Source organism: Rosistilla carotiformis, from assembly GCF_007753095.1.
Lineage (GTDB): Bacteria > Planctomycetota > Planctomycetia > Pirellulales > Pirellulaceae > Rosistilla > Rosistilla carotiformis.
The window spans coordinates 2,825,906-2,883,576 of the sequence record NZ_CP036348.1 but is presented as its reverse complement, the minus strand read 5'-3'; the positions used below and the strand labels follow the sequence as shown (position 1 = coordinate 2,883,576).

The window sequence follows — 57,671 nt, the reverse complement described above, 5'->3', positions numbered from 1 at the left end:
TAAGATGAAGATCCATCCTCGCCCCCCACCGCACGTTCTTCTTCTCGATCCTGCAATCCTTGGCCTCGATCCGCATGACTACCGCGCGTTTTCCTCTTTTGCATTTTCGATTCGCTGCCGCCTTGCTTGCATTAGGGATCGGTGGAAAGGTGAGCCTGATGGCGGCCGCTCCCGCGTCGGTCGAATTCAATCGCGATGTCCGCCCCATCTTGGCCGAATATTGTTACGCGTGTCATGGATTTGACGAAGCGGCACGCGAAGGGGATCTACGGCTGGACACATTCGCTGGCGCTACGGGAGCGGAAGGAGGAGCGGCCGCAATCGCGCCGGGAATGCCCGAGGACAGCACATTGATGGAGCGGATCCTGGCGGACGATCCCGACCTCGTGATGCCTCCATCGACGTCGGGAAAACAGTTGACGGCCGCACAGAAACAAACGCTACGGCAATGGATCGTGCAAGGCGCACGCTACGATCAACACTGGGCATTCGCGCTGCCCCATCGCAGTCCTTTCCCGAAATCGACACGGTCGGAACACCCGGTCGATCAATTTGTTCAGGCGCGGTTGGACGCCGCGGGACTGCAACCGTCCCCCCGAGCCGATGAAACAACATTGATTCGACGGATCAGTTTGGATTTGATCGGCCTGCCTCCCACGCCTGCAGAAGTCGATGCGTTTATTGCTGCGGCCGAGGAAGATTTTGATTCGGCCTATCGAGCCCTCGTCGAACGCTTGTTAGCCAGTCCTCACTACGGCGAACGTTGGGGACGATGGTGGCTCGATCAAGCGCGGTACGCCGACAGCAACGGCTATTCGATCGACGCCCCACGGCAGATCTGGAAGTATCGCGACTGGGTCGTCAACGCACTGAACCGCGACATGCCGTTCGATACGTTCACGATCGAACAATTGGCGGGGGATCTGTTGCCCGACGCCACGCAAAGCCAACGGATTGCGACGGGCTTTCATCGCAATACGCAAATCAATCAGGAAGGTGGCATCGACAAGGAACAGTTTCGCGTCGATAGCGTCTTCGATCGCGTTGCCACGACGGGAACCGTTTGGTTGGGACTGACCATCGGTTGTGCCCAATGTCACGATCACAAATTCGATCCGATCACGCAGGTCGAATATTACCAGATGTTTGCGTTCCTGAACAATCAAGACGAACCGACACTGAAGATCCAAGACAAGCTGACGACGTTGGTCATGAAAGAGCGGTCCAAGCCACGCAAAACGCATGTGCTGATCAAAGGGGACTTCACACGTCCGGATGCCGAAGTGACCGCCGGCACGCCATCGATCCTGCATCCGTTGCCGACCAGCGACCGCCCCGCCAATCGGCTGGACTTGGCCCAATGGATCATGAGTCCGGAAAATCCGCTGACGGCCCGGGTGATCGTCAATCGGATCTGGCAGCACTATTTTGGCCGCGGCCTATCGGAGATCGACAACGATTTCGGTTTGCAAGGCAGTTCGCCATCGCATCCCGATCTATTGGATTGGCTGGCCGTCGAATTCATCGCCCGTGACTGGAGCCTGAAAGAGATGCATCGCTTGATCGTCAGCAGCGACACCTACCAACAGACCTCGCTGCGTCGCGCCGAGCTCGATCAAAGCGATCCGCACAATTATCTTCTGGGCCGTCAACAACGGCTGCGTTTGGATGCTGAAATCGTTCGCGATGTCTCCTTGGTGGCGAGCGGATTGTTGTCGACGAAGCTGGGAGGCCCGCCGGTCTACCCACCGATCCCCGAAGGGATCATGGGCCAGGGACAGGTCAAGCGTTCGTGGAACACCAGCAAAGGAGAAGACCGGTATCGGCGGGGAATCTATACGTTCAAGTTCCGCGCCACACCGCCTCCGTCGTTAAACGTGTTCGACGCGCCCGATGGGCTGAGCAGTTGCACGCGGCGTATCCGTAGCAACACGCCGCTGCAAGCGCTCACGCTGATGAACGATCCCGCCTTTTTTGAATTCGCCCAAGCATTGGAACAGATCATCCGCGACGAAGGGCTGGAATCCGCATTTCGCCGCTGCACGTCGCGAGCGCCCGGTGCCGAAGAGCTTGCCATTCTGGAACGCCTCGATCCGCTCGGCGCCGCTCGGGCGATGCTGAACCTGGACGAAACGATCACCCGCGAATAACACCGGCAGCGATCCCCACCGCGCCGCGGACGCCGCCTTCCCGACAAACACGCCTCTAGCGATGGAATGACCATGGACCCCACCCAAAACGCTCAAACGCAATGGCTTCGCGATCAGACGCGTCGCCATTTTTTCAGCCGCTGTTCGATGGGACTCGGTTCGATCGCCCTGTCGTCACTGATGGCCGAACGCGGAAGGGCGGATAACGATACGCAATCGCAAAACCCGATGGCGCCCAAGCCGAGCCATTTTCCAGGCAAAGCGAAGAACGTGATCTTTCTGTTCATGGCAGGCGGGCCGACTCAGCTGGAAACGTTTGAGTACAAGCCGAAGTTGACCGAGCTCAACGGCGAACCGATCCCAGAAAGTTTTGTCGCGGGAAAACGCTTCGCATTCATGGACAGCAGCCATCGCAGCAACCTGCTGGGCCCAACACAAAAGTTCCAACAGTACGGGCAAAACGGAGCATGGGTCAGCGACCTGCTGCCGCACACAGCCAAGATTGTCGATGAATTGACGATCGTGAAGACCTGTAAAACCGATCTGTTCAATCACGCGCCGGCAAAGCTGTTCATGAACACCGGCAGTGGCCAGTTCGGGCGGCCAAGCATGGGATCTTGGATCACGTACGGATTGGGTAGCGAATGTGACGACCTGCCGGGATTCTTGGTGCTGCAAAGCGGCCCGCGAGGCCCCCGTGGCGGGGCGGTGCTGTGGGGCAGTGGCGTCCTGCCGACAACGTACCAAGGCGTGCCGCTGCGGAATCAAGGCGATCCGATCTTAAATCTGTCGAACCCCGCGTCGATCAGCGATGTTCAACAGCGGCAATTGATCGACAGCGTGCGCGAACTGAACTTGAAGCGGTTGGTCGAAACGGGGGACCAAGAAATTTCCACCCGGATCAACGCGTACGAACTGGCGTACAAAATGCAAAGCTCGGCACCCGAACTGATGGATACGTCGGGCGAAAGCGCCGAGACGCTCGACCTGTACGGCATCAAGGATCCGCAGGAATCGAGCTATGCGCGAAACTGCCTGTTGGCGCGACGGTTGATCGAACGGGGTGTCCGCTGCATCCAACTGTATCACACCAACTGGGATCACCACGGCGGACCCACGGAAAACTTGCAGCAGCATCTTCCGAAAATCTGCAATGAGATCGATCAAGCCTCCGCCGCACTGGTCCTCGACCTGAAGCGTCGTGGTTTGCTGAAGGACACGATCGTGATTTGGGGAGGTGAGTTTGGCCGCACGCCGATGGGCGAAGTGCGTCAGAACACCGGTCGCAATCATCATATCGATGCCTTCACGATGTGGTTTGCCGGTGGCGGTTTTAAGCCAGGCTTGGTCTATGGAGAAACCGATGAGTTCGGATTCGGCCCCATCGAAAATCCAGTGCACGTCCACGACATTCATGCCACGCTATTGCACTTGTTAGGATTCGACCATCATCGTTTGTCGGTCCGCTTCCAAGGACTCGACTTCCGCCTCACGGGGGTCGACCCAGCGCGGGTGGTCCACGATTTGATCGCCTGACCCACGATCCGCTTGACCGCGCCCAACGCGTTATGCGGCGCGATGCACGGTTGCGGGTAGGGCTGCGGATTGCGTGACGCTGCGAATCGCAAACGGGCGACGATTGCTGCGTTGGTAATACAGTCGGGTGTTCATCTCGCCCAGCAAGCCGAGCCCCATGAACTGCAACGACACAATCCCCATAAAGACGGTCAGCAGCAGCAACGGATTGCCAGTCATATCGATGCCTCCGGCCAGCTTCATCGCCACCACGCCAAGCCCCGACAATCCGCTGATCCCAAGTGCCGCCAACGCCAAACGGCCAAGCAACTTCATCGGGCGATCCATGTAGTCGATCAGGAACTTGACCGTGATCAGATCCAACACGACGCGTGTCGTTCGGCTGAGCCCATACTTGCTGGTCCCGTACTGACGGGCATGATGGGTGACCACCATTTCTTGGCATCGGGCACCGCGCGCGTGGGCCAACACGGGGATAAAACGGTGCATCTCGCCGTAGAGATCCAATTCGTCCGCAACCTCCGACCGAATCGCTTTCAACGTGCAACCGAGGTCATGGATCGGCAGTCCGGTCACGCGTGAGATCAGCCGGTTGGCGATCAACGATGGCAGCTTGCGTGTCAGCCAAGTATCGTGGCGATCCTTCCGCCAACCATGAACCAAATCGGCGCCTTGGTCGATTGCTTCGAGCATCGCCGGAATATCGTCGGGGTCGTTCTGCAGATCGCCGTCAAGCGTCACCAGCACGCGTCCGCGCGCCTGTTCCAACCCGGCCTGCATCGCAGCGGTCTGACCGTAATTGCGACGAAAGTGAACCACTGTGACACGGCGATCGGCTGCGGCGATTTCGTCCAATCGCTGCGCACTGCCGTCGTTGGAACCATCGTCTACGTAAACGATCTCCGTTGCCGAAGGCAATTGGGGCAAAACGCGGGTCAACCGATCGTGTAGCGGACGGACGCTATCGGCCTCGTTAAAAATCGGAATAATGATCGAGACGTCCACGAGCGTGCCCAACAGGGGTGTCGAAGTTTAGCTACCGAGCCATCGTATCGCGTGGACGCCGTTGCTTTCAACGTCATTTTATCCAAGACGGATCGCCCCCGGCGCCGATCAGATCCAACCTCTCCCTCTCCCTTAGTCTTTGTTTTCGTTAAGCCCTCATGACTCGATCGAATCGATACGCGCGGCAGGTTCAATTCCCGCCCATCGGCGCCACGGGACAGTCCAAGCTTGCTGCGGCGCGGGTCTTGGTGTTGGGCGTCGGCGCCCTCGGAACGGTAGCGGCCGAATTGCTTGCCCGAGCGGGAGTCGGCATGCTGCGGCTTGTCGACCGCGACACGGTGGAATGGAGCAATCTGCAACGCCAATCTCTGTTCGAGGAATCCGATGCCGAATCGCAAGTTGCCAAAGCGGCTGCCGCAGCGGAGAAGCTGCAACGGATCAACAGTGAAATCGAGATCCAGGCCGAAGCGTGTGACGTCCATCCGGGTAACATCCTCAACCTGATGTCTGACATCAGCCTGGTCGTCGATGCCACCGACAATTTTCCAACGCGGTTGCTGTTGAATGACGCCTCGGTTGAATTGGGCAAGCCGTGGGTTCATGGCGGGTGCGTTGGGGCCCAGGGGCAGGTGGGTTTCTTCAATGGAATCGATCGACCTTGTTTTCGTTGCGTGGTGCCTGAGCTGCCGGACGCAGGGACGGTCCAGACGTGCGACACCGCGGGGGTTTTGAATGCCGCGACGCATACGATCGCCAGTTTGCAGGTCAGCCAAGCGATCCAATGGATCGTTAGCGGTCGGGCAGCGCTGCAGGGGAAGCTGCAAACGATCGATCTATGGTCGGCGCGTTTCCTGCAGATCGAGATCGCGAAACTGGCCCAGTCTCCCTGCCCGCTTTGCCAGGAGCGATCATTCGATTTCCTGCATGGCGAGATCGCTTCCCAACCGATCGTTTTATGTGGCCGCAACGCGGTACAAATCCCAGCCACCGGTGGCGTCTCGATTGACAAGATCGCTGACAACTGGCGAGGGATCGGCGAAGTGCAGCAAACCCGGTTCTTGTTGCGGTTGCGCATCGATCCTTTCGAGATCACACTGTTCGCCGACGGCAGGGCGATCGTGTCGGGAACCGAAGAGATCGCCAAGGCGCGGTCGTTGTACGCGCAATACGTGGGGCAATAGGTAAGGGAAACAGGCAAAGGAGCCGAGCGCTCCGAGAAACTTGCGAAACCAATGGGTGGATTACCACTTGGGGGGAAATGGCAACCATTATTTCCTGATTCGTGAATTTGAGGGCTCGCCCCCCTATGGAAGAGCAGCCGCTTTAATTAGATTGGAATTCTACCTTGAGGGGAAAATTCGGTACTTTAGCCGACTGCGAGTTGATTTGGCTCGGGCGCGGCTACGAAAACTCTATACGAAAGTTAAGGACTGAACGTCATGCGTTACGCATTTCGCCTTGCAGAACTCCTAGGGCATAATCCCGACCGCCGTCGTCGTCCCGGTACGATTAAGGCGATTGTTGAGCACACCGGTCTGGATCGACATCAAGTCGCTTCGCTGCTGAAGAATGAAGCGAAGTACATCCCGATCGAAGCCCTCTCGAAGCTGTGCGACTATCTGATCGATCATGGCCACGCGACGCCGGCCGAGTTGCCGGGGGCGTTGTTCGCCGTCCGCGCCGAACATTTTTGGGAACTACTGGCCCGCCGCCGCCAGCTGGAGCTGTGCGTTGGAATCCGCCAAGGGGATGTCAACGACGCCCCCGAACAAGCTTGGGTTGTCGCCTCGGACTCGGTCCTGATGGGAGCGCTGCTCAACGGTGTCTCCACGCTCGGTGGGTCTGCACGACACCATTCGGCCGGATCGAGCGCCAATGGCAGCACCAAAGCGGAAGAGAACCCACCGCAACCCGAGCGTCTGTTGCAGACATTGGTCTGGAGCCCAGGGCACGTTTCGGCGGAAGAGACGAATCTGCGGGCGAATTCTGTTTACGAGTCGTTCTCGGGAGCCCCAGGCGACAAGGCGATGGTCTGCATCGGTAGCGTGAAGAGCAATCCGGTGGCGGAAGTGCTGTTTTCCGAGGCGTTTGGTTGCGATCCGTTTGTCTCGCAAGATGACGTCGAAAAAGCTTCCGATCGCGCCTGCCCCTTCTTTATGCGGTACCGGGATTTCGATCCCAAGCCACCATCCTCCACGGCGGGTGAACGGTTGTCCAAGACCGAAGCCGCCGACAAGCCCGGATTGTGGGTGGAAACCGACAACGGCACGTGGGAATGGGCCGGTGGAGGTCAAAACTCCGACGTTGCGTTGGTGTTCTACATCTTCCGCGAAGCGTTGGGCCGTTTGGACATGGTGCTCAGCGGATTCACCGGGCGTGCGACGCGGTACCTAGCCAAAACCTTGGCCACCCGCAGCGAAGCCTTCTGGCCTCCGGTTTACGAAGAGCCGCACGTTCAAATCGGTGCGTATATCGTCGAATATGAGACCGACGGATCGAAGGCGAAGAGCGAAGATTTGCTGATGACGAACGTTTCGTCGGCAGCCAAGATCACGCCACTGTCGGCCAAAGCGATCGCTCGCCGGATCGTTTCGAACGGCTAATCCAGCCGACCTTCTTTGAAAAGCTCCGACGATCCGTCGGAGCGATTTGCGGCCGGACGCCACGCTTCGCGGTCGGTAAAGCGACGGGAAGAGGGCGGACCGATTGGCCCGCCAAGAAGACTCGCCTGCGCAACGGCGGCGGTGTCCCGTCTATAAAAACGCGAAGCGCCCTCTGAATCGCGACATCAGGCCGCCCGACGCAGCGTGGGTTGCGAGACTTCCTGGAACAGCTCGCAACAATCTTTGCGAACGGCAACCGATCCGTCGGGATCGAAGATCTTGATTTGGTTCTCTTCGACGAACCAAATCGCGGTATAGGGCCCAAACGCGAAGCGACGTCCGCAGTAATGTCCTTCGCGAATTAAGATCGCTTCGTTTGCGTTCCAAACGTTGGATGGGTGGTTCTTGCTGAACCACGCCTGCAGAAAGGCTCTGACTTCATCCAAACGTTGTGCATTGGACATCGGCTGCGCTCCGGAGTTCCACTTGTATCAAATCCTACAAGCCTCCTATCGGCATTTAACCGAAGCGGTCCATCGCTTTATCTGGCAAAAACGTATCCGCTTTGCAAATTGCCTAATTCAACACCCCGCCTACTTCCAGTGGGCGGTTGGTGCCAGGCAAGCCGACCGTTAACGGGCCAATTCGGTGAAGCGACTCTCGCGCACGACGGTCACTTTGATTTCCCCCGGATAGGTCAGCTGTTGCTCAAACGCCTTGGCAATATTGCGACAGATCGCCGCGGCCTTGGCATCGTCGGTGATCTTAGAATTTGCAATCACCCGCAACTCGCGTCCGGCCTGAATCGCAAACGCCTGTTCGACGCCATCAAATCCGGTGGCGATCGATTCCAGTTCTTCCATCCGTTTGACGTACCGTTCCAGCGACTCACGCCGCGCTCCAGGGCGACTGGCGCTGCAGGCATCAGCGGTCGCGACCAGCACGGTGTAGGGGAACTCGGTGATGATCTCGTCGTGGTGACCAAAGGCGGCGTGAACGACTTCGGGAGACTCATTGTGTCGCTTCAAAAGATCGGCACCGATCTTAGGATGGCCCCCTTCCAGTTCATGATCGGCCGCTTTGCCGATGTCGTGCAACAGCCCGCAGCGACGGGCGACGTCGGGATCCAGACCGATCATCTCCGCAATCATGCTGGCAAAGAACGCGACTTCGATGCTGTGACGCAACACGTTTTGGCTGTAACTGGTGCGGAAGTGCAACCTTCCAAGCATCTCGATGATGCGCTTGTTCAGCCCTGGCACGTTGACTTCGTCGGCCGCTTCTTCCCCCTTGCGACGGATGAAGTCGTCCAGTTCTTTGGACGTCTGCGCGACCACTTCTTCGATCCGCGATGGATGGATGCGGCCATCGGAAATCAGTTTGTCCAGCGATTGACGCGCCAATTCACGCCGCACCGGATCGAATCCACTGACGATCACCACGCCGGGGGAATCATCGATGATCACATCGATCCCGGTTGCCTTTTCAAAGGCGCGGATGTTACGTCCCTCGCGGCCGATGATCCGTCCCTTCATATCGTCGCTGGGGATATCGACGGTACTGGTGGTGTTTTCGGCGGTGTGAACCGCGGCGTACCGCTGCATCGCGTTTAACAGCATGTCGCGGGCTTTGGCGTCGAGCGTTTCGGACAGATTGCGTTCGTGATGCAGGATCGCGGTGCCGATCTCTTGATCCAGTTCGACCTGCAGCGTCTGCATCAATTGCTTCGAGGCTTCCTCTTTCGACATCCCGCTGGCCTGTTGCAGGATCTTTTGTTTTTCATCGGTCAATTGATCCAGACGTTCGCGTTTCCGATTGACCGCGTCGAGCTGTTGGGCGAGCCGACGTTGCGTGTTTTCCAGCCCCCGTTCTTGCTTCTTCAACCCCTCTTCGGATTGTGTCAGCACGGCCGCACGGGATTCCAAACCGCGCCGCGTTTCGTGCAGCGTCTCCTTGATCCGGCTGATCTCTTCATCGGCCTGCGATTTGTGACGCAAGACGACCTCCTTGGCTTCCAAGGTCGCGTTCTTTTGGATCGCTTCGGTGGCCAGTTTCGCTTTTTCGATCATCGCATCGGAATCCAATTGCGCTTGGCGGATGCGTCGTTTGTCGAGCGTCCGTTGGTACAACCAATTGCAATAAAAACCGAATAGCGCTCCGGCCAAGGCGAGCAAGATCAGGGTCGATGTGGAAATCAACCACAACCCGTATTCCGATGCCGAATCCTTGTCGACAGCCGCCAGCAGACACGCTTTGGCATCCCAGGCAATCTTTAACGCGTTCATCGCGAACTCCCTTATCGATCAGGAAGATTTCACGACCCGTGCAGTGGTTGACAGCTCGACGCGGCAAGCAGCAATCCCGATCGAGATCGATCTCAAAGATTGCTAGCGGCGTCGGTGGAAACTATTGGTATGAGACGGCGGGTATGATCGAACGGCGTAAATGAAGCGAATGAGGTTCTGCGGAGGTAAGTATCCTTGGCGATTCCGATTTGAGCGTCCTTCCAAAGGTTCGCATCAAACGTTTCCCAGGCGCTGCATCAGCGCAGCGTCCCTCCGACGCCGGATCGATAAATCCAAGCGGATCATGACCGCGCGGTAGACTTCGCCACAAAATCGATTTCCCGGTCCAAGCTGCTCGTGGCAACAATCCACCCTGGAGCGTGGAGTCGGTGACGACAGCAAACGCATTGCGATGCCGACACAAAACGACCACACTGCCGAGCAAAAATATCAGTCCGAGGACAAAGAGTAGCAGTAACATCAATACATACATCATTTAGCTTTGCGACCAAATTTGCCGAAGCAAACCAGCGACCAACCAACGGCCCAGGTTATGAAGACTTCGTTTATTCAAATTCAGTGGAATGGGTTTTGCCGAATGGCGAACACCCGCATAAGTCAACCTAAAGACATTCTCAATGCGGCTCTAACTGCCGCTCCCTAGGTTAGCCTGGATGATACCCGCGATCCTTTGAAAGTGCAATCATCTTCGCGGCCGATGCCGATCGGTTTGACAACTCCACGACTTCCCAACCCCTGAAAAATGCTGCAACCGGCCAACTCGACCACCATCCACTTTGTGGTCGCCCCGCCGTTGTAAGACGACGATTCTGGAAGGGCTTCTTCCAAGCGTGTTGAAGCGCGCTCCGGCGAAGCCGGCATGCTCCCAACTCCCAACCCTGATTGAAAATGCTAGCCATGCCCCGCGAAGGCCTTGGTTTGCTGAATGTGCGGATTGTGGCGCACGGCGGCTAGGATGGATGCCAGTGGAGCCCAGAATGCTGGGCGATTCCGCGGCTTCGTGTCGATCTCAGTGGACGGCACGGAATCGCGTTATCGACAGGGTTGGGTATGGCTCGCTTCACCGTTCGCATCTTTTTTATCGGCTTGCCGCTGGCGATCGCGTTGTCCGCGTGGCGTGGGGGGTGCGCGGACGCCAGCGACCTCGTCTCGGCTGAAGGTTGCCATTGCCTTTCCGTCACCGAGGCCTGTGACGCCCTGCCACGCCAGTGCGATGTTCCACTGGAAACCAGTTCCCTCGAGCAGCTTTGGTCCGCTTGCGAAGCCACCCACGGGATTGAAATGGGAGGCTGGATTTCTGCGGGCCTGACTCTCAATGGCGATGGCAATCGCAGCGGCACCGGGAACGCTCCGTACGGCTACAACAACGTTTCCGATGGCGTGGTCGTCAATCAAATGTGGGTGTTTGCCGAGCGGCAGATTGCCGACGACGGGGTCGATTGGGGCTTCCGAATCGACGCCCTGTTCGGCACCGATGGCCCCGACAACCAAGCGTTTGCTGATCAGACTTGGGACTTCGGTTGGAACAGCGGACGCGATTACGGAGTGGCGATCCCTCAAGTTTACGGCGACCTGCGCATCAACGATCTAATGATTCGCGCCGGCTATTTTTTAACGCCGATCGGATGGGAGAGTGTCCCCACGACGTTGAACTTCTTCTATTCGCACAGCTACACGTTTTATTACTCCGAACCCAACACGCACAGCGGATTCCTGGCGGCGTATGAGGTCAACGATCGGTTGACACTTCGTGGCGGTTGGACAATGGGAATGGACAGCAGTTTCGCCAACGAATTAAATGCATCAACATTCCTGGGTGGGGCGACGTTACAGATCAACGAAAAGACGACACTCACCTGGTCGGTTCTGGCAGGCGACTGGGGTGACGGCACCGGACGCAACGACGTTCCCAGCCACGAAGGGGACATCTATATTCACAGTTTGATCCTGGAGCATTCGCTCTCCGACCGCTGGACCTACGTGCTCCACAACGATCTCGGGGCAAACACCGACCCAACCGATGCGGCGGACGCGCGATGGTACGCGATCGTTCAATACCTCACGTATATAATCAACGACGCATGGCAAGCCGGAGGCCGCCTCGAATGGTTTCGGGACGATGAAGGCGTGCGGGTCGGATCGGGCCCGATCGACGCCACCGATTATTATGCAGCCACGTTGGGTTTGCATTGGCAGCCCACCCCACACTGGACGGTCCGTTCGGAAGTGCGTTGGGATGCGGCCGGAGGTGACAGCCTCCCCTTCGACAACGGCAGCGACGACGACTTCTTCACCTACGCCATCAATGCGATCTTCGCATTCTAAACGACCGCGATTCGGGACTTCGCATCGCCCAGCGCCGGTCGACGACGAAGCGTCGGCAGTCGGTGGCACGGCCTCGCCCGGCTCACTGTTTTTTAGTTGCTGAATCAGCAGCGTTTGCCGGTGCAAATTTCGCGATCACCTCGTAGAGCAACTGAGCTTCGATCGGTTTAGAAAGATAGTCGTCCATGCCGGCGGCGAGACAGCGTTCGCGATCTCCTTTCATCGCCGAAGCGGTCATCGCGATGATCGGCACACGCGCCGGCGATTGTTCTATTCGGCGAATCGCCGCGGTGGCCTCCAGCCCGTCCATGACCGGCATCTGGACATCCATCAACACCAAATCGAACGATTCCTGCTGGAACGCTGCCACCGCTTCCTGGCCGTCTTCGGCAATCACCACGTGATGGGGCAGTTTGCGGAGCATCGCCAAGGCCACTTTCTGATTGACGATCCCATCTTCGACCAACAAGATTTTCATCGCCGGCCCATCCTCGACGCTTTGCGCATCGTCGGCGGAACCTCCGGTGTCGACAGAAGCTTCCGAATGGGAAAGGTGACTTCTGGAGTCGGTTTGATCAACCGCATCGGGTTCGGTATCGGAGTCCACGATCACATCGAGGATCGCCTCCGCCAATTGCGATTGAATCACCGGCTTGGTCATATAGCGGGCAATCCCAACTTCGCGACACTTCGCATGATCGTCTTGCCCCGCGGCCGACGAGATCATCAGCAATTGGCACGCTTGCAGGTCGGGATCGCTGCGTACGATCCGGGCAAATTCAAAACCATCCATTTCGGGCATCATGCAGTCGAGCAGCGCCAACGGAAACGGAGCCCCCGCGGCCGACGCGCTCCGCATCGCAGCCAAGCCCGCCGGTCCTCCATCGACAACGACGGGCTTCATTCGCCAGCCCTTGAGGATCTCGTCGAGGATGACGCGATTGGTTTGGTTGTCGTCCACGACCAGTACCGGCAGTCCCGCCAAGGCTTCGATCTCGGGCAGGCTGCGGAGTTTTGTCGGGCTGATCTTGAAACAGGTGGTGAAATAGAACGTCGTGCCAACTCCCTTTTGGCTGTCGGCCCAAATCTCGCCCCCCATCAATTTGACCAATTGAGCGCAGATCGCCAGTCCTAAACCGGTGCCGCCAAAGCGCCGCGTCGTCGAAGTGTCCTCTTGGCTGAAGGCGGCAAAAATTGAATCGAGTTTATCGGGAGCGATGCCAATCCCCGAATCGCGGACCTCGCAACGCAGCCGCAGCGAATCGCCGGTGCGCGAATCCTGTTGCACGTTGATCAGGATCTCCCCATGTTCGGTAAACTTGATCGCGTTTCCGGCAAGGTTGATCAGCACTTGGCACAGGCGACTGGGATCGCCAATCAGCGTGTCGGGTAGGTTGGGATCGATCCGGCAACAGATCTCGAGTTGTTTTTCGCTGGCCCGAAACGTTAGCGTCTGGATCGTCTTTTCAACACAATCGCGAATCCCAAAGCGGATCGATTCGAGTTCCAGTTTCCCCGCCTCGATCTTGGAGAAGTCCAAGATATCGTTCAACAGCCCCAACAAGGAAGTCGCCGATTGCTTCACGATTCGCAGATACTCACGTTGTTGGTTGTCTAAGTTGGTCCCCACCAGCAGGTCGGTCATGCCAATGATCCCGTTCATCGGCGTGCGGATTTCGTGGCTCATATTGGCCAGAAATTCACTCTTGGAAGTCGTCGCCGCTTCGGCAAGATTTTTTGCGATCAACAATTCATCCGCTGCTTTCTGGCGTTCGAAAAGGCTGGCATGCAGGATGCTAATAATCGATGTCGACGCGAGGCCGATGGTGACGATGACTGCCAGGAAGCCGATCGCAAACCGCCGCGCCCGCGCTATCGCGGCCACCCAATCCTCGGCGGCAAAGTCGACTCCCAAGACGGCGTCCAAGCTGCCATCGAGGTTTCGGATGGGTGCGTACGCACTAACCCAATCTCCCCAGCGATCGCTGAAAATTTCGTCATCGAACGACGCGGTTCCGGAATAAGCTTTACTGATCGCATCGTCCTTCTCCGTCCAGACCTCGCCAATCACCGTCCGCCGCTCACGATCCCCTGAATAGCGACCATCGCGGTTGTAATCCGTTTCCGAATCGACCACCAACTGGTTCCCCTCGGGAGATTTGCGGAACGTGTAGATATCGGCGACCGCTCGATTGATCTGCAACCAGCGAATCTGTTTCTCAATCATCGCCAAATACAACGGATCGTCGGGCGCGGTCGCGGGAGTGATCTGAGCGTGCCCCATCGACCGTAGCTCCTCGGCGTAGGTGGGGGCCAAACCTTCGATCCGCTTCTGTAAACGTCGCTTCTCGTGCCGCCCCGCTGCGTCGACAAGGAAATAACCTCCCAACAGGAGCAGTGGCAACCATCCCCAAGCGATCACCACGGTGCGATTGCCGCGCGCCGTATTCCGCAACCAATAGCTGATCACCGCCAATGCCAGAAGCGACAACGTAGCAAACAGTACGTAGTCGAATTGAAAGACGTGGAGTTGGTTGATCGCGACCATTGCCCACCCACTTGACTCTGTCACCAGGTGTTCGCCGTATCGATGCGTGAACGGCCTGCTCCCCTGAAAGCCCCCGTCCACCAGACTCTTTGAAGGGACTGATGACCGGGCCGTGTCTCACATTGTAACACTGGGAGACGGTGATGACAGATGATTGTGTGCCGGGGAAATTCGCTGTTATTGCGTTGGGCAGATCCACCGGCAACCGCGTCGGCGCGGGGCGACCGCGTTGCCCCACGCAGCGTCGCTAGACCCGTTGGGCCTGTTCGACGGCCGATCCGAGATAGGTCGCAGGGGTCATCCGCAGCAGGTCCGCCTTGGCCTGGGCCGGCAATTCCAACGTCTCGATAAACGCAGCAAACGTTTCGGCCGTGACCGCCTGGCCACGGGTCAACGCCTTCAGTTTTTCATACGGCGATTCGATACCGTAGCGACGCATCACCGTTTGGATCGGTTCGGCAAGCACTTCCCACGCCGCGTCGAGGTCGGCGGCGATCCGGGCGGCATTCAGCTCCAATTTGCCCAATCCCTTGAGCGTCGATTTGTAGGCGATCATGCTGTACGCCATCCCGACACCGGTGTTTCGCAACACCGTCGAATCGGTCAAATCGCGTTGCCATCGCGATATCGGCAACTTGGCACTCAGGTGCGACAGGACCGCGTTGGCGAGCCCGAGATTCCCTTCGGAGTTTTCGAAATCGATCGGGTTGACCTTGTGCGGCATCGTGGACGATCCGACTTCGCCGGCGATCGTCTTCTGCTTGAAATAGCCCAGCGAGATGTAGCCCCAGAGGTCGCGATCCAGATCGATCACGATCGTGTTGAAACGGGCGATCGCATCAAATAATTCCGCCATGTAATCATGCGGTTCGATCTGGGTCGTGTACGGATTCCATTGCAGCCCCAAAGATTCGACAAACGCTTTAGCGTGCGCGGCCCAGTCGACATCGGGATAGGCCGACAGGTGGGCGTTGTAATTGCCGACGGCACCGTTGATTTTCCCAAGCATCGGGATCGCTTGCAGTTGAACCAATTGGCGATCCAAGCGGGCCACGACATTGGCAAACTCTTTCCCCACCGTGGTCGGCGACGCGGTTTGTCCATGCGTTCGGGACAGCATCGGCACTTCGGCAAATGCGATCGCTTTGTCGCGCAGGTCGCTGGCGACGCGTTGCATCGACGGCAACAACACGTCCAAACCCCGACGCAGCATTAGGGCGTGCGAGAGATTGTTAATGTCTTCGGAAGTGCAGGCAAAGTGGACAAACTCGGAAACCGCGGTGAGTTCTTGATTCCCTTCAAAACGCTGCTTGATGAAATATTCAACCGCTTTGACGTCGTGGTTCGTCGTCGCTTCGATCGATTTGACCGCTTGGGCATCGGCAACGCAAAAGTTCTCGACGATTCCTCGCAACACCGCCACCGTCGGCGCCGACAACGGCGGGACTTCGGAAATCTGCGGGTGGGCGGCCAACGCCAACAACCATTCGACTTCGACTTCCACGCGGCACTTGATCAGCCCGTATTCGCTGAATGCTTCGCGCAGCTCCGACGTCTTGTTACCGTAACGTCCGTCGATTGGGGAAATGGCGGTCAGTTCGGAAAGTTCCATCGTGATTGCTTCGCGTCGTTTGAGGTGAAAGAGAGGATGCGGGATCGCGGAGCCGGGAAGATAGGGCCCTGTCGCCGACAAGATGCTTGCCACGCGAGGTCCACCGAATTCCTGGTTTCGCTACCAACAAGGAAAGGGATGTCGCCGAAAACGAAAACGCGGCGGAGCCTGAAGCTCCGAACGCGTTCTGCGACAACGATCGGCGATCAAGGCGTTAGGTAGGTGTATCCGGCCAATCGCTGCTCATAAAACTTCAAGAACTGACCCGATTCGCGTTGATCAATCCGACCGGTGCGGACCGCCGCTTCGATCGCCGATTGCAAGCGATCGATCAGCGCGTCTTCGTTGTATTGAACATAACTGAGCACCTCGCGGACGGTATCCCCCTTGACGATCGATTCGATCTCCACGGCGTTGTCTTCGCCCAGATGCACATGCACCGCGTGGGTGTCTCCAAACAGGTTGTGCAAATCGCCGAGAATCTCTTGGTACGCACCGATCAAAAACGCCCCCAGGTAATAGGGTTTGCCATTTTCAGCGTGCAACGGAAGGGTTCGTTTCGTATCGCGACGATCGACAAACGAATCGACCTTTCCATCCGAATCGCAGGTGATGTCGCACAACACCGCTTGCTGAACGGGGCGTTCGTTCAAGCGATGGATCGGCATGATCGGGAACAATTGCTTGATCGCCCAGCTGTCGGGCATCGATTGAAACAACGAAAAATTGCAGAAGTACGAATCGGCCAACATCCGTGGCAAGCCCTGCAAATCGTCGGGAACGTATTCGAGTTCGGCGGTCAATTTCAGGATCCGGTGGGCGATCGCAAAAAACATGTTTTCGGCAAGCACCCGTTGTTCCAACGGCAGGTAACCGGTGCTGAATAAATTCATCGCCATGTCCAACGCTTGCTGGGCGTCGTGGAACGTTTCCAAAACGTTTCGCGCCGTCAGATCGTTGTTGGCCATCACCAAATCATGCAACGGTTGTTCGTAGTCGTCGGGAATCGACGACGGCACGTCCATCGAATTGCCTTGTGAGGTGATCCCCAAAGTGCTGAAGACCAACACGCTGTGATAAGCCGCCACGGCGCGACCGCTTTCGGACATGATCGTCGGATGCGGCACGTTCGCTTCGTCGCAGACCGTTTGGATTTGGTAGACGACGTCGTTGGCGTATTCTTGCAACGTGTAGTTGATGCTCGATTCAAAGTTGGTTTGCGAGCCGTCGTAATCAACGCCCAAACCGCCGCCAACGTCCAGGTATTCCAACCCCATGCCGCGACGATGCAGGTCGACATAAACGCGGACCGCTTCGTTGATCGCTCCCTTGACCTGGCGGATGTTCGTGATCTGGCTGCCCAAATGGAAATGCAACAGCTTGAAACAATCCGACATCCCGCGGCTTTCCAGTTCCGCTACCAAGCGGAGCACTTCGCTGACCGTCAGGCCAAACTTCGAACGGTAGCCGCCGGACGACTGCCAACGTCCGGCACCGCGGGAAGCCAATTTGACGCGGACGCCCAACTGAGGCCTCACGCCCAATTCTTCGCTATGCCGTAGCACCAATTCCAATTCGGAGTATTTCTCGATGATCGGGATCACGGTCCGACCCAGCTTCTGCGCGATCAAAGCCATCTGGATGAATTCGTCATCCTTGAATCCGTTGCAGACGATCGGCATCGATTCGTCACCCATCGCCACGACGGCCAACAATTCCGGCTTACTACCCGCTTCGAGCCCAAACCCGAACTCGCGGCCGTACTCGACAACCTTGCGGATCACGTCGCGCTGTTGGTTGACTTTGACGGGATAGACCAGCCGGTACTTGCCTTTGTATTCGCACGATTCGATCGCCGTCGCGAAGCAATCGTGGATCTCCCGCAAGCGATCGCGGATGATCCCGTTGAAGCGAATCAAGACGGGCATTTCGAGTCCGCGATGTTCGACCCGTTGGATCAATTCTTGCAGGTCGATTGAGCGTTCCGGGTCGCGGTCGGGATGAACAGCCAGCGTGCCCTGCGGGGTGACGGAAAAATATCCCGCTCCCCAACGCGGAACGTCGTACAACTCGCTCGCATCGTCAATCGTCCATGTTGCCGGAGGCTCGTTCATTGGCTGCTCAAATCATTCAGAAGTAGGGGGTTCAACGGGAGTCGGTTGGCACCACGGTTCCTGGGAGTCGTCGGAAATCCACGTCCTCCGGTCATCGCGCCGCCCAGTATCGTCATGCGTTTCGACCAGCGAGAAAAGGGGGCAAAGCACCGTTGCCACAGATTTCTGCCCAGCAGACCCCTACAACGCTCAATTGCCCCCCGCCATTTGACAATCCGATCGGAGCACTGCTGCCAGAAGATTGCATCGGGCTGAGACCTTCTATACGCTAGAGGCGGGTTGTCGAACCCCCACAAACATTTGACAGCACTTCTCTATTGCGAAAAGGTCTCCATTCGATGAACTGGTACAAGGATGCGGTGTCGCGACGCGCGATGATGCAATTGGCAGCTTGGCAGTCGTTCGGTGTGAGTCTGCTGTCGTTGGGCGGAGGCCGGTTGATGGCCGACGACCCGTTTGCGGAGTTCTCCGACGCGGCGATCGCGGCCAAGAAAGCGGGGGAGGCTCCCGAAACCGCCAAGTCGGCGGGGAAACGCCGCTTGATCTACATCTTCAATGCCGGGGCGATGAGTCATGTCGACACGTTCGACCCCAAACCTGGAACCGATTCACAGGGTCCCTTGGGTGCGATCCCGACCAATATCCCTGGCGTTCAGTTTGGGGAATCGTTGCCCAAATTAGCCGCCATGGCCGACAAGCTGGCGGTGATTCGATCGATGACCACCGAAACCGGCGCTCACGGCCCGGGCAGCTATTTGATGCGGACCGGCCAAAAAGAGATCGCCAGCACGCGGCATCCGGGGATTGGCGCTTGGATGCAACGTTTTAACGGACGCATCCATCCGGCACTCCCGCCAAGTGTGAACATCGGCGGCGGAATCGGGCCGGGCTATTTGGGAGCCAAGTTTGCACCGGTGCCGATCGGCGACCCCGATCGCGGTTTGCAGAACACGACCGGCCCCGATTACCTGGCCGACGATCAATTCATGCGGCGGATGTATTTGAGTGCCGCACTGGACCGTGAATTTCGCGGCAAGGTGCACATGCAACAGGTCGACGGCTACGACGACCTGTATCGCGAGGCGATTCGGCTACTGAAGAGCGACGACCTGAAGGCTTTCGATTTGAACCAGGAAAGCGACGAAGCCAAGGAGCGTTACGGCAAGTCGAAGGTCGGACGGGGCTGCTTGCTCGCGCGGCGGTTGGTCGAAAACGACATCCAATATGTCGAAGTTCAAACCGGCGGCTGGGACATGCACAACGATATCGCCGACGCGATGACAACCCGCGGTAGCGAACTCGACCAGGCGCTCAGCGCCTTGATCGAAGACCTCACTGCCAGCGGCTTGATTGAAGATACGACAATCGTCGTGGCCACGGAGTTTGGTCGCAATCCATCGATCAACCAAAACGCGGGACGCGATCACCATCCGGCAGTCTTCTCGTGTGCGATGGCGGGGGCCGGCGTTCGCCCGGGCACGATCTTGGGCTCCAGCGATTCCAAGGGCTTCTTGGTCGATGAGTATCCGGTGTCGGTTCCCGATTTCATGGCCACGATTGGCAAGGCCTTGAAGCTGCCGGTCGATAAAGAAATCCACAGCCCCGACGGCCGCCCGTTTACCTTCTCCAACGGCGGCGTAGCAATCGATGAATTGCTCGCGTAGCGCCGCGAATGCAATCCGGTAGCCGCTGCGAGCATCATCGCGCGGCGAGGGAAACCGACCGCGTTAGCGTTGGCGCTGGCTGGCGATGAATTTGTCCATCGCCGACGGGAGTGGCGATTCGATTTCCAGCGTTTCTCCGGTGGCTGGATGCACAAAGCCCAAGCTCTTGGCATGCAGCGCGATTCGTTTCCGGATCCAGCGCGGATGCTTGGCGGTTTCCTTGCGATAGCGTGGGTCGCCCAGCACGGGGTGTCCCGCGTCGGCGAAGTGGACGCGAATCTGGTTCCGCTTTCCCGTTTCCAATTGAACTTCGACAAGGGTTGTGTCGAGCATCCGATCGACGACCCGATAATGAGTGATCGCCAGTTCCGATTTCTCCGACGGCGGCGCAACGTACCGATCCAAATTGTTTCCCGTCGCCAGGTGGGAACGAAACGTCGCTTCATCCTGTGGCAACAATCCGGCGACGATGGCCGCGTACAACCGCTGTGGTTTACGTTGCTTGAACTGTTGGATCAGGGCATCGGCAATGTCTTGCTGTTTGGCAAAAACCAACAGCCCACTGACCTCGCGGTCGAGCCGATGGACAACGCAAGCCGGGCGTTTCTTGCGGGAATGGCTCAGATAGATCGAAACGCGTTCGACTAACGTATTGCGATCGTCGTTGTTATCGGTCGGAACCGTCAACGAACCGGCTGATTTGTCGACGACGATCAGATAGTCATCTTCGTAAGCGACGGTGAACGTCCGATCGTCCCAAGTTTTCTTTTTCTCGTGATAGCGTTGGTGCAGGTCGTAACGCAACGTCACCTCATCGCCAACCGAAACCGTCGCCCCGATCGAACTGCAGGGTTTGCCGTTGATCGAAACGCAGCCATGATCGACCATGCCACGGACCTGGCTTCGCGAGGCATTGGAAAGGTCTCGCACGACTAAATCAACGCGCCCCGCATGTTCTTCGTCTATCTTCGTCGAAACCGTCGTCATCGCCATGTTGGAATACAATCTAAGGGGGTGGTTTTGTCTGCCATAACCTGTGGCAGGAAAGGGGTGGGTGCGAATCCCAAAGCCTAGATGAAGTTACTTTCGAACACTAGTCATTCGAATCGCAATCGCGTGGCAAATCCGTGGTTGCGTCGCAGCGGAGCTGCCTTGCGCTCGTTCGCAGCCCTCACCAGAATCCTACGCTATTAGGTGCCAGGAGCGATCGAAATCTGGAAAACGCATTCCTGCCCCTTCAAGGGCGGATCCGAGAAGTGGCCGTGCCTCATTTCGTGTTGCGGGGTATAACAAATTCTTTTGGAAGCGAGTCCCTTGTCAGAGTCCGAACCTCCCGAAGATCCAGCCAACCCGCTGCAGGCAACGCACGAAGCGTTGATCGTTCCCTATCAACGACTCAGCGCTGGCGAAGAGCTTGCCAACGCGATCACGCACGGCAGCGGATGTATCGCCGCGATCGTAGCGACAACCTGGGTGGTCGCCACCCATCCGATGCCCCCAGCGGTCATGATCGGGTTCCTGGTTTACGCCGTCTCGCTGGCGTTTGTATTTTTAATGTCCACGCTGTCGCACGTCGTAACCGATCCCCAAAGGCTGCATCTGCTGAGGGCATGGGATCAAGGCGCCATCTATCTTCTGATCGCGGGAACTTACACCCCCGGCGTGGTCGCGTTTGCTGGGCCGAGCGTGCGTCCGTGGCTACTTTTAGCGATTTGGTTGCTGGCTGGATTTGGATTTCTATCGAAGGTTGTCGGCAAGCACCAAGTCCACGCGATCGATACCTGGACCTATATCGCGTTGGGCTGGTTCCCGGCGATGATCCTCGCTCCCGGCGTGACGCTCGATTATTTTCTTTGGATGTTAGCGGGGGGACTGGCGTATTCGCTGGGCGTCTGTTTTCTACTGAATGATTCCAAAGTCCGCTATTTCCACGCGATCTGGCATCTGTTGGTGATCGCCGCCGCCGCGATTCACTACTACGCGATCTATTCGTTGGCGCTCTAAAGCGTCGGCCGCAAGGTTTGCCTAAAGCTCCCGCTCCGCACAACCGATACAGACAACACGGAAAGACTTCGTTTGGTTTGTACCTTTGTTTCGGGAAACGTCCAGATGCGCGGACTGGTAACTTGCACTGCCCTAATCGGCCTAACACTGCTGGGCGGATGCCGTATCTGCGGCAGCGACGACGATTGCGCCTACCCATCCTACGGCGGCAGCTGGGAACGGACCAATCGCAACCATGGCCGCGTGGGGAGCATTTTCGCACCGGCGGGAGCCAAGGTGGCCGGAACCGCCATGCCGCAACCGGTCTTCGTTCCGCCCCCCTCTGCCGAACCGGAAGAATCCCCCGATGTCGACGCCCCCAGCTTGCTGGACGACCTGGAAAGCGAAATGCCGGAACTGACGCAGCCTTCACCACTGGGCGATATCGATGAAACCTAAAGCCCTAGGTCGCAAACAGGTTGCCCAAATTAGGGTTCGGCGGAAAACGAATCCGCAACGTCACGGATGATCTGTTCCAAATCGCGGATGGGATGGTAGCCGATCAATTCGGCGGCCCGCTGCAAACAGGGAACCCTCCGCTGCATGTCCTCGAACCCATCCCCATAGGCCTCGTCGTAGCCAATGTGCTGGATTTCGCTGGTACTGGCCGTCAATTCGATCACGCGCTCTGCCAGTCGATTGATCGAGACCTCTTCGTTGTTGCCGATGTTAACGACCTTGCCGTAACATGCGGGAGTCGACATGACGCGCGTCAGCGCCGTGACGACGTCGGCCACATGCGCGAAACAGCGGGCTTGCTCGCCATCGCCATGCACGACCAAAGGCTTTCCCTTCAGCGCAGATTGGACGAAATTCGGGACCACCATTCCATACTGTCCCGTTTGCCGTGGCCCGACGGTGTTGAACAGTCGCACGATCGCCACCGGCAGGTGGGTTTCGCGGTGATGGGCCAGCGCCAGGAATTCGTCGAGCGTTTTTGAGCACGCGTAGGCCCAGCGATGGCGGCAGGTCGCACCGGTCACCAGATCGTCGTCTTCGTGAAAGGGAATCTTGGCTCCCTTGCCATAGACTTCGCTGGTGCTGGTGATCAGCACCGGACGGCGGAATCGGCTGCAATGTCGCAACACGATTTCGGTCCCACCGACGATCGTTTCGATCGTCTTGACCGGTTGATCGATGATCAATTTAACACCGACGGCCGAAGCCAAGTGGAAGACGACGTCGGAATTCTGAATCAGATCGGCGACCAACGATTCATTAAACACCGTGTCGATGATGATCTGCACATCGTCGCGGGCTTCGATTCCAGCAATGTTCTCGAAGCGCCCCGTCGAGAGATCGTCGAGGATCGTGACCTGCATCCCTTCGGCGAGCAATTGCTCGGCAAGGTGGCTGCCAATAAAACCCGCCCCGCCAGTAATCAAAGCTCGTTTAGGCATCAGCGTTTACACGTTGCAGGGTCGAAGGAAAGAAATCGCAAGCATTGCGCGATCGCACTCCGCCACCCATCTCGATCCCTACGCGGCGCGTTTGGAATCGGCAGCCCGGATCGATCCGGCGTTCACCGGTTCTAACAAGAGCCCGTCGTATTGGTAGCGGGGAACGATGGTCTTTAATTTTGCCCGAATCGCTGCCGAATCGGATTCCGCTGCGGAGACAAGATCAGCGACATGCTTGATTACGTCTTTGAGGGCCAATTGTTCGCTTTCGGCGATCAAGATTTTTGGATGCACCGTCTGCAACCGCCTCTCGTCCTCAATATACAGTTCCTCGTACAACTTTTCGCCAGGACGCAGGCCGGTGAACTTCAGTTCGATGTCTTTATGGACCTCCAGCCCCGACAACCGGATCAAATCTTCGGCCAGCGAAACAATCTTGACCGGTTGCCCCATGTCGAGCACGAAGATCTCACCGCCGCGCCCCATCGCACCTGCCTGGATCACCAATTGACTGGCTTCGGGGATGGTCATGAAGTAGCGCGTCATGTCGGGATGCGTGATCGTGACCGGGCCTCCGGCGGCGATTTGGCGGCGGAACGTGGGGACCACACTCCCTGCCGATCCAAGCACATTGCCAAAGCGAACGGTGACGAAGCGACAACTGGAATGGGCGGCTTTGGCCTGCACATACAGTTCGGCCACGCGCTTGCAGCAGCCCATCACACTGGTCGGGTTGACCGCTTTATCGGTCGAGATCATCACAAACGATTCGACGTCGAACAGGTGTGCGAGGTCGACCAACCCGCAGCTCGCTTTGGTGATATTTTTGACGGCTTCCGACGGATGCTGCTCCATCAACGGGACGTGTTTGTATGCCGCCGCGTGGAACATAATCGCCGGGCGATAGCTGTCCACCAGCGAACGCATCCGCTCGGTATCGGTGATGTCGCCGACGATCACCTCCACGGTTCCCGCGTCGATCGCTTCTTGTAATTCATTGCCCAGATCGAACTGGCCTGTTTCGGAACGATCGACCAGCAGCAATTTGCTGGGCGAAAATTTCAGCAACTGCCGCGCGATCTCCGATCCGATCGAACCGCAGCTGCCGGTGACCATCAGCACGCGGCCCGAGAGCCAGCGATTCAATTGTTCTTGGTCCAAGTTGACCGCATCGCGTCCCAACAGGTCCTCGATGTCGACCTCACGAGGATGGAAACCGACTTGCCCGGCAACGATTCGGCTGACGCTTGGGATCACGCGGACGGCGATTCCGTGCTGTTGGCAGTCGTTGACGACCGATCGCAGATCTTCCGAGGAGAGTTCGCCATCGACCAACAGCACCGTTTCAACGCGGTGTGCATTGGCCGCCTCAACGATTTCTTGGAAGGTCGCGACGACGGGAACGCCGTTGACTTCGCGGCCGACCAGCCGAGGCTTTTGGGCCACGATTCCCACCACTTGAAAATGGGGTTCGCTTCCGCTGCGAATCGCTCGCAGAAAGGCTTCTCCGGTTTCATTAAGTCCCACGATCAGGACACGCGTTTGCGAGACCGCTGTCAGGGAGACCGTTGATTTCCGTTCCCGAAGAATCCGTCGCACCGAAAGCATGCTCCCCACAAAAATGGTCGTCAGGCAGGCGTCGATCAGGATAATACTGCGTGGCAGCAAACCATTTTCCCGATGCATCGTGTCGGCTAGCGCCAAGAAGGCGGCGCTGACGGCGGTCGCCCGCGCCAGACGCAGCAAATCGAGAAAGGAGACGTAGTCGTGCCAGGCACGGGTCATGCGCAGCACACCAAAGACACCGATCTTGATCGCAACGGCCACCGGAATCACGACTTTCATTTCTGCAAAATATGTCGTGAATGCTGCCGATTCAAAACGCAACCAATACGCCCAGAATGTCGCCAACGCAAACGCGGGCGTCAAAAACAAAGCACCGGAAAAACGCGAGCGGAACCTGGCGAACCAGGTCGAACGAATGAGTTTTTTCATGGAGCTACGGATTGGGCGACGATCGGCCATCTCTGCCTCGAACGGTTTCGTGGTGCGGTCGGGTGGCGGGCTGCCTGGGATCCCCAACGATTTCTTCATCAGCTGTGTCAAGAAACAGCCGACCCCCACTGTTTGCGGCGGGAGTCTAGAAATTTGCAACCACCCATTACAAGGTCACTTCCAAGGGATAATGCCTTTCCCGACGCCAAAGCGGAAAAGCGAACGGCAGAGTTGCCTTCCGTTGGTCAACTTTTTCCTGTATAAAGGAAACCAATCCGTTAGCTGGGACTCTGGATTGCAAGACACCAGACGGCTAACCCGCTTCGATTGCCCGAAGAGCCAACCATACAATGATGTCGGACCACTGGAAATCAATTGCTAAATTTTTGGGAACTCCCGGCCTGCCTGACGACCCAGCGCCCGAAGTTGTTCCCCAACCAGCCGTTGATGACAAACCTGCTGCCACCCAACCGGTCGGCGCACCTGTAGAACCTATTAAAGAATCGCCTGCCGACGAAATCCGTTGGGATCGCGACGACGACAAAAAAGAAAGCCAAGCTGCTGCGATCCTCGGCTCTCCCGAACCGAAGTCCGATCCGCTGCCTGGATTCGAACAAAAAACAACCGACGCTGCGTCTAGCAGCTGGGACAGCCTGGTTGAAAGCTTCGGTATCGAAACCGTCGACGAACCTGCGGTACAGCCTCGCCAAACGCCAGCTCCAGCTGTTGCGGAAAAGCGATCCAGCCCTCCGCCACGCCGCCCGGAACCAAGTGGTGGCTTTGGCCAAGGACTTGGCTTTGATACCGAACCGAAGCCCGAGGTATGTGAACCCAAGGCCGAAGCATGCGAACCGAAAGCCGACGCGTGTGAAGCGGAAAGCCGCGACGAATTCGCGGGCTTTGGTCAATTGCCAGAAGAAACCGAAACGCAAAGCAGTCCACGCAATCGCGACGATGCACCGCGTGGCCGCCGCAACGATTCCCGTGAACGTGGTGAAGAGCCGCGCTCACGCAGCGAGGAGCCTCGTACACGCAGTGAAGAACCTCGTACACGCAGTGAAGAACCTCGTACACGCAGTGAAGAACCTCGTTCACGCAGCGAACAACCTCGCTCACGGGGCGGACGCGGTCGCCGGGGCGCCCGACGCGACGCAGCGCCAAGTGACGAAGTGATGGCTCAAGAAGCCCCTGCGTTCGGCGAGCCCGCCGAAGCGAAGGCGAAAGCGGAAGAGCCCGTAGCGCGACGCGGTAACAATTCGCCGCGCCGCAGCGAATCCCCAAAGCAACAAGCACCGCGACGCCCTCGAGTCGACGACGTCCTGAACTTCTCTTCGTTCAACGATCTGCCGGACGATCTCGATGACATCGACCTGGTAGGCGACGAGCCCATCAACAGCGAAGAGCCGACCGTCGAAAGCGTTTCCCCAAGCGACTCCGACAGCGACAGCGAAGGAAATGGAGACGAGGGCGAACCGCGTCGTCGTCGACGCGGACGCCGTGGCGGCCGACGCCGTGGACGAGGCGGTAATGCCGCAGCGTCGGAAGCCAGCGAGACGCCCGAAACGGGTGAATTGCCGGAAATCGAGGCGAATGCCGATACCGCAGCCCCCAAAGCCAGCGAATTCGATGACGATCACGAAGATGCCGACGAAGTGATTGCACTACGCCGGGGGAATCGCCGTCGCCGTGGACGCCGTGGCCGTGGTGGGGCCGCCGAAGGCAGCGAATCCAACGACCGCGAGGATGCATCGTCGCGACCTTCGGCAAAGCTGGAAGCCGATGTACGACCGTCGCCGCGACACGCGGAAGCAAGCGACGACGATACGTCCGAAGACATCAAACCTCGACAACGCGATATTCCTTCGTGGATTGAAACGGTCGACCTTTTGGTCCAACCGAATATCAATGCTCGAGGAAAGCGGACCGCATCGCGGGGCCGTGGAAATAGCAATGGACGAGGCCGACGACGCGATAACGAATAATTGCTGTCAACCCAGTTTGACCTCTTAGACGTGAAAGTCTAAAACGTGGGGGTGGTGTTTGGGTTCATCGATTTGCTTTCAGATGGTGACCCTTGCGATGGGGAACCGTGAACTTGGTCAGGCCTTAACTGGAGCAGCCATAAGCGGGGTACCTTTGTGCGGGGGTTGCCATCCGGAAGCAAATCGAAACACGCCGCCCGCCCCCCTGCGTCTCGATTACTGAACAGCACCGCGCGGCCCTTATCGGATGTCCGACTCTCCTTCGATCGATGCCAAACATGTCGATGATGACAAGTACATCGTCGTTGCCCGCCGCTATCGACCGCTGCAGTTCGATCAACTGGTGGGCCAGGAGAACGCAACGCGGGCGTTGATGAACGCGATCGAAACCGGTCGCGTCGGGCATGCCTATCTGTTCACCGGGGCACGCGGAGTTGGCAAGACCAGCACGGCGCGAATCTTTGCCAAAGCCCTCAATGCCCCCGAAGGCCCGACCGCCACGCCTGACAATTCCTCGGATATCTGCCAGGCAATCGATGCGGGCGAAGATATCGATGTGCTGGAAATCGATGGTGCCAGTAATCGCGGTATCGACGAGATTCGCCAGCTGAGAGCGGGCGTGGGGATGCGTCCCAGCCGATCACGCTACAAAATTTACATCATCGATGAAGTTCACATGCTCACCCAGCAGGCGTTCAACGCCCTGCTGAAGACGCTCGAAGAGCCCCCCGAGCATGTGAAGTTCATCTTCTGCACGACCGACCCCGAAAAGATCCCGATCACGGTGCTCAGCCGCTGCCAGCGGTTCGATTTCGCCCCCGTGGAAACCGAAGCGATCTTGGCCCGATTGGACGAGATCGTGCGAGCCGAAGGCTGCGAAGCGGACCAGGATGCCTTGCGCCTGCTGGCCCGTCGCGCTGCGGGATCGATGCGCGACAGCCAATCGCTGCTGGAACAGGTGCTCAGCTTTGCAACCGGCCGAATCACCGTCGATCAAGTCCATTCGATGCTGGGGACCGCCGACGACACGCGACTGGCGGCACTGGCGGCAGGGCTGATCGATCGCGACCCGGCAGCGGTGTTAAAAATGGTCGACGATGCGGTGATGGGGGGGATCGACGCCGGACAACTAGCCGAACAGCTGCTGGGTTACTTCCGAGACCTCATGACCGCTACGGTCGGATGTGGGGTCGACATGCTGCGACACGCCGCGCCCGCGTCGTACGACGACCTTGCCAAGCAAGGCAACCAACTGGGAATCCAAACGGTTCTGGTGATCGTCGGGATCATTGACCAAGCGATTTCGAGGATGCGCCAAAGTGTCCACAGTCGCGTTTTACTGGAAGCGGCGATGGTTCAAATCTGCCGGCTCGCGGATTTGCAAGCGATATCGGATGTCGTCGCTGGCTTGGGACAAGTCTCCCCCGGAAGCCCCACCGTGAAACCGGCTTCGCCTGCGGCTGGCGAAAAAAAAAACATTGACCTAGCGGTTAGCTCCCCCGCTCCGGTTCCGACAGCCGCCCGAGCCGAAGCCCCGCCGGCCCCAACCGCGACGGTTTCCGAGCGCCCCGCCTCCTTTTCCGCACCGCCAACCGCCCCTGAATCGACGCCCGCCACAGCGCCCGCAGCGGCTCGGCCAGCCGTTGCGGCAGGTGGAAACGTCGCAGTCGCTAGCGCGGCGACAGCCCCCGTTACGGCATCTGCAACCGCCACTGCATCGGCGACTGCGGTCGCTACGCCGCCCGCTTCGCCGAATCCCCCCGTCTCTGCACCTAAGGCATCGGTAGCAACGCCCCCACCCCCGTCCAACGGCGCAGCGGGAACCAGTGCACGGTGGGATGCCGAGCGGGTAAAATCTGTCTGGCGCGGAGCGATTGAATCGCTGGACGACATGACGGCGAACTACGCCAAAAATGCTCAACGCGTTGAGCCGATGGGTGAGGGCTGCATTCGCGTGGTGTTTTCGAGTGCGCGAAGCCTGGATAAAGCGAGTTGCGAAAAGCCGGAACGACGTAGTAAATTGGAAGCAGCATTGGCCGCCGCGGCGGGTCGACACGTACAATACGAATGCGTTTTGATCGAAGCGCCGCCAACCCAGCAACCGGTTCGCCGGGCGTTAACCAGTGCCGACCGAGCGCGTCGTCAGCGAGAAGTCGAACAAGAACCCATCATCATCAAAATGATGGAGCTTTTCGACGCAGAGGTTGTGCGGGTGATTCCGGCCAAAGAGGAATAGGGCGGCCGTTGCCTTTGGCGCGATCTCGAGGGAACGTTTTCGCCACCGAGAATGCGTCCTTTGCATACTTTGCCAGCAAGCCAATAGCAGCTTTGCGACGGAAAGCGGCAGGGAGATCACGCGCGAAAAGTAACGACCGACGGGGCGTCCCTTCAGCACGAAAACGGCCCCAACGCTTTTAATTGCAACAACATTCACGGGCAAACCGAACTATGTTCAAAGGACTGTCAGACATCGCATCGTTGATGCAGCAGGCACAGAAATTGCCAGCCAAAATGGAAGAACTCAATCGCCAACTGCAATCGCAGCATGTCAGCGGATCGGCTGGCGGCGGGATGGTAACGGTCGAGATGAACGGAACCGGAGAGGTCACAGCCGTCCGGATCGAACAACAACTGTTTGATCAATCCGATCGCGAACTGATCGAAGACTTGTTGCCCGCAGCGATCAACGAAGCCAACAGCAAGGCGAAACAATTGCAAGCCGAATCGATGCAGGGACTCACTGGCGGGATCAACCTACCCGGCATGGAAGCGGCCCTGTCAAAGTTCACCGGCGGCGGTGGCGGAGCCAGCTAAAATGGCCGAACTGACTCATTCCGTCGCGGACATGATCGACCATTTGGGTCGGCTGCCTGGGATTGGCCGCAAGAGTGCCGAACGACTTGCCTACCATCTGCTCCGCGTTCCGAAAACCGAAGCGTTGGCGCTGGCCGATTCGATTCGTTCGGTTCGCGAAAACGTTCGCTACTGCGAGCAGTGCTTTAATCTTTCCGAAGGTCCTCGTTGCCTGATTTGTTCCGACCCCCGCCGCGATTCGACGCGGCTGTGCATCGTCGAACAACCGCGCGACCTGATCTCCTTGGAACAATCCGGAATGTTCCAAGGTTTGTATCACGTGCTGCTAGGTCGCATCGCGCCGCTGGACGGCATCGGCCCCGACCAATTGACGATTGACCCGCTGGTCGATCGCGTTCGATTGGGGGCGTTCACCGAGGTGATCATGGCGACCAATCCAACCGTCGAAGGAGATGGAACAAGCCTGTACATCTCGAACCTATTGCAGGAATATCCGGTGGAAATAACGCGATTAGCGCGGGGGATCACTGCCGGCAGCGTGCTAGAATTCACGAACAAAGAAATCCTTGCTGATGCCTTAAATGGTCGGCAAAAGCTGTGACATTGACCGCGCGGCTGTCGATGTTTTATGCCAGAATAGAAGTTAGATTCGGGTCGTGCTTCGGCCGACGCGAACGGAATTTTCGAATAACCCGTTAAACCCTGCCGCCCACGTTCGCGTGCTGGCCGTCAACTTTAAATAAGATTAATCCGATGCGTATCTCAATGGGCTTTGAACAGCGTCAACAACAAGTTCAAAAGCTGGCACCGCGGATGATCCAGTCGATGGAGATCTTGCAGCTGCCGTTGCTCGCGCTGCAGGAGCGTGTCGAGCAGGAGATGAACGAAAATCCCTTGCTGGAAATCCAGGACGACGATCCCCAGCTGCCCGATGATCCCGAGGATTCGTACGAAAACCCCGACGCACCCAGCGAATCGGAGCGGGAGCTGGTTGTCGACAACGACCATGACAACCAAGACGATTTCGAACGCTTGTTGAACATGAAAAACGAGCTGCCGAATACGTTTGACGAGCCGTTTCGAAAATCGTCGAACCAGATGCAGGAGGATGGCGACCGGCGGCACGACCTGATGGCCAATGCGGAGGCCCACCCCGAATCGCTGAACGATTTCCTGCTGCACCAACTGGCCGAACTGGATATCGATACCGATGTGGAATTGATGGCCGAGCGGATCATCAGCACGCTGGACGCCCGCGACGGCGGCTACTTGCGGACTCCGCTGAGTGATTTACTGCCATCGAACCACACGCCCGAAGATCTGGAATTGGCGAAGCGTGCGTTGGAGGTGGTCCAGTCGCTGGAACCAACGGGAGTCGCTGCCCGCGACCTCTCGGAATGCTTGCTCCTGCAACTCTCCTCCGACCTCCCGTACTACGAGGAAATGAAGACGCTGATCACCGGTCACCTGGAAGATATCGCCGGCAACCGGCTGCCGGCGATTCAGCGTAAAACCGGCTACTCGCTGGACAAAATCCAAAAGGTCAAAGACGAACTCCATTCGCTCAACCCCAAGCCCGGGGCAGCGTTCATGGAAACCTACGTCCCCACGGTGACTCCCGACGTAATCGTCGAACAAGACGAGGACGGACTGTACAAAGTTCGCCTGGATGACGATCGCGTTCCGACGCTATTCATCAGCGAATACTACCGCCAACGACTCCAAGATCCTTCGGCGACAGCCGAGGAACGCGAGTACATCAAACAAAAAATCAACGGCGCCCAATGGTTGATCGATTCGATCGAGCAGCGGCGCAGCACGCTGACCAAGGTTTCTCAAGCGATCGTCGATCACCAGAAAGCCTTCCTCGACCTCGGTCCCGAAGCGATCGAACCGCTGAAGATGCAACAGATCGCCGATCGTGTTGGCGTGCACGTAACCACGGTCAGCCGAGCGGTCGACGATAAATGGATCCAGACCGCGCGCGGCATCCTTCCGCTGAAGCGCTTCTTCGTCGGTGGCACGCAAACCGAAGACGGCGATGATGTCGCTTGGGATACGATCCGCATCAAGCTGCAAGAAGTGATCGACAACGAAGATAAGAGCAAACCGTTGAGCGACGAAGATATCGTCAAAGAACTGAAGAAACACGGCATGACCGTCGCGCGTCGAACCGTCACCAAGTATCGCAAGAAAATGGGAATCCCCAGCAGCCGCCAACGACGCGATTGGATGCTGGAGAATAAATAGTACGGCGATTGATCCGACATAGCCCCCAACCGCAATTAGGGAGCCGACCGATGACCAATGGATCCTGGCGCTTGATCGCTTTCGTTGCCTTGATCCCTTTCGGTTCCCCCGCGGCGCGGGCCCAGTTGATCCATGCCGCGACGCCGCAGCAAGCGATCGGCGAAAGCTACAACGAACGTCTTGGTATCGCTTGGGCCCTTCGCGGCCCTGGCTGGTTTGCGAACGTTCCCAATGGCGTGGGAGTCCCCGCGTTTGGCGGCGGCAATCCTAACGCAGGACTCTCGGGCGGCTTTGCCGGCCGCAGCGGCAACGTCTCGGGAAGCCTTGGCTTCCAGTGGTCCCAAGGCAGCAACCGCTCGATGAGCACCACCTCTCCTTCGCTCACGACGCTCAACGGTTATCCGGGTAGCATCTTTTCCGGCAGCCAACGCCCGTTTGTAACCAGCCTGACACCATCGGTCGGCAGCTTTACGCCCCCTAACGAAGGCATCCGACAAGCGGGACGACAGCGACAGCAGGCGACACTCGAATCCATAGCCCAACGGAAAGGCGAGGTCCGCAATGAGAAAGCAGATCTCTACTGGGAGCGTGCCCAGCGGGCGGAAGTGCAGGGCAACCTGAAGATGGCACGGGCCAATTATCGCCTGGCCCTGCCGCATGCCAACGAACCGCTGCGATCACAGATCGTGCAGCGAATGGCCACGCACGGTTGGGCGCGTTAGCCGACCGGGGATCCCGTCAACGGCCGATTAGCCGTGCGGTTCGGACTGCTCTTCCATCTCGCGAATGTAGGCCCGCAAGCGTTCCAGTTCGTCGCGTGTTCCTTTCAACTTCAGCATGTTTTCAACGCGTTTGAGCAGCTGAAACTTGTTGACCGGTTTGGTCAGGAAGTCGTCGGTCCCCGATTCGACAGCCCGTTCGATATCGCCCAGCTCGTTCAAAGCGGTGACCATCAGCACGATGATCTGTTGCGTTGCGGGATCTTGTTTGATCTTTTTACAGACCTCAAACCCGCTCAACTTGGGCATCATCACGTCCAACAGAATCAAGTCGGGAACGAACGAGGCGACCTTGGCCATGCAATCGGCACCGTCGACGGCGTGTTCGATCTCGCAATCGACATTTGCCAGATAGGCATCCAACAGTTCGCGGTTGGCTTCGTTATCATCGGCGATTAGGATCCGATCCGCAGGCATGATGTTAACTCGTTAAATTTGGGCTGACTGACCGGGGATGCGCCGACCGAAACGTCGGCCGACGCGGAATCAAAACACTTACTAAGCGGTGGCCGACGGGGCGGTTGCATCGGCTGGCACGGGAAAGCCCTGGCACAACTCGCTCACCTGGCCACGAATCGATGCCAACGCCGTTTCGTCGTCGTGCGACTTGAGCGCCTGGATGATCCAGTTGCCGATCGTCCGCATCTGTTCGACCTTCATCCCACGCGTGGTCAGCGCCGGAGTGCCGATGCGAATACCCGATGGATCCATCGGCTTCCGCGTGTCGAACGGAATCATGTTCATGTTAACGGTGATTCCACATTTCTCCAAAGCGGCTTCGGCCAGCTTGCCACCGATTCCAAAAGCGGTCACGTCGACCAGGCACAGATGGTTGTCGGTGCCACCGCTGACCAGCGTCAGCCCGCCGGCGATCAATGTTTCGGCCAAGACTTTAGCATTGTCGACGACTTGTTGGCCGTAGGCTCGGAAATCTGGCGAGGCGGCTTCTGCGAAACAGACCGCCTTGGCGGCGACGATGTGCATCAACGGGCCCCCTTGGATGCCAGGGAAGACGCTACGGTTGATGTCTTTGAGATCGTCCTGTTTGCAGAGGATCAATCCGCTTCGCGGACCACGCAGTGTCTTGTGCGTGGTGGTGGTGACGTAATCCGCTACCGGAACCGGATTGTTGTGGATCTTGGCAGCGACCAAACCGGCGTAGTGCGCCATGTCGACCATCAACTTGGCACCGACTTCGTTTGCGATCTCGGCAAACTTGTCGTGCGGAATTTCGCGAGGGTAGGCGCTTGCACCGGCGACGATCATCTTCGGCTTCAATTCGCGAGCCAGCTTGGCGATCTGGTCGAAGTCCAAGCGATGGTGTTCGCGGTCGACGCCGTAGCTGTGGAAATCGTACAACTTGCCGCTGATGTTCAATTTCATGCCGTGCGTCAGGTGACCACCTTGCGCCAGGTCCAAGCCCAGCACCTTGTCGCCCGGTTCCAGAACCGTCAGATACACTGCGGTATTGGCTTGCGAACCGCTGTGTGGTTGCACGTTGGCCGCTTCGGCGCCAAACAAATCGGTCGCCCGTTGGATCGCCAAGCGTTCGACGACATCTGCAAATTCGCAACCGCCGTAATAGCGACGGCCTGGATAGCCTTCGGCATATTTATTGGTCAAAACACTGCCAGCCGCCTCCATTACGGCGCGGCTGGTATAGTTCTCGCTGGCGATCATTTCCAAACCATCGCGTTGCCGTTCGGCTTCGTTCTCGATGGCTTGCCAAATTGCTGGGTCTTGTTGTTCCAGGATATTCATGCGATTGGGTGGGGGTCGTGTTTAGAAGTCGAGAAGTTTGACCGCTAATTGTCGGCTGATTGCAACAAATCGTCAATCCGCGTCTGAACAATCGGCGGTGTTCCCGCGTCCACCTCACGCACCGGATGCCCGGTCGCAACGGTTCCCTGGCCATGAACTACAAGACGCCGTATTTCTGATAGGCGTCGACAGCTCCCATGCCTTCTTTAATTGCATCGCGAGTGACGTTTTCGGCGTTCACTTTTTCCCAGGCTGCCGCCAGGATCTCTTCGCTGCGCGCCGCCGGAACGATCACGATCCCATCCTCATCGGCGATCACAAAATCGCCGCTACAAATCGTCACGCCGCCGATCTCCACGGGCTCATCGAATGCGGTCACTCGTTGCCGATGGCAACTGTCGTAAACCGATCGCCCGGCAGCAAAGACCGGAAACTCCATCGCCCGCATTTTCTTGACGTCGCGAACCGCACCGTCGACGATCACGCCGACGCAGCCGCGGTTCGAAGCAGCCGTCGACAACAGCTCGCCCCAGATCCCCGAACGCATCGAACCGGCAGCGGCCGAGATCACAACGTCATCGGCTTGGCAGCTGTCCACCAATTGCAGTTCCAACTCGTACGGCGAGGGATCTTCGCTGAAAATGTCTTCCCAGGAGCTGGTTCGGCAGCGACCGACCATCACCCCGTTGGTGGTTTGCGGCGGCAGTTCGTGTTGGATGCTTTGATTTCGCAGTCCAAATTGGTCGCAAGCGTCGGCGACAACAGCGCTATACAAGGTCTCGCGCAATTGCGCAAAGGTCCGTTTCATGATCGATTCCGTTTCGGAGGTGGTGGGAAGATTGCAGCGATAGGTGCGGAGCCGACCACAGATACGTCAAGACTCAAGCAACCAGCGAACGCTTGCGGCAGGGCCCCATCGCGCGCCATCACTGGGACACGTCGCGGGCGTGTTTACCAAACGCATATCATAGTTGCAAGCGTCTCGCTTCGCATCGTCGGCACCGCTTCGGATACCGCCGATTGTCGATTTTTAACCGCAGGCTTAGTCCGATCGGTCGGCAGCAATCTGTTTGAGCCGAAGTGCTTCCTTCCACCACACCGCCCTCGCTGCACCCGAATCGAGACTCGCGCCGATCCAGAATAGGGAATGCTGCCCGCAGAATCGACCGACTAAAAATCCAGCGAATGCTGTAACATCCAGTCCGCAAAGATTGTGTCGGTGAAACCGACAGCCTCCGGTTCTCCAACGGCCCCGAACGTCAACGCTCGAAGAAGGATTTGCCTAAATTCGAGCCGGAGTCGCCCCGAGCAAGCGTCTCCAGGGGCGAACGCGTTTACAAAACGCGGTATGTTAAGCAGGCTTACCCAAGCCGACCGTTTGTGGCTGCGTTGTCGACCACAGAATCGCTCCGTCGACATCCCATTCTCAAATCAGGAACACCACGGTGCCCCACAACGCCCTCCGCTTCCCTGCAACCGACCCGACGCCGATTTTCGAACACTTCCGTGGTAATCAAGGATCGGATCTGTTGACCGCAGCGGTGGCACATTTCGACCTGTTCGCAAGCCTTGATCGAACTCCCTGTTCCCTGGACGACCTGGCGCAGCGACTTTCGCTGGCCCCTCGACCTACCCACGTGTTGGTCACGGCCCTACGGGCGATGGGATTGCTACGAGAGATCGACGGGCGACTGCAGTTAACCGAACTGGCCCGCGAGCACCTGGTGCCGGGTAGCGATTTCGATTGCGGCGATTACCTGGGCTTGGCCGCGCAAAGTCCATCGGTTCTGCAAATGGTCCAGCTGTTGAAAACGAATCGGCCGCTGGGATCCGATGCCAGCGATGGTGGCGCGGCATTCATCTACCGCGATGGAATCGCATCGGCGATGGAAGCCACCGACACCGCGAGGCACTTCACTTTGGCCCTCGCCGGACGAGCAAAAAATGTCGCCCCTGCGCTCGCGGAAGTCGCCGGCTTGGCGGACGCAACGCATCTACTGGATATCGGCGGCGGGACCGGAATCTATGCGTTCGCGCTGCTGCAAAAGCATCCCCCGCTGCAGGCGACGCTTTTCGATCGCCCCGAAGTCCTCAGAGTCGCCCAGGAAATGTCGGAACGTTACGGTGTAACGAATCGTTGCCAATTTATGGATGGCGACATGTTCGCCGATCCGTTGCCCGTCGATGCCGACACAATCTTGCTATCAAACGTCCTGCACGACTGGGATCTTCCCGAGTGCCAAGCGCTGATCGAACGCTGCGCCGAAGCGCTTCCTTCAGGTGGACGGTTGATGATCCATGATGTCTTTTTGAACGATGCTCTCGACGGACCATTGCCGATCGCGCTGTATTCGGCATCGCTGTTTTCATTCACCGAAGGCCGCGCCTATAGTGCCGCGGAATATCGCGACTGGCTGGAAACCGCCGGATTGGAATGCTACGAACCGATTCGTCCCACCGGCGTTCACTGCGGTCTAATGACAGCAATCAAGCCGACGTAAACGATATCGCAATCGTTGCGGTCTACCTAACTTCGTCGACCTGGCTAAGAATCCTGCTCCGGTTTCGCCAGCAGCTTTCGGTTGGATGGGTACCGATGCCGATGACTGTCACTGACATCCGTATCATCAGCGTCTGAAGGACCGGGGTTATGAGAGCAGCTTTTACTTACGCGTCGATCGCCTGGCTTGCGATCCACGGACTTGCCATTGAACTGCACGCCAACGAAAAAGCTACCAAGAACCCGTTGGTCAAAGTGTGGAACGCGACGGCTCGCAAGTACGGCATCTGTTACGGCCCGGGCTATCATGCCTGCCCCAAATGCCAAGGGGCATGCCAATGTGGCGGCACCTGTGGGCCGATGCATTACGCTCCCACCGGGCATCATCATGTTTCGCCGGGCTATGCCAATGGCGAAGTCATGGAATCCATGCCGATGTACGAAGAGAACGCGATTCAGGAGCATGAACCGACACTGGCGGCTCCCGAACCGGTATACGTTTCTCCCGCGGATGCCGGCATCCCTCGCGAATACAACGAACCTCAGCCGAAACCCGAGCGGAAGTTCACGCCCAAGAAAGAAGTCGAGCAGGCACTCCCAAAGTCCTCCGATTCGACTTCATTCGATGCGCTGGACCCCGAATCGATCAAAGGCCTCCCTTCAGTGGAATCGCCTCAATTCGCGGCCCCCAAGCGAAGCAATGACGCCCGGTTGCCGCTGCCCAAGCTGCCCAGCCAGCAGCGTAAAGAACCCGATTCACCTTCGGACCAAGCCCCACGCAGCACGGCTCCCGCGCACGTGTCGCCACCTGAAACGCCCATGTTCCAATCGCAACCGAACTTCGCACCTCCGGCAAAAGCGCCACGGAACGTCCCCGCGACGCCACCGATTGATTCGCAACCGGTTCCAGAAATGGGGAACATCCCAGACATCCAGGCTTTGCCACCTGCGGCAGCTCCACACTCCGCACCTACGCAACCGGCTCGGCCATCGCCCTTTGAGGCGAATCCGGACGATCTGCTGGTACCACAGGACACCCATCTGCTGGACAGCGCAAACGCCCGGCAGCGTGTTCCTCACCAACCGGCCTATCGCTCCGCCAACCGCTCCCGCGCCGTGATCTTCGAACCGCTGCGGTAAACGCGGCCCGAGCCAGTTCGGTTGGTCAGCGACAAGCCAAAGAAAAAACGGATCGCCAAGTTCTCTTGGCGATCCGTTTCGTTTTACGCAAGTACGCTGGCAAGCCTTACAGGTCGCCGACGTCCAAATCGGGACCTTCAGGGACGATGTTCATGTCGTCGACCGACATGACTTCGTTCGATGTATTCAGGTAGATCTTGTCCTGCACGATTTCTTGCAAAACGATCTGCATACGATCGTGGGTGCCGACATTCACCAGCGCGCGACTGCCTTGGTTCAATTGCACCAATCGCTTCTGAATCAACGTAGATAGCTTGAATCGACCGCCAACCTTGTTGACGATCTCTTCTTCTTTCAGCTCTTCGAGCATGCGTTCCGCTCCTGGTAGGATTTCAGTATTTCACAGATTTCAGATGTCGCACGGTCCACCGTGTCATTGATCACTTCGTGTCGATAACGATGCATCAAGGCTAATTCGCCCACGGAAACTTCCAAGCGTCGCGTGATCGCTTCTTCCGACTCGGTGCCTCGGGCGCGAAGCCGTTGTTCCAATTCCTCGATCCCGCCGGGATGCAAAAAGATCGTGATCGGTTGCAGTTCTTTGTCCTCCAGCACGCGCATCGCGCCGTGAACATCGATCTCTAAGATAACCCACTGACCCTGTTTTAAGCCAGTGGTGACTTGAGGACGCAGCGTTCCGTACCAATGCCCCCGGCCGAACACCTCCTCGCACTCCAAGAATTGGCCGTCTTTGCGGAGTTCATCAAATTGCGGCGTCGTCAGGAAATAGTACTCCCGCCCGTCCCGTTCGTTGGGCCGCGGTGGCCTCGTGGTCGCCGACACGCTCAACACCAATGGCAACGGGCACTGCTGGATCAACGATTTCACGACCGTTGATTTCCCCGCACCGCTGGGGCCGGAAATGATGATTAAGCGACCTTCAGTCGTCGTTTTCATGCTGATCTCTCGCGGGCTTCGGCCCAATCGTATAACGCTATCGCGGGCAATCGTTCGGCCGCTTATTCGATGTTTTGAATCAGTTCGCGCATCCGTTCGATCGCACATTTCATGTCGACCACATGCATTGCGATTTCTGCATCGTTAGCCTTCGATCCGATCGTGTTGGTCTCGCGGAACATTTCTTGAATCACAAAATCGAGTCGCCGGCCGCTGGCCTGTTCACTGGCTACGGTTTCATTAAACATTTGCAGATGGCTTTGCAGCCGCGTGATCTCTTCGCTGATATCGGTCCGGTCGGCGAACAACTGAACCTCTTTCAGTAGATCGACTTTGGCGATCTCAAGGCCACGTTCCCGCAATAATTCGCCGATCCGCGTTTCCAGCCGATCGCGATAATTGTCAACGATTCGCGGGGCCAGACGACAGATCTCCGCCAGGTGTTTCGCGATTTCAGCCAGATCGGCTTGCAGGCTGACCAGCATCGAAGCCCCTTCGGTCGCTCGCATCTGATTCAGATCTTCGAGCGCCGAAACGAGCACCGGTTGCAATAGCGACCACATCGCGTCGCGATCGATCGCTTGGTCGTCCGCCTCTTGAATCACTCCAGGCAGCGAAGCGAGGTGGCTCAGGTCGATCGCCGCCGTCTCCCCCAGACTTGCCTGCAGCTCCGAAACGCTGCGGTAGTAGGCCGTCAGGGCGGTCGGATTGATGCGATAAGCTGATGCCAATCCGGCCCGCTGCCAGCGGACGTTTAGATTCACCGAACCTCGAGTCAGATGCTGACGCACGACGGCATCGACCAGCGGCTCCAACCGACTCATCTGGTCCCCCAGCCGCGCCGACAACTTGAGCCCCCGGTTGTTGACCGATCGGATCTCCACGCTCACGGTCCCCAGATCGCCCGTCGATTGAGCTTGTCCCTGGCCGGTCATACTTTGGAGCATTGGAAAACAGCTTTTCTAAATGAATGAAGATCGCTGCGTTGATCAACACAGCAGGCCAATGGCCGGTCGTCGACTCGAAAGCGTGACAGGGCGGGCAGGTCGGTGCGGAAGCGCCGCCGAACGTCGCCCCGCCCCGTTGGAGCCTCTTCGGGGGGTGCAGCGACGGGGAACGCAAATATCCCCACTGCATCTGCACCTAAGTCAAATCTAGCTCACGACTTCGCTCGCTCTACCAAAATAGAACGCTCCGATCGATCGGAGCGTTGTTCGTTTTTCGCGTTCATCGAGCATGCATCGCGATGAACCGGCGCTCGATTTCCTGCGGCATCCCCCCTTCGAAGAAGGGATCCGCCACAGCGAGCACCATGCCATCGCAAACCGCCTTATTTCGCAGATTCTTCGCTCTCGGGAGCGTCCGCCTTGGGCTCTTCTGCCTTCGGAGCTTCTTCCTTAGGTTCTTCTACCTTCGGCTCGTCGGCCTTGGGAGCCTCTTCATTGGCTTCTTCAGCCTTCGGCTCGTCCGTCTTTGGAGCTTCTTCTTTGGTCTCTTCGGCTTTTGGAGCTTCGGGCTTAGGTTCGTCCGCCTTAGGCTCTTCGGTCTTAGGAGCCTCGACAGCCGGTGCTTCGGTCATGGCGGGCTCTTCGCTGTCGGCGGGTGCGGCGACCGCTTCCTCTTCCGCGTCACCAGGCAGGGCGATCGCGTCGACTTCTTCGACCTCAACCGCTTCGCCAGCGACATCAAGGCCTTCCAACGAAGGGCTTTCGACAACCGCTGCGTTATCGACCATCGGGCGGGCGTTACCCATCACGAAGACACTTGCACCGCACAGGAAAATCCACACCAAGGCAACAACCGAGGTGATCTTGGTGAACATGTCACCCGCTTTGGTGCCAAACGCACTTTGGCCACCGGGACCACCCAAAGCACCTGTCAAACCGCCCCCCTTGCCACGTTGAACCAGGACCAACAGGATCAGGAACAGGGAGAGGAACGAGAGCGTCAGCCCGAAGAAGACGCCCGTCATGCTTGCAAATACCAATGCCGTCATTGTGAGTAATCCGTTTTTTGAAATGTTTGACGCTTGCCGTCATGGTTGAATTGACGTCGATCGCGGCAATCTCGCAGCGTTTCGCTGCAAACATGCCAGCAATCTGAAGCCTTTGAGTTACGCCGCGGCGATGATTCCCAGGAAATCTTCCGCTTTCAGACTAGCACCGCCGACCAAAGCGCCATCGATATTGGGTTGTCCCAACAGCTCAGCGGCATTGCCTGGCTTGACGCTGCCACCGTACTGGATGCGAACTTGTTCCGCGGCTTCGCTGCCGAATTTGTCCGACAAAAGCTTGCGGATGTGGGCGTGAACCGCTTCGGCCTGCTCGGGCGATGCGACCTTCCCAGTACCAATCGCCCAAACGGGTTCGTAAGCGATCACGACGGTTGGCAACTGTTCCGCCGAAATTCCGGCCAGCGAACCTTCGATCTGCTGGGCGACCACCGCTTCGGTTTGATTGCCCTCGCGTTCTTCCAGCGTTTCCCCGACGCAGACGATCGGCACCAATCCCGCTGCCAAGGCAGCGTGCGTCTTCTTGGCGACGCCTTCGCTGGTTTCGCCGAAGAATTGACGGCGTTCGCTGTGCCCCAGGATGACGTATCGGCAACCGAGGTCGTTCAGCATCGCGGAGTTGACTTCGCCCGTGAATGCGCCGTCAGCTTCGGCCAACATGTTTTGTGCACCAAGCCCCACGGCACTTCCCGCGATCGAAGAACCGACGGCACCCAGATAACAAGCCGGCGGGCAAACGCCCACTTCCACTTGGCTTCCCGCAGGGATCCCAGCAGCGACGGCTTTGGCCAGGGCCACGCCACATTCGCTGCGTGTGTTCATCTTCCAGTTACCACAAATGAATGGTTTACGCATCGGTTTCTCTCTGTCGGTTGTTTATTTGTCGAATGTAATTTTGGTTTAGATCCGTCGTTTCGGGCAATGTCCCAATTTCGGGAGCCTCGCTCCCGCGAGATCGCCGCTACCCCGATGCCTTGCTAGCGGGCAACGGTGCGATCGACTTGCCCAACAAGGCGGCCAGCTGACGAATCTGCTGAGCCACTTCGGCGTACTGATCGGGCAGCAACGCCTGCGGTCCGTCGCTTTTGGCGACCTCCGGTTCGTCGTGGACTTCAATGTGAACGCCGTCAGCCCCCGCAGCGACTCCCGCCAAAGCACACGGTGGAATCAAGGCCGGCTTGCCAGTCGCATGGCTGGGATCGACGATCACCGGCAGATGGCTCAGGCCTTTGACCACCGGAACCGCGGCGACATCGAACAGGTTCCGCGTCGACGGGTCGAAGCTCTTGATGCCGCGTTCGCACAGGATGACGTTGGGATTTCCCTGCGCCAAAACATATTCGGCACTCATCAACCAATCGACGATCGTGGCGCTCATACCACGTTTCAGCAGCACCGGTTTGTTGGCTTGCCCCGCTTCGGTCAGCAGCACAAAATTTTGCATATTGCGGGCTCCGATCTGCAGCAGATCGGCGTATTTCGCAACGGTTTCGACGTTTCGCGGGTCGGTCACCTCGGTCACGATCGGCATCCCGCACGCATCGCCAACGTCGCGCAGTATCTTCAGCCCCTCTTCTCCCAGCCCTTGAAAACTGTAGGGACTGGTGCGTGGCTTGTAAGCGCCGCCACGGAAGATGTTGGCGCCCGCCGCTTTGACAGCCTTGGCAATCCGCAGCATCCGATCGGGCTCTTCGACCGCGCAGGGACCCGCGATCATCGCCAGCTGCCCGCCTCCCACGGGAACGCCACCGACATCGACGACGCTCGGTTGGGGATGGGCATCCAGAGACGCAAGCTTATAGGGGGGCATCACGGGAACCACTTCGGCGACGCCTGGAATTGCACTCAGCGGCTCGGATTGCAGCCGTTGCTCATCACCGATCAGGCCAACGATCGTGCGAAACGTCCCGCGACTCAGATGCGCACCAAAACCTAGCGATTCGACACGTTCGATGACATGTTGGATCTGCGGCTCGGTCGCGTCACTTTTAAGGATCAGAATCAAAACGTTAGCCACGGGCGCGGAACAAACGAAACAAATGGGGCGAACTCACCCGGCTGGATTGAATCGTGGCACCGCTTCTCCAGTGCGCCAAACGAGAAGCGTGTCATCCTCAACCACGCGGGCGAAACCCCGAGTGGCCAATAACTTAGCAAAATGGCTGCATCGATTGTAGGGCAGGTCGCCGGAATGGTCCCCACCATCGCGGGGAACTGCCCCGTCACGGGGGAAGCGACTAATATCGGGCGGGGTTGAACCCGCTGGGAGCCGCTTGTGGCTGGGGCTGGGCTGCCGTCGGGTAGGGATATTGCAGCTGTCCCGGAGCGCCAGCCGGCTGATAGGCAGGGGGTTGGTAACCGCTGGGGGTTCCGTACTCACCACCTTCCTTGACGTAACGCAATTCCGACGCGGCGCGTTCCACCGTGTTGTAAAGCGAATTGGCCTGGCTGCTATCACCCGGGACGAGGTTTTGGCGATCCAAATACTCTTTGCCACGTTCGATCGCCACTTTGGCATCTTGGCGGATTTCGTCGCGATTAATTTTAATTGTCGTTTGTTCACCATCGCGATCGATCGTGAACCAGCCTGCCATAAAGGCCGCGACCACCAGGATGCCCAGGATAAAGATATTGCGCATTGCTGCCTCTCCATGTATCTGCACGTATTAACGCGGCGGAACCCGCAAGAGACGTCCATGCCTCGTTCCACTGCGACGAAGGATTCTATCGAGATCCCGGATTTAGGGAAGATCAACATTTCGCTAGCATAACTGGCGCTGTTGGCGATTCTCGTCAGCGGAGGCCCCGCGGTGCGGATGGCGGCGCACGCGGCACGGGTTACGGAAAATCCCATCTTTGCGTGGGTCCACAAAGTCGAACCGGTCAGCTAGAATTGCCAGCCAATCAAACGTTCTGCAACACATTCTCAGGAGTCTCGTTCGTGTCTAGTGGCAAATACTTATTTACCAGTGAATCGGTCAGCATGGGACATCCTGACAAACTGGCCGATCAGATCTCTGACGGCATCCTCGACGCACTGCTGGAACAAGATCCCCACAGCCGCGTCGCTTGCGAAACGATGGTCACAACCGGCATGGCCTGCATCGCCGGCGAGATCTCGTCCAAGGCGAACGTCAAATTTTCCGACGTGGTTCGCCAAGTGATCAACGAAGTGGGTTACACCGACGACCAGATGGGCATCAACGGCAGCACCTGCGCCGTGTTGGTCTCGCTGGACGCGCAAAGCCCCGACATCGCCCAAGGCGTCGACGAAAACTCCGACAGCGGCAAGGAGATCGGTGCTGGCGATCAAGGTCTGATGTTCGGTTACGCTTGCAAAGACACTCCCGAACTGATGCCGTTGCCGATCGCGTTGTCGCACCGGATCATCAACCGGATCACCGAAGCTCGCCAAACGGGCGAGATCGGATGGATTCGTCCCGACAACAAGGCGCAAGTCACTGTCGAATACGATGGCAACACGCCGGTGCGTATCGACACGGTTGTCGTTTCGACCCAACATGCGCCCGACGTCGATCACGCCACGATCGTCGAAGAAGTGAAATCGAAAGTCATCGCGCCTTGCTTGCCCGCCGAACTGGACAAGGGTGATATCAAGTATCACATCAATCCAACCGGCAAGTTTGTTGTCGGTGGCCCCCACGGCGACTGTGGCCTGACCGGACGCAAGATCATTGTCGACACCTACGGCGGCTGGGGCCGTCACGGCGGTGGTGCGTTCAGCGGCAAAGACGCGACCAAAGTCGATCGCAGCGCGGCCTACATGGCTCGCCACATCGCCAAGACGATCGTTGCTTCGGGCGTTGCCGAACGCTGCGAAGTCCAATTGGCGTACGCGATTGGTGTCACCGAACCTGTTAGCGTTCACGTCGACACGCAGGGAACCGGCACGTTGCCCGACGATCAGATCTGCGCAGCGATTCGTGAATTCTTCCCACTGACCCCCGGTGGCATTATCAATTACCTGGACCTGCGCCGGCCGATCTTCCGCCCGACAGCCGCAGGTGGCCACTTTGGTCGATCGGGGGATGGTTTCACTTGGGAAAAGACCGACCGCGCCGAAGAATTCGCCACCGCTTGCAAGAATGCAACCGTTGCCGTCTAAATCGCCGGGCTCCTCGCGGCTGCCCACGCTGTTGCTTGAATCCCGCTGGCCGATATGGCTAGCGGCCTGGAACGGCGTGGCGGTCATCCTGTTTATCCGCGGCCTCGCACGTGAATCTGCCAGCGTCTCCAGCTGGCAGATCGCGGTGGTGGGTATGTTGTTGATCGCAGCGACCAACGTTGCACGTTGGCTGGCCCAGCGTTCTGGCTGCGACGGCCGTCAGGCTTCGGCGACCCCGCCCCGCTGGCTACCGTTTGCCTTCACTCCAGCCGCCGTCATCTTGACGCTCTGGCTCACCGCGCTCCACCCCAGCTGGATCGCCACGGTTTTCATCTGGCTGCTGCTGTTGGCCAGCGAAGTCGCCTGCCTGTTTATCAACTGGCCATTCCAATCCACTCTGCCCAACCTGATTGCGACGCTTCAACAGCGGGTCGGAATCTCGCGACCGACGGCCGAAGCGGACCTGGGCACCGAAGATCTCGATGCGCCACCGCTGGCCGACGATGTCGACCAACGAATTCAACGCAGCACTCGCGAAGGTGTCGATGAAGTGCATGGTTTGTTGCGAGTCCGGTACCAACCGGGGCAACGCGTTGCCACCCTCTTCGCCGGATTCGTGCCACCGCTACGGCCCAAACCCACCGCCGAAGCCGAAGTGATTTGGGGCAGCGAAGCGAGCGTCTCGATCGTCGACATCCACGCCCAGGGGATCGAACTGGAACTGCGTCGCGATTCGGTCGACGATGGCGAGACGTCGACGATCGTGGAGTTCTTCGCCAGCACTGCGGAACAATAAATATTCCCTGCGGTCCCCGATCGTTGCAATCGACACGACCGTTTGTCTTGCACCGATCGTCACGCTCAATTCCGCACCCCGTAGCGTCATCGCGAACCTGCCTGGCGTATGTTTCTAAGCCGGGAAGGCCCCAAGTTTTTGACGACGATTCGGGTCGGTGAACCTTGCCCCGATCCAACCGTTTCCAAAATCGACATCGGGGGACTTCGCGGGAAACATCGAACCGGAAACCAGGAATTCAGCGATGCCGTTGTTTGAGACAGTCTGCGATTTAGAAGAGGGCGCCGCGACGCTGCAGCGTCGCCACCACGGGGTGATCGAAGTCCGCGATGGTTGCCTGAGTTCGATTCACTTGCGCCCCTGGCCCACGCTGGTCACGCGGTTACGCGTTTGGCGAGACAACCGCCGACGCGACTCCCATTCGCAGCAAGATGTCTGCCGACTGTATTACGATCAATTGTGGAGCCAGCCCAATTTTTTGGTGCTGAAGTACGTCGTCTCGACTCCCGGCACCCGTTTCGCCACCGCGCGACTCGCAGCGCTGACGCTCGACGCGATCGCCGAAATCAAACGTACCGACGCGATCGTTTGCGAAGCCAGTAACGCCCGGTTGTCCGAACGCCTGCTGGACCGATGGGGCTGGCAACGGCACCTGCTGACCAGTTCCCGGCGACACTACATCAAGCGGCTTTATCCCAACAGCGCTCCGCTGGCATCGCCCCGGCACGACCTGAAAATCTTTGCGCCGACCTGCGAAAAAACGACGTCGAACGACCCATCGGCCGTCTCGACGATTTAGTTTCGCCGCAAAGGTCCCTTTCGAGTTACGACAGCTTGCCTCGCAACGACGATGGCAAATCCGGCTGTTGCCAGATGCTCATTCCGCCGTCGACCAACAACATCTGGCCATGGACATGCTCCGCTTCGTCGCTCAATAAAAACACCGCCGCTCCGCCACAGGCAGACGCTTCGGGAACACGTCCATTGGGCGTGTGCAAACGCATCCAGGCATCCAGGTCTTGGTCGCTTTCAAGGATTCCGGTCAGTGGTGTCTTCACCAACCCGGGGGCCATTCCATTGACACGGATTCCATAGGGCGCCAGCGCCACACACATCGACTTGACCATCGCCAACACCGCCCCTTTGCTGCTGTCGTAGGCAACGTGATCCGGTTCGGCCAACTGGCCATTGATCGACCCGGTAAACAAGACGCGGCCGCGCGTCTTCTGTTCCACCCACCGCCGCGCGAAGGCCTGGGTCAGGAAGAAACCGGCGGCAACATTCAACTGCATCGTCCGCTGATACCGCTCAAAATCCATTTCCAAAAACGGAACATCGATAAACGTTCCGGCGTTATTGACCAAGCGATCGATCTGCGGATGGGCAGTGGTCGCAGCGGTGAACAAGCGGCCCACGCAAGCTTCGGTCGGCCCAGCCAAATCGCCCAGCACCAAGTCCGCCGTCACTCCCTTTTCGCGGCAAGCGGCAAGCGTCGTCTGCGCCGCGTCGTCATCGTGAAGTCCGTGCAGCACCACGTTTCCGCCAGAACCGGCGATCGCCGTTGCGATCGCAGCGCCGACGCCTTGGGTGCCGCCTGTGATCAATGTTGTCGAACCGGTCAGATCAAATGGCACGGTAGCGGTATCCAGTCTAAAGAGGAGAAAGCGGGCGGGAAAATTTGCGGAGGGCGTTGCGTTTCAAGTTTCGTCGAAGCCATCGGGCGATGCAACCCGGAGCGGTTCAAGAGTCCATCGCGCAGGATTTCCGAGCGTTCCGATCACCGTAACCGGTTCAAATCGCCTAGCATTTCGCCGTTTTGGATCCGAACGCGCTGCGGGCCGCTTTATCGATGGGCAGCCGCGCAAAATGGGGTAAAATTGATCGAACCAGAGATTGATGATTCTGCGACGACGGGAGGCCGCGGCCGATGGGTATCACCTACTTCAAACGCTACCGAATGGAACTGGACCTGGATCGGTTTGTACCGTCCAGTTACCAATTGCCCGAAGGCTATGAAGTCCTCCCTTGGTCGGAGGATCTGTTGCGGCAGCATGGGTTGGCGAAGTACGAGAGCTTTCAGTGGGAGCTCGATGCGAACGTCTTCCCTTGCCTGGGGCAACGCGATGGTTGCCAGCGATTGATGCAAGAGATCGCCGGACGATCGAATTTCGTTCCCGAAGCGACTTGGTTGCTGAGGTTTCGCGATTCCGATTCGCGCAAGCCGCTGCCAATTGGAACGGTCCAAGGCATCCAAGCCGACGGTTGGGGCGCACTTCAAAACTTAGGGATCGCCAAACCTCATCGGGGACAAGGACTGGGAAGCATCTTGTTGAATCTCGCCACGCAGGGCTTTCAACGTGTCGGCCTGACAAAGATGCACCTGGAAGTCACCACCGATAACACCGCCGCGCTGCGATTGTACGAACGGATGGGCTATCGCCGCGCTCAAACGGTTTTCAAAGCGGCCGACGTCGCCCTCGCCTAGCCGAAAACATCGCAGGTCGTCCCCGTGCCGGTAGACCACGGCCCCGCCACGGGCATGCGATGGGCAATCCAGACGTTGCAAACGACAGCGTCCAAAGCATCCCACCGATCGGATACCTACGTTCACGAGGCACTTCCGTCACGGCTGTCAATGCGCACAATGCAGATATCAGACAGATGTTGGTGCGGCGGATCACCGAGCGTTGTCGACGCGGGAGTTCAAACCAACCACAAACATCCAAAACAAGTGCAGGCCTTTGGCTACTTTAAAAGAACGTCGCGCCATCGTGATCGGCGGCGGGGTGATTGGAATCGCATCGGCTTATTATCTTGCGAAAGAAGGCTGGAAAGTAACGATTCTGGAACGCGGTCGCACCGGCGTCGCCTGCTCTCGTGGCAATTGCGGGATTATCGGGCTGAGTCACTTCATGCCGCTGAACACTCCCGGCGCTGTCACCAGTACGCTCAAGGCCATGTTGCGGCCCGATTCTCCGTTTTCCATCCGCCCTCGTTTTGATCCTCGGTTGTGGTTCTGGTTATCCAACTTTGCACTTCGCTGCAATCAAAAGCAGATGCTCGCGTCGGCGCGCGTTCGGGCGGCGCTGCTGGAATCGACCGAGATCGCCTACCGTGAATTGTTGGAAAACGAACCGATCGATTGCGAACTCGGCCGCGAGGGTTCGCTGTTTGTTTTTAAGTCTCCCGGTCCGTTTGAACAGTATGCAAAGACCGATGCCTGGATCCGTCGCGAGTTTGATTTTCCCGCGGACCGGATCGAGGGAGACGACCTGCAGGCGTTTGAACCTTCGCTGAAAGAGGGACTAGCAGGCGCGTGGCACTACCCCCAGGACTTCCATGTGCGTCCGGATCGATTGGTCGCATCGTGGCGGAAGGTGGCCGAGGGACTTGGCGTCGAGATTCGCGAAAACACCGAAGTCGTGCGGATCGACGCCGATCCTTACGATTCGCGGCGCGCCACGCGAGTGATCACCGAACGCGAAGAGATCACTGCCGATTGCGTCGTCGTGGCGATGGGTGCGATGACGCCGATCATGAACGAACATCTTGGCTGCCGATTGCCGGTACAGCCGGGCAAAGGATATTCGATCACGCAATCCCGTCCCAGCATCAGCCCTCGGATGCCTTTGCTGTTCAAAGAACATAAAGTCGTAGCGACACCGTTTGACAGCGGTTACCGGCTGGGCAGCACGATGGAATTCGCGGGCTACGATACGCGATTCCGACAGAAACGGTTCGATCTGCTGGGCAACGCGGCCGAGCTGTACCTGCACGAACCCAACGGTCCTCAAACCGAAGAAATGTGGTTTGGATGGCGCAGCATGACCTACGATGGCATCCCGTTCATCGACCGCAGCCCACGGTTTGCGAACGTCTTGGTCGCCACTGGGCACAACATGATCGGAATCACTCTTGCCCCGGCCACGGGCAAACTAATCGCCGAACTGGCCGGCGACCGCAAGCCGCACATCGACCTGCATCCACTGCGGATCGGTCGGTAGGTGGGTCGCCTCACGCGAGCCGTCCGCCCCAACCGCTAGGGTTGGACGTCGATAAATTCCAGCGGCTGTTCGGCCTGGCGATTGGCAACTCGGATCGCCAAGCGACCATCCAGGACATCGCGGAAGGCTTTGCCCACGACATCGCCACGCCAGCCTCGCAATAGCGCCGGTTTGGGAGCGTTCTTGTTGCCCCCCATTTCATAAGTCAGCAGTTCGCGAACGTCATCGGCGTTCCCCACAATGGCCGGAGCCATCTTGTGCGTCCGCGAGACGCAAGCGATCGCCGTCGACAGGAACTGGCTGAGCATCGGAACCTTAGCACGGCGTTCCCCGCGCGGTTTGACCGGCAATTCACTTTCATCCAAATCCAAGGCGATCCCAATCGCTTCGGCAAGCGCTTCGTGATGCGGCTGCAGATTGCGTCGCTCCATTCCGCGGATGCTGTTGATCCGTTTCGGATCGGGGCTGCCACGTCGAGCCAGTTCGACGATCAGATCATCGCGAAGGACGCGCCGTGCCGGTTGATCGGTCTTCTGGGCGCGCGCTTCCCGCCAACGCCACAGTTCGCGAATGATCGCCATCTGCCGTGGCGGCAGGCTGCTGCTGCCCGACACGCGGTGCCAACTCTCGTTTTCTTCGTTGTTTGCGACCGTCGTTTGCAGCGTCGCGATCTCTTCGTCCAACCAGCTGCGCCGTTGCAGGTCGTCGACCATCTTGCCGATCGTGGAGTGCAGCGTGGCCAGATCGATCACATCCTGCAGCGCGTATTCGATCTGCCCTTCGGAAAGCGGCCGGCGACGCCAATCGGTCCGTGTCTCGCCTTTGCCCAACGTCTTGCCGCAGATCGTCTTGACCAGATTCCCCAACGACGCAGGATATTCAATGCCGACAAAGCCGGCAGCCAATTGCACGTCGAAGCACCCGGCAATCGGTTTGCCGGTGAACCGCCAACAGAACCGCATCTCTTCGCGTCCGGCGTGAACGATCACCGTTCGACCGGCAGTGGAGATCAGATCCCAAAACGGCTGGGTGGTCCCGATCGCGATCGGGTCGATGATCGCCAGCATGTCGCCAGCAGCCACTTGCAACAAACACAGCTCGGGGCGGTACCGATCCTCCGAAACAAATTCGGTATCGAAGGCGATCAACGGTTGTTTGGCGAGCCGCTCGCAAAATCGATCGAGATCTTCGCGGCTGGTGATAGTTTCGTGATTCAACGAGCGTCCGGTGGGCAAAAGTGTTCGAGGATTCGCATCGCGGAGTCCATCGACAACCATCCGGTCTGCCAAAACATCCGCTGCCGCTGAAATTCGTACGACGCCTGGCGGGAAACGGCAGCCGTAATTCGCAGGTTGCGAGTCGTGGCATTTCAGGCCCAGCGAGGTCTAGCTCGGGGACAACGCGGCGCTCATTCACCTGCGGCAAAACGTGAACCTGTCATTCCCTGAGCGAGGGATTATACCCCAAGCGGCGGCCCATTGAAACGCGGCTTTTGTAGCCTTGACTCGCGGAAGGCAGGCTTAAGCCGCCGGACCGTCGGTCGCCGGTAACGCGGCACGGTCGTTGGTGCGAACGAGGAATTCATCGATCGCGTCGAGCACCTGATCCGGAGCGTCTTCCATCACGTAATGCCCCGCATCGTCGATGGGGACGGTTTCCGCGTGCGGCATCGACTTTTGAATCCGTTCCATGCATTCCGGACGGAAGCACCAGTCCTTCATTCCCCAAATCAGACGCGTCGGCAGATGGTCCAGACTTGGCAGCGCCGCCTCCAATTTTTCCAGCGGTTGCCAGGTCCGATGCCGCGGCGACATCGGAATGTCTCGGACAAATTGATTGATCGCCACTCGGTCGGACCAATTTTTGTAGGGTGCCAACAGCCCCGCCCTCGCGGTCGGGCTGAGCGTTTGCCTCGACATCGCCATCGTCACCGCGGGCCCCGCGAACGCATTGAGACCTCGGATTGCCAAGGGGCCCAAAATCGGGCATCGCAGTACGCCGATCCGCCAGGGAACGTAGGGAGGCGGGAAAGCACCGGTGTTCAGCAAAATGATCCGTTCAAAGCGTTCGCGATGCTGTGTCAGCGCTAGCAGTCCGATCGCCCCGCCCCAATCGTGCGCCAACAACGTGATCCGCCGCAGATCCGCCGCCTCGATCAAACTGCCCAGATTCGCTGCATGCGTTTCCAGACAATAATCGTAGTCCTGAGGTTTGTCGCTTAACCCACACCCGATGTGATCAACCGCCACGACGCGATGCGAATCGCGAAATCGTTGGATTGCGTTACGCCAGTAGAAGCTCCACGTGGGATTGCCGTGGACCGCTAGGATCGTCTGATCGCCAGCCCCTTCGTTGAGGTAATGGTATCGATGCCCATCGGCTTCGTGCCATCGCGAAGTAAAAGGATATTCGTTTTGCCAGATTGGATCGCCGTTCATCGCGGAAAGTATACGCGATCGATCGCAAATCTGTCAGGCGTTTAAAGGGGCGTGCCGAACACTTTACCGGCTGGCACTCCAAAGCGAGGACGGCGGAGTTTAAGATAGCTTCAACCCGCCGAACCGTTCGGCGGGTTGAAGCTCATACCGCCGGTTGGTCAATCTTGTGAACCTACACTCCGCCCTGCTTGGGATGGCTTGTCTTGTTGCTTCGCTGTTCGCGACCGCTCAGGGTGCGGACGATTTCGGCGGGCAATTGGCGAGCACGTGTCGGGTCACGGGAACCGAGTTGCCGCTCCGCGTCGTGGCTCACCGGATTGGCGAGACGCATCAAATCAACGTCTGGATCGATCGCCGCATCGATCCCACCACGCCGGTTTCGCTGTCCGCCTCGGCGGGATCGTTGCAGCAAACGCTCGAAGCCATTGCGACGCAGGCGGACCTGGAAGTCGGATATGCCGATCCGATCGTGATCGTCGCGCCTCAAGGGCGAGCGATCGACGCGGCAACGCGGATCTTGGCGTTGCGTTCGGAACTCAAGGAACTTCCGATCAGCGTCGCCAAACGGCTACTGCAACCGCATGATCTCGATTGGCCGCGTGCCACCACCCCCGCGGAAATTGCCGAACAGATCTCGCAAACATGGAATGTTCTGGTCGCTGGCGATTCGCTCCCCCACGATCTCTGGGATCGCTCCGCATTGCGACAGATCGATGCCGGCGGTGCGCTGGTCCTGTTGGCCGAAGGATTTGATTTGGTGCCGCAATACGATTTGCAGACGGCGACCTTTCGCATGCATCCGATTGAAGAAGGCCCCGCTGTCGGGTTAGATTACCCGGCGGCCAAAGTCACCGCGTCGGTCACCCGCGCATTGCGGAAGATCGATCCCGAGGTCACGTTTGAAAAGCGGGGAGCGCTGATCCGCGTGACGGGAAATTCGTCGGTCCACCATCGGATTCGTAACATCGACGCTGTCCCAAATGCTAAGCCCAACAAGGGTTTGGCCGCCGTCGAGCCGCAAATGCGACGATTTACTTTAAGGATCCCGGGCGTGAAACCGGCCGCTTCGATTTTGCAAGCGGTCTGCAATGCCAGCGGCTTTACCTTGGACACCTCCGCCGCCAGTTCCGAGCGTTTAAAGATGCCGGTCAGCCTGGAGGTCGAAGACCAATTGGCGACCGAGATCATCGAATCGATCTGCGCGCAAGCAGGCCTGACAGTTCGATTTGATGCGACAACGGCGATTGTCGCCGACCCAACCTAACAAGACACCCACCAACACCCAGGCGCACTCGACATGCTCACGATCGAAGCAAACAAAACACGGATTGGTTGGATCGGTACCGGCGTGATGGGCCGCAGCATGTGTGGCCACCTGATCGACGCTGGCTTTTCGATGACCGTCTACAATCGTTCGCCGGAAAAAGCGAGCGATCTGGTCGCCAAGGGAGCACGCTTGGTCGACAGTCCTAAAGAAGTCGCTCAGCAAAGCGACTTGATCTTCACGATTGTCGGCTTCCCCAGCGACGTGCGACAAGTCACCTTGGGCCCCGAAGGAACGTTGGCCAACGCGTCTCCGGGAAGCGTCTTGATCGACATGACGACCAGCCAACCCTCGTTGGCGGTGGAGATCGCTCAAGCGGCACAAGCGCGTGGCATCCACAGTGTCGATGCACCGGTCAGCGGTGGCGACATCGGAGCCCGCGAGGCGCGGCTATCGATCATGATCGGTGGCGACCAAGCGGTCGTCGAAGCCTTGCAGCCCTGCTGGCAAGCGATGGGAAAGACGATCGTCTACCAAGGTCCGGCAGGATCGGGGCAGCACACCAAAATGGTCAACCAAACTTTGATCGCGACCGGCATGATTGGCGTTTGCGAAGCCCTGCTGTATGGCTACAAAGCGGGACTGGATTTGCCCACCGTCATGCAATCGATCGGATCGGGGGCCGCCGGCAGTTGGTCGCTGTCGAATCTGGGCCCCAAGATCATCGACAACGATTTCGATCCCGGATTTTTTGTCGAACACTTCATCAAAGACATGGGGATCGTCTTGGACGAATCGCACCGGATGGGGCTCTCGATGCCAGGCCTCGCATTGGGCAAGCAACTCTACGAAGCCTTGAAGGCGCAGGGCCATGGCCGCGACGGAACCCAAGCATTGATCGTTGCGTTGGCTCAAATGTCGGGAATCGATTGGGCAAAACGGTAACGCCGACGGACAAAGCGTCGACGGTAAACGCACGCGTTCGAAACGCGCTGCGAATCCCATCACCGCAACCGATTGCAGCGCGTCTCGCTTAGAACTTCCGCGTTACCGAGATCCGTTTGCGCGGGATGTCGATCTCCATCACCTTGACTTTGACGACATCGCCAACGGCCACCACTTCGCTAGGATCGCTGACATAAGTGTCGGACAATTGTGAGATGTGAATCAATCCGTCTTGATGAACGCCAATGTCGATGAAAGCACCAAAGTGGGTGACGTTGGTGATCACCCCTTCGAGAATCAGTCCCGGCTTCAGGTCTTCGATGTCGTTGACGGTGTCATCGAACTGAGCGACCTTGAATTCGCTGCGCGGGTCGCGGCCTGGTTTCCCCAGTTCGCTGATGATGTCGGCGATCGTAGGAATCCCCACCTTGCCGTCGACAAATTCCTCGGGCTTCAGCTTTTGGCTGAGCGTTGCGTTGCCAACCAACGCTTTCGGATCGGCTCCCAATCGCTTCGCCATTCGATCGACGATCGGATAACTTTCGGGATGGACCGCCGAATTGTCGAGCGGTTGTTTGCCGTCGCGAATCCGCAAGAAACCTGCCGCTTGTTCAAACGCTTTCTTGCCCAACTTGGGAACTTTGGTCAGTTGTTTGCGGTCGGTGAACCGTCCGTTGGCGTTGCGATATTCGACGATATTCTCAGCCAATTTGGGGCCGATCCCGGCGACGTGCGACAGCAACGGAACGCTGGCCATATTTAAATCGACGCCCACATTGTTAACGCAAGACTCGACGACACGCTCCAAACACTTCCGCAGTTGTGTCTGGTTGACATCGTGTTGGTACTGGCCAACGCCAATGGACTTCGGATCGGTCTTCACCAATTCGGCCAGCGGATCCTGCAACCGCCGCGCGATGCAAATTGCGCCACGCACCGTGATATCGAGGTCGGGAAATTCTTTGCCCGCCAATTCGCTCGCCGAATAGATCGAAGCTCCCGATTCGCTGACCATGACCTTCGTCACCGCCAATTTGTGTTTCTTGATCAGGTCGCCGACAAACGCGTCGGTTTCCCGCGACGCGGTCCCGTTGCCAATCGCGATTAATTCGACGTTGTGTTTTTGAATCAGTTTCAACAACGCCGCCCCGGCACCAGCCAGATCGCTCTTGGGAGGCGTGGGGTAGATCGTTGTGTTCGTCAGGAATTTCCCTGTTCCGTCGACAACAGCGACTTTGCAGCCGGTGCGGAACCCAGGGTCGATTCCGATCGTCACGCGGGGCCCGGCGGGAGGCGACATCAACAGTTCGCGTAGGTTCTTACCAAAAACGGCGATCGCTTCTTCATCGGCTTGTTGTTTCAGCGTTTGCAGAACGCTCGATTCGGTGGCAGGCATCAGCAGCCGTTGGTAGCAATCGTCGACCGTCGCCAGCAGTTCCTTTTGAAAGGGCGATTGGCGGCCGGGAACCAGTTTCGGCTTGAGGTCTCGCAGGATGGTATCGTCGTCCAATTCGACGCCGATGCGCAGCACACCTTCGGAATCACCTCGCATCATCGCCAACAGACGGTGCGAAGGAATCTTCTTGGCCGGTTCGCGATGATCGGTGTACTGTTCGAACTTGCTGGCTTGTTCCTTCTTGCCACGGCGAACTTGCGACGTGATCCGCCCGCTGGCAAAGGCCTGTTGGGTCATCCAGGTCCGCGTTTCCGCTTTCTCGGACCACTGTTCGGCGACGATATCCAACGCCCCTTGCAATGCGGCGTCACGATCGGGAACGTCCAATTCGGCGTTCACAAATTTCGCGAGGATTTCATCTTTCGATTGTTTGCTGGCGGTGGGATCCAACAATAAATCGGCTAACGGTTGCAGTCCCTTCTCGCGGGCTGCGGTCGCCCGGGTGCGGCGTTTGGGCTTGTACGGCAGGTACAGGATTTCCAGAGTTTGCAGGTCGCCGCAGGCTTCGATCTGACGTCGCAACGCATCGGTCAACAGCCCCTGTTCGTCGATCGTTTTTAAAACGGTCGCTTTCCGCGAAGCCAACGCCATCGCTTTTTCCAACGCATCTTCAATCGCCCGCAGAGCCACTTCGTCCAGACCGCCGGTCGCTTCTTTGCGATATCGGGCGATAAACGGAATCGTGTTCCCTTCGTCCAACAGGTCGACTGCCGCTTCGACTTGTTTGGCGGGAACCTTTAATTCGCTGGCAATTGCCTGGATCGTGCGCTTTCGATCAAAGACCACTTCGTTTTTAGCTGCCATTCGGAATATCGTTCAATGAAGGATGCGGAGGCAAAATAGGGAGGGCTCGCGGGCGCGGTCCGATTTACCGGAAACTTGCGTCCGATGGTCGTTTCTTTCCCAACCCCGCAAGCTAGACCCCTCGGGGCTAAGATGCGAGGAAATGGTCAAATTGCGTTGGGTGGGGTGACTGCCTGCCGAGCAAAAGTCTGGTATATTCTCAACTCATTAATTGCGTCAAGCACAGTCTGCTGTTTGGTGTGCATTCGAGCTGAGCCTTAGGTTTTGGAGACACAATGCGTAATACAATTGCGCTGATTTTAGGTGGTGGTCGCGGAACACGTCTATTCCCGCTTACCAAGAT

General features: G+C 58.1%; 47 protein-coding genes and 1 other RNA gene (1 of these 48 cut by a window edge). 25 read left to right on the top strand and 23 right to left on the bottom strand.

Translation table 11 applies throughout. From position 1 onward, the window contains the following. Positions 1–74 precede the first annotated feature (74 nt). A complete protein-coding gene (locus Poly24_RS10640; RefSeq protein WP_231753570.1) occupies positions 75–2,150 on the top strand; it encodes a PSD1 and planctomycete cytochrome C domain-containing protein in 2,076 nt (691 codons plus the stop codon). A 72-nt stretch (positions 2,151–2,222) separates the two neighbouring features. Continuing rightward, positions 2,223–3,686 carry a DUF1501 domain-containing protein gene (locus Poly24_RS10635; RefSeq protein ID WP_197452481.1) on the top strand — a complete coding sequence of 488 codons (1,464 nt, stop codon included), beginning with the start codon at positions 2,223–2,225 and terminating at the stop codon, positions 3,684–3,686. A 30-nt stretch (positions 3,687–3,716) separates the two neighbouring features. Here the strand turns inward: Poly24_RS10635 and Poly24_RS10630 are convergent, their stop codons facing one another. Continuing rightward, the gene (locus Poly24_RS10630; protein WP_145094439.1) at positions 3,717–4,691 is read right to left on the bottom strand and encodes a glycosyltransferase family 2 protein; all 975 of its coding nucleotides are present in this window, start codon (positions 4,689–4,691) and stop codon (positions 3,717–3,719) included. Positions 4,692–4,849: 158 nt separating this feature from the next. Here Poly24_RS10630 and Poly24_RS10625 point away from each other — a divergent pair, with 158 nt between their 5' ends. Continuing rightward, positions 4,850–5,872 carry a ThiF family adenylyltransferase gene (locus Poly24_RS10625; RefSeq protein ID WP_145094436.1) on the top strand — a complete coding sequence of 341 codons (1,023 nt, stop codon included), beginning with the start codon at positions 4,850–4,852 and terminating at the stop codon, positions 5,870–5,872. A 258-nt stretch (positions 5,873–6,130) separates the two neighbouring features. Further along, entirely contained in the window at positions 6,131–7,294 is a 1,164-nt protein-coding gene (locus tag Poly24_RS10620; RefSeq protein WP_145094433.1) for a helix-turn-helix domain-containing protein, read from the top strand. A 185-nt stretch (positions 7,295–7,479) separates the two neighbouring features. On the opposite strand, the gene Poly24_RS10615 is transcribed toward Poly24_RS10620, so the two are convergent. After that, positions 7,480–7,758: a hypothetical protein gene (locus Poly24_RS10615; RefSeq protein WP_145094430.1), complete on the bottom strand. Its 279-nt coding sequence runs from the start codon at positions 7,756–7,758 to the stop codon at positions 7,480–7,482. 168 nt (positions 7,759–7,926) lie between these two features. Continuing rightward, positions 7,927–9,579, bottom strand: coding sequence for a ribonuclease Y (gene rny / locus Poly24_RS10610; RefSeq protein WP_145094427.1), 1,653 nt, complete (start codon positions 9,577–9,579; stop codon positions 7,927–7,929). 1,071 nt (positions 9,580–10,650) lie between these two features. Here rny and Poly24_RS10605 point away from each other — a divergent pair. Next, the gene (locus Poly24_RS10605) at positions 10,651–11,925 is read left to right on the top strand and encodes a porin (protein WP_145094424.1); all 1,275 of its coding nucleotides are present in this window, start codon (positions 10,651–10,653) and stop codon (positions 11,923–11,925) included. 82 nt (positions 11,926–12,007) lie between these two features. Here Poly24_RS10605 and Poly24_RS10600 read toward each other — a convergent pair whose 3' ends face one another. From Poly24_RS10600 to speA, 3 genes are all read right to left on the bottom strand, one after another. Then, the gene (locus tag Poly24_RS10600; protein ID WP_145094421.1) at positions 12,008–14,473 is read right to left on the bottom strand and encodes a hybrid sensor histidine kinase/response regulator; all 2,466 of its coding nucleotides are present in this window, start codon (positions 14,471–14,473) and stop codon (positions 12,008–12,010) included. Positions 14,474–14,720: 247 nt separating this feature from the next. Continuing rightward, positions 14,721–16,085, bottom strand: a complete 1,365-nt coding sequence (gene purB / locus Poly24_RS10595) for an adenylosuccinate lyase (RefSeq protein ID WP_145094418.1) — start codon at positions 16,083–16,085, stop codon at positions 14,721–14,723. 206 nt (positions 16,086–16,291) lie between these two features. Beyond that, positions 16,292–18,199, bottom strand: a complete 1,908-nt coding sequence (gene speA / locus Poly24_RS10590; RefSeq protein ID WP_145094415.1) for a biosynthetic arginine decarboxylase — start codon at positions 18,197–18,199, stop codon at positions 16,292–16,294. 338 nt (positions 18,200–18,537) lie between these two features. On the opposite strand from speA, the gene Poly24_RS10585 reads away from it, so the two are divergent. Continuing rightward, on the top strand, positions 18,538–19,863 hold the full coding sequence (locus Poly24_RS10585; protein ID WP_145094412.1) for a DUF1501 domain-containing protein: 1,326 nt from the start codon (positions 18,538–18,540) through the stop codon (positions 19,861–19,863). Between the two features lie 63 nt (positions 19,864–19,926). Here the strand turns inward: Poly24_RS10585 and Poly24_RS10580 are convergent, their stop codons facing one another. Next, positions 19,927–20,856: an RluA family pseudouridine synthase gene (locus Poly24_RS10580; protein ID WP_145094409.1), complete on the bottom strand. Its 930-nt coding sequence runs from the start codon at positions 20,854–20,856 to the stop codon at positions 19,927–19,929. 321 nt (positions 20,857–21,177) lie between these two features. Here Poly24_RS10580 and trhA point away from each other — a divergent pair, with 321 nt between their 5' ends. After that, positions 21,178–21,867, top strand: coding sequence for a PAQR family membrane homeostasis protein TrhA (gene trhA / locus Poly24_RS10575; protein ID WP_197452480.1), 690 nt, complete (start codon positions 21,178–21,180; stop codon positions 21,865–21,867). Positions 21,868–21,972: 105 nt separating this feature from the next. Continuing rightward, entirely contained in the window at positions 21,973–22,305 is a 333-nt protein-coding gene (locus Poly24_RS10570) for a hypothetical protein (RefSeq protein WP_145094404.1), read from the top strand. Positions 22,306–22,334: 29 nt separating this feature from the next. Here the strand turns inward: Poly24_RS10570 and Poly24_RS10565 are convergent, their stop codons facing one another. Both Poly24_RS10565 and Poly24_RS10560 read right to left on the bottom strand, forming a co-directional pair. After that, positions 22,335–23,306, bottom strand: a complete 972-nt coding sequence (locus Poly24_RS10565; protein WP_145094401.1) for an NAD-dependent epimerase/dehydratase family protein — start codon at positions 23,304–23,306, stop codon at positions 22,335–22,337. A gap of 78 nt (positions 23,307–23,384) precedes the next feature. Then, a complete protein-coding gene (locus tag Poly24_RS10560) occupies positions 23,385–25,301 on the bottom strand; it encodes a polysaccharide biosynthesis protein (protein WP_197452479.1) in 1,917 nt (638 codons plus the stop codon). A 350-nt stretch (positions 25,302–25,651) separates the two neighbouring features. Here Poly24_RS10560 and Poly24_RS10555 point away from each other — a divergent pair, with 350 nt between their 5' ends. The 7 genes from Poly24_RS10555 (at position 25,652) to Poly24_RS10525 (ending at position 33,069) form a co-directional block, all read left to right on the top strand. Further along, on the top strand, positions 25,652–27,283 hold the full coding sequence (locus Poly24_RS10555; protein WP_145094395.1) for a hypothetical protein: 1,632 nt from the start codon (positions 25,652–25,654) through the stop codon (positions 27,281–27,283). Positions 27,284–27,364: 81 nt separating this feature from the next. Then, positions 27,365–27,459: signal recognition particle sRNA small type (ffs, locus tag Poly24_RS10550), an RNA gene on the top strand. 71 nt (positions 27,460–27,530) lie between these two features. Further along, a complete protein-coding gene (gene dnaX / locus Poly24_RS10545; RefSeq protein WP_145094392.1) occupies positions 27,531–29,519 on the top strand; it encodes a DNA polymerase III subunit gamma/tau in 1,989 nt (662 codons plus the stop codon). A gap of 212 nt (positions 29,520–29,731) precedes the next feature. Beyond that, entirely contained in the window at positions 29,732–30,097 is a 366-nt protein-coding gene (locus tag Poly24_RS10540) for a YbaB/EbfC family nucleoid-associated protein (RefSeq protein WP_145094389.1), read from the top strand. Position 30,098: 1 nt separating this feature from the next. After that, a complete protein-coding gene (recR, locus tag Poly24_RS10535) occupies positions 30,099–30,698 on the top strand; it encodes a recombination mediator RecR (RefSeq protein WP_145094386.1) in 600 nt (199 codons plus the stop codon). Positions 30,699–30,850: 152 nt separating this feature from the next. After that, the gene (gene rpoN / locus Poly24_RS10530) at positions 30,851–32,347 is read left to right on the top strand and encodes an RNA polymerase factor sigma-54 (RefSeq protein ID WP_145094383.1); all 1,497 of its coding nucleotides are present in this window, start codon (positions 30,851–30,853) and stop codon (positions 32,345–32,347) included. A 50-nt stretch (positions 32,348–32,397) separates the two neighbouring features. After that, the gene (locus Poly24_RS10525) at positions 32,398–33,069 is read left to right on the top strand and encodes a hypothetical protein (protein ID WP_145094380.1); all 672 of its coding nucleotides are present in this window, start codon (positions 32,398–32,400) and stop codon (positions 33,067–33,069) included. 27 nt (positions 33,070–33,096) lie between these two features. On the opposite strand, the gene Poly24_RS10520 is transcribed toward Poly24_RS10525, so the two are convergent. The 3 genes from Poly24_RS10520 to Poly24_RS10510 form a co-directional block, all read right to left on the bottom strand. Then, positions 33,097–33,543: a response regulator gene (locus tag Poly24_RS10520; protein ID WP_145094376.1), complete on the bottom strand. Its 447-nt coding sequence runs from the start codon at positions 33,541–33,543 to the stop codon at positions 33,097–33,099. Between the two features lie 81 nt (positions 33,544–33,624). Continuing rightward, a complete protein-coding gene (glyA, locus tag Poly24_RS10515; RefSeq protein ID WP_145094373.1) occupies positions 33,625–34,887 on the bottom strand; it encodes a serine hydroxymethyltransferase in 1,263 nt (420 codons plus the stop codon). Between the two features lie 157 nt (positions 34,888–35,044). Next, positions 35,045–35,695: an RraA family protein gene (locus Poly24_RS10510; RefSeq protein WP_145094370.1), complete on the bottom strand. Its 651-nt coding sequence runs from the start codon at positions 35,693–35,695 to the stop codon at positions 35,045–35,047. A gap of 637 nt (positions 35,696–36,332) precedes the next feature. Between Poly24_RS10510 and Poly24_RS10505 the strand changes: the two genes are divergently transcribed. Continuing rightward, positions 36,333–37,388 carry a methyltransferase gene (locus tag Poly24_RS10505; protein WP_145094367.1) on the top strand — a complete coding sequence of 352 codons (1,056 nt, stop codon included), beginning with the start codon at positions 36,333–36,335 and terminating at the stop codon, positions 37,386–37,388. Positions 37,389–37,537: 149 nt separating this feature from the next. Next, positions 37,538–38,527, top strand: a complete 990-nt coding sequence (locus Poly24_RS10500; RefSeq protein WP_145094364.1) for a hypothetical protein — start codon at positions 37,538–37,540, stop codon at positions 38,525–38,527. 106 nt (positions 38,528–38,633) lie between these two features. On the opposite strand, the gene Poly24_RS10495 is transcribed toward Poly24_RS10500, so the two are convergent. The 7 genes from Poly24_RS10495 to Poly24_RS10465 all read right to left on the bottom strand — a co-directional run bounded on the left by Poly24_RS10495 (position 38,634) and on the right by Poly24_RS10465 (position 44,134). Further along, positions 38,634–38,897 carry a DNA-directed RNA polymerase subunit omega gene (locus tag Poly24_RS10495; RefSeq protein ID WP_145094361.1) on the bottom strand — a complete coding sequence of 88 codons (264 nt, stop codon included), beginning with the start codon at positions 38,895–38,897 and terminating at the stop codon, positions 38,634–38,636. Beyond that, positions 38,882–39,484: a guanylate kinase gene (gene gmk / locus Poly24_RS10490; protein ID WP_145094358.1), complete on the bottom strand. Its 603-nt coding sequence runs from the start codon at positions 39,482–39,484 to the stop codon at positions 38,882–38,884. Before gmk ends, Poly24_RS10495 begins: the two co-directional genes overlap by 16 nt. A gap of 62 nt (positions 39,485–39,546) precedes the next feature. Next, positions 39,547–40,431: a YicC/YloC family endoribonuclease gene (locus tag Poly24_RS10485; protein ID WP_231753569.1), complete on the bottom strand. Its 885-nt coding sequence runs from the start codon at positions 40,429–40,431 to the stop codon at positions 39,547–39,549. A 383-nt stretch (positions 40,432–40,814) separates the two neighbouring features. Beyond that, complete coding sequence (gene secG, locus Poly24_RS27000) at positions 40,815–41,480, bottom strand: preprotein translocase subunit SecG (protein WP_197452478.1); 666 nt, start codon at positions 41,478–41,480, stop codon at positions 40,815–40,817. Between the two features lie 117 nt (positions 41,481–41,597). Continuing rightward, positions 41,598–42,350 carry a triose-phosphate isomerase gene (gene tpiA, locus Poly24_RS10475; RefSeq protein WP_145094355.1) on the bottom strand — a complete coding sequence of 251 codons (753 nt, stop codon included), beginning with the start codon at positions 42,348–42,350 and terminating at the stop codon, positions 41,598–41,600. Positions 42,351–42,456: 106 nt separating this feature from the next. Further along, positions 42,457–43,500 carry a 3-deoxy-7-phosphoheptulonate synthase gene (gene aroF / locus Poly24_RS10470; RefSeq protein ID WP_145102774.1) on the bottom strand — a complete coding sequence of 348 codons (1,044 nt, stop codon included), beginning with the start codon at positions 43,498–43,500 and terminating at the stop codon, positions 42,457–42,459. A gap of 232 nt (positions 43,501–43,732) precedes the next feature. Next, positions 43,733–44,134, bottom strand: coding sequence for a hypothetical protein (locus Poly24_RS10465; RefSeq protein ID WP_145094352.1), 402 nt, complete (start codon positions 44,132–44,134; stop codon positions 43,733–43,735). 302 nt (positions 44,135–44,436) lie between these two features. Between Poly24_RS10465 and metK the strand changes: the two genes are divergently transcribed. The 3 genes from metK (at position 44,437) to Poly24_RS10450 (ending at position 47,216) form a co-directional block, all read left to right on the top strand. After that, on the top strand, positions 44,437–45,621 hold the full coding sequence (metK, locus tag Poly24_RS10460) for a methionine adenosyltransferase (protein WP_145094349.1): 1,185 nt from the start codon (positions 44,437–44,439) through the stop codon (positions 45,619–45,621). Further along, positions 45,611–46,417, top strand: coding sequence for a hypothetical protein (locus tag Poly24_RS10455; protein WP_145094346.1), 807 nt, complete (start codon positions 45,611–45,613; stop codon positions 46,415–46,417). The genes metK and Poly24_RS10455 overlap by 11 nt, the downstream gene beginning before the upstream one ends. 157 nt (positions 46,418–46,574) lie before the next feature. Next, positions 46,575–47,216, top strand: a complete 642-nt coding sequence (locus Poly24_RS10450; RefSeq protein ID WP_145094342.1) for a hypothetical protein — start codon at positions 46,575–46,577, stop codon at positions 47,214–47,216. 25 nt (positions 47,217–47,241) lie between these two features. On the opposite strand, the gene Poly24_RS10445 is transcribed toward Poly24_RS10450, so the two are convergent. Next, complete coding sequence (locus tag Poly24_RS10445) at positions 47,242–48,051, bottom strand: SDR family NAD(P)-dependent oxidoreductase (protein WP_231753568.1); 810 nt, start codon at positions 48,049–48,051, stop codon at positions 47,242–47,244. Positions 48,052–48,344: 293 nt separating this feature from the next. Here Poly24_RS10445 and Poly24_RS10440 point away from each other — a divergent pair, with 293 nt between their 5' ends. Both Poly24_RS10440 and Poly24_RS10435 read left to right on the top strand, forming a co-directional pair. Continuing rightward, positions 48,345–48,902 carry a GNAT family N-acetyltransferase gene (locus Poly24_RS10440; RefSeq protein ID WP_145094339.1) on the top strand — a complete coding sequence of 186 codons (558 nt, stop codon included), beginning with the start codon at positions 48,345–48,347 and terminating at the stop codon, positions 48,900–48,902. 256 nt (positions 48,903–49,158) lie between these two features. After that, positions 49,159–50,421, top strand: coding sequence for an NAD(P)/FAD-dependent oxidoreductase (locus Poly24_RS10435; RefSeq protein ID WP_145094336.1), 1,263 nt, complete (start codon positions 49,159–49,161; stop codon positions 50,419–50,421). 35 nt (positions 50,422–50,456) lie between these two features. Here the strand turns inward: Poly24_RS10435 and Poly24_RS10430 are convergent, their stop codons facing one another. Further along, complete coding sequence (locus Poly24_RS10430) at positions 50,457–51,638, bottom strand: ribonuclease D (RefSeq protein WP_145094333.1); 1,182 nt, start codon at positions 51,636–51,638, stop codon at positions 50,457–50,459. Between the two features lie 303 nt (positions 51,639–51,941). Then, positions 51,942–52,859, bottom strand: a complete 918-nt coding sequence (locus Poly24_RS10425; protein WP_145094330.1) for an alpha/beta fold hydrolase — start codon at positions 52,857–52,859, stop codon at positions 51,942–51,944. Positions 52,860–53,052: 193 nt separating this feature from the next. Here Poly24_RS10425 and Poly24_RS10420 point away from each other — a divergent pair, with 193 nt between their 5' ends. After that, a complete protein-coding gene (locus Poly24_RS10420; RefSeq protein ID WP_145094326.1) occupies positions 53,053–54,123 on the top strand; it encodes a hypothetical protein in 1,071 nt (356 codons plus the stop codon). A gap of 33 nt (positions 54,124–54,156) precedes the next feature. Next, positions 54,157–55,068 (top strand): NAD(P)-dependent oxidoreductase, encoded by a 912-nt coding sequence (locus Poly24_RS10415; protein ID WP_145094323.1) that lies wholly within the window; start codon positions 54,157–54,159, stop codon positions 55,066–55,068. A gap of 88 nt (positions 55,069–55,156) precedes the next feature. Here Poly24_RS10415 and Poly24_RS10410 read toward each other — a convergent pair whose 3' ends face one another. After that, positions 55,157–57,328 carry a Tex family protein gene (locus tag Poly24_RS10410; protein ID WP_231753567.1) on the bottom strand — a complete coding sequence of 724 codons (2,172 nt, stop codon included), beginning with the start codon at positions 57,326–57,328 and terminating at the stop codon, positions 55,157–55,159. Between the two features lie 275 nt (positions 57,329–57,603). On the opposite strand from Poly24_RS10410, the gene Poly24_RS10405 reads away from it, so the two are divergent. After that, a protein-coding gene (locus Poly24_RS10405) for a glucose-1-phosphate adenylyltransferase (protein WP_145094320.1) crosses the window boundary here: on the top strand, positions 57,604–57,671 show its 5' end (the start). Its footprint extends 1,225 nt past the window's final position; only the first 68 of its 1,293 coding nucleotides appear in the window; it begins with the start codon at positions 57,604–57,606; its stop codon lies off the right edge, out of view.

Coding starts and splice junctions, on each gene's coding strand:
- Poly24_RS10605 (WP_145094424.1), top strand. CDS start 10,651: ATGGCTCGCTTCACCGTTCGCATCTTTTTTATCGGCTTGCCGCTGGCG.
- Poly24_RS10420 (WP_145094326.1), top strand. CDS start 53,053: ATGGCTTGTCTTGTTGCTTCGCTGTTCGCGACCGCTCAGGGTGCGGAC.
- Poly24_RS10615 (WP_145094430.1), bottom strand. CDS start 7,758: ATGTCCAATGCACAACGTTTGGATGAAGTCAGAGCCTTTCTGCAGGCG.
- Poly24_RS10635 (WP_197452481.1), top strand. CDS start 2,223: ATGGACCCCACCCAAAACGCTCAAACGCAATGGCTTCGCGATCAGACG.
- Poly24_RS10570 (WP_145094404.1), top strand. CDS start 21,973: ATGCGCGGACTGGTAACTTGCACTGCCCTAATCGGCCTAACACTGCTG.
- Poly24_RS10640 (WP_231753570.1), top strand. CDS start 75: ATGACTACCGCGCGTTTTCCTCTTTTGCATTTTCGATTCGCTGCCGCC.
- gmk (WP_145094358.1), bottom strand. CDS start 39,484: ATGAAAACGACGACTGAAGGTCGCTTAATCATCATTTCCGGCCCCAGC.
- Poly24_RS10525 (WP_145094380.1), top strand. CDS start 32,398: ATGACCAATGGATCCTGGCGCTTGATCGCTTTCGTTGCCTTGATCCCT.
- Poly24_RS10440 (WP_145094339.1), top strand. CDS start 48,345: ATGGGTATCACCTACTTCAAACGCTACCGAATGGAACTGGACCTGGAT.
- Poly24_RS10425 (WP_145094330.1), bottom strand. CDS start 52,859: ATGAACGGCGATCCAATCTGGCAAAACGAATATCCTTTTACTTCGCGA.
- secG (WP_197452478.1), bottom strand. CDS start 41,480: ATGACGGCATTGGTATTTGCAAGCATGACGGGCGTCTTCTTCGGGCTG.
- Poly24_RS10485 (WP_231753569.1), bottom strand. CDS start 40,431: ATGCTCCAAAGTATGACCGGCCAGGGACAAGCTCAATCGACGGGCGAT.
- Poly24_RS10410 (WP_231753567.1), bottom strand. CDS start 57,328: ATGGCAGCTAAAAACGAAGTGGTCTTTGATCGAAAGCGCACGATCCAG.
- recR (WP_145094386.1), top strand. CDS start 30,099: ATGGCCGAACTGACTCATTCCGTCGCGGACATGATCGACCATTTGGGT.
- Poly24_RS10500 (WP_145094364.1), top strand. CDS start 37,538: ATGAGAGCAGCTTTTACTTACGCGTCGATCGCCTGGCTTGCGATCCAC.
- Poly24_RS10495 (WP_145094361.1), bottom strand. CDS start 38,897: ATGCTCGAAGAGCTGAAAGAAGAAGAGATCGTCAACAAGGTTGGCGGT.
- Poly24_RS10555 (WP_145094395.1), top strand. CDS start 25,652: ATGATGTCGGACCACTGGAAATCAATTGCTAAATTTTTGGGAACTCCC.
- Poly24_RS10540 (WP_145094389.1), top strand. CDS start 29,732: ATGTTCAAAGGACTGTCAGACATCGCATCGTTGATGCAGCAGGCACAG.
- Poly24_RS10620 (WP_145094433.1), top strand. CDS start 6,131: ATGCGTTACGCATTTCGCCTTGCAGAACTCCTAGGGCATAATCCCGAC.
- Poly24_RS10565 (WP_145094401.1), bottom strand. CDS start 23,306: ATGCCTAAACGAGCTTTGATTACTGGCGGGGCGGGTTTTATTGGCAGC.
- Poly24_RS10510 (WP_145094370.1), bottom strand. CDS start 35,695: ATGAAACGGACCTTTGCGCAATTGCGCGAGACCTTGTATAGCGCTGTT.
- rny (WP_145094427.1), bottom strand. CDS start 9,579: ATGAACGCGTTAAAGATTGCCTGGGATGCCAAAGCGTGTCTGCTGGCG.
- Poly24_RS10580 (WP_145094409.1), bottom strand. CDS start 20,856: ATGGCGATGACGACGGTTTCGACGAAGATAGACGAAGAACATGCGGGG.
- Poly24_RS10465 (WP_145094352.1), bottom strand. CDS start 44,134: ATGCGCAATATCTTTATCCTGGGCATCCTGGTGGTCGCGGCCTTTATG.
- purB (WP_145094418.1), bottom strand. CDS start 16,085: ATGGAACTTTCCGAACTGACCGCCATTTCCCCAATCGACGGACGTTAC.
- Poly24_RS10625 (WP_145094436.1), top strand. CDS start 4,850: ATGACTCGATCGAATCGATACGCGCGGCAGGTTCAATTCCCGCCCATC.
- dnaX (WP_145094392.1), top strand. CDS start 27,531: ATGTCCGACTCTCCTTCGATCGATGCCAAACATGTCGATGATGACAAG.
- glyA (WP_145094373.1), bottom strand. CDS start 34,887: ATGAATATCCTGGAACAACAAGACCCAGCAATTTGGCAAGCCATCGAG.
- Poly24_RS10560 (WP_197452479.1), bottom strand. CDS start 25,301: ATGAAAAAACTCATTCGTTCGACCTGGTTCGCCAGGTTCCGCTCGCGT.
- Poly24_RS10520 (WP_145094376.1), bottom strand. CDS start 33,543: ATGCCTGCGGATCGGATCCTAATCGCCGATGATAACGAAGCCAACCGC.
- Poly24_RS10415 (WP_145094323.1), top strand. CDS start 54,157: ATGCTCACGATCGAAGCAAACAAAACACGGATTGGTTGGATCGGTACC.
- speA (WP_145094415.1), bottom strand. CDS start 18,199: ATGAACGAGCCTCCGGCAACATGGACGATTGACGATGCGAGCGAGTTG.
- Poly24_RS10600 (WP_145094421.1), bottom strand. CDS start 14,473: ATGGTCGCGATCAACCAACTCCACGTCTTTCAATTCGACTACGTACTG.
- rpoN (WP_145094383.1), top strand. CDS start 30,851: ATGCGTATCTCAATGGGCTTTGAACAGCGTCAACAACAAGTTCAAAAG.
- tpiA (WP_145094355.1), bottom strand. CDS start 42,350: ATGCGTAAACCATTCATTTGTGGTAACTGGAAGATGAACACACGCAGC.
- Poly24_RS10585 (WP_145094412.1), top strand. CDS start 18,538: ATGAACTGGTACAAGGATGCGGTGTCGCGACGCGCGATGATGCAATTG.